Source organism: Ancylobacter vacuolatus (assembly GCF_030813595.1).
Taxonomy (GTDB): domain Bacteria; phylum Pseudomonadota; class Alphaproteobacteria; order Rhizobiales; family Xanthobacteraceae; genus Ancylobacter; species Ancylobacter vacuolatus.
Genome location: NZ_JAUSUH010000006.1, coordinates 1 through 57242, shown reverse-complemented (window position 1 = coordinate 57242; position 57242 = coordinate 1). Strand labels below are relative to the sequence as shown.

The 57242-nt window shown below is 68.5% G+C and carries 46 protein-coding genes and 1 other RNA gene; 12 read left to right on the top strand and 35 right to left on the bottom strand.

Going from position 1 to position 57242, the window contains the following annotated elements; translation table 11 throughout:
- Nucleotides 1–2 precede the first annotated feature (2 nt).
- Complete coding sequence (locus J2S76_RS14275) at nucleotides 3–515, top strand: thioesterase family protein (protein ID WP_018387767.1); 513 nt, start codon at nucleotides 3–5, stop codon at nucleotides 513–515.
- A gap of 30 nt (nucleotides 516–545) precedes the next feature.
- On the opposite strand, the gene J2S76_RS14270 is transcribed toward J2S76_RS14275, so the two are convergent.
- The 3 genes from J2S76_RS14270 to J2S76_RS14260 all read right to left on the bottom strand — a co-directional run bounded on the left by J2S76_RS14270 (nucleotide 546) and on the right by J2S76_RS14260 (nucleotide 5050).
- Nucleotides 546–1478 carry a 50S ribosomal protein L11 methyltransferase gene (locus tag J2S76_RS14270; protein WP_307061254.1) on the bottom strand — a complete coding sequence of 311 codons (933 nt, stop codon included), beginning with the start codon at nucleotides 1476–1478 and terminating at the stop codon, nucleotides 546–548.
- A 128-nt stretch (nucleotides 1479–1606) separates the two neighbouring features.
- Nucleotides 1607–4102, bottom strand: coding sequence for an ATP-dependent helicase (locus J2S76_RS14265; protein WP_307061252.1), 2496 nt, complete (start codon nucleotides 4100–4102; stop codon nucleotides 1607–1609).
- A 75-nt stretch (nucleotides 4103–4177) separates the two neighbouring features.
- A complete protein-coding gene (locus J2S76_RS14260) occupies nucleotides 4178–5050 on the bottom strand; it encodes a LysR family transcriptional regulator (protein ID WP_307061251.1) in 873 nt (290 codons plus the stop codon).
- A gap of 101 nt (nucleotides 5051–5151) precedes the next feature.
- On the opposite strand from J2S76_RS14260, the gene J2S76_RS14255 reads away from it, so the two are divergent.
- From J2S76_RS14255 to J2S76_RS14245, 3 genes are all read left to right on the top strand, one after another.
- Nucleotides 5152–6486 (top strand): aspartate aminotransferase family protein, encoded by a 1335-nt coding sequence (locus tag J2S76_RS14255; RefSeq protein ID WP_307061249.1) that lies wholly within the window; start codon nucleotides 5152–5154, stop codon nucleotides 6484–6486.
- A 156-nt stretch (nucleotides 6487–6642) separates the two neighbouring features.
- Nucleotides 6643–8475, top strand: coding sequence for an aminopeptidase P family protein (locus J2S76_RS14250; RefSeq protein WP_307061248.1), 1833 nt, complete (start codon nucleotides 6643–6645; stop codon nucleotides 8473–8475).
- A gap of 128 nt (nucleotides 8476–8603) precedes the next feature.
- The gene (locus tag J2S76_RS14245) at nucleotides 8604–8756 is read left to right on the top strand and encodes a DUF3309 domain-containing protein (protein WP_018387773.1); all 153 of its coding nucleotides are present in this window, start codon (nucleotides 8604–8606) and stop codon (nucleotides 8754–8756) included.
- Between the two features lie 82 nt (nucleotides 8757–8838).
- Here the strand turns inward: J2S76_RS14245 and J2S76_RS14240 are convergent, their stop codons facing one another.
- The 16 genes from J2S76_RS14240 to murD all read right to left on the bottom strand — a co-directional run bounded on the left by J2S76_RS14240 (nucleotide 8839) and on the right by murD (nucleotide 30104).
- Nucleotides 8839–9396, bottom strand: a complete 558-nt coding sequence (locus J2S76_RS14240) for a cysteine hydrolase family protein (RefSeq protein WP_307061246.1) — start codon at nucleotides 9394–9396, stop codon at nucleotides 8839–8841.
- A gap of 29 nt (nucleotides 9397–9425) precedes the next feature.
- A complete protein-coding gene (ligA, locus tag J2S76_RS14235; protein ID WP_370874753.1) occupies nucleotides 9426–11648 on the bottom strand; it encodes an NAD-dependent DNA ligase LigA in 2223 nt (740 codons plus the stop codon).
- Nucleotides 11649–11714: 66 nt separating this feature from the next.
- Complete coding sequence (locus J2S76_RS14230) at nucleotides 11715–13253, bottom strand: ArnT family glycosyltransferase (protein WP_307061241.1); 1539 nt, start codon at nucleotides 13251–13253, stop codon at nucleotides 11715–11717.
- A complete protein-coding gene (locus J2S76_RS14225; RefSeq protein WP_307061240.1) occupies nucleotides 13250–14404 on the bottom strand; it encodes a glycosyltransferase in 1155 nt (384 codons plus the stop codon). The genes J2S76_RS14230 and J2S76_RS14225 overlap by 4 nt, the downstream gene beginning before the upstream one ends.
- Nucleotides 14405–14509: 105 nt before the next feature.
- Entirely contained in the window at nucleotides 14510–16183 is a 1674-nt protein-coding gene (recN, locus tag J2S76_RS14220; RefSeq protein WP_307061238.1) for a DNA repair protein RecN, read from the bottom strand.
- A gap of 193 nt (nucleotides 16184–16376) precedes the next feature.
- Complete coding sequence (locus J2S76_RS14215; protein WP_370874752.1) at nucleotides 16377–17285, bottom strand: outer membrane protein assembly factor BamD; 909 nt, start codon at nucleotides 17283–17285, stop codon at nucleotides 16377–16379.
- Nucleotides 17286–17603: 318 nt separating this feature from the next.
- Nucleotides 17604–18542 (bottom strand): UDP-3-O-acyl-N-acetylglucosamine deacetylase, encoded by a 939-nt coding sequence (gene lpxC / locus J2S76_RS14210; protein WP_307061236.1) that lies wholly within the window; start codon nucleotides 18540–18542, stop codon nucleotides 17604–17606.
- A 306-nt stretch (nucleotides 18543–18848) separates the two neighbouring features.
- Nucleotides 18849–20564: a cell division protein FtsZ gene (ftsZ, locus tag J2S76_RS14205; protein WP_307061234.1), complete on the bottom strand. Its 1716-nt coding sequence runs from the start codon at nucleotides 20562–20564 to the stop codon at nucleotides 18849–18851.
- 87 nt (nucleotides 20565–20651) lie between these two features.
- Nucleotides 20652–21974, bottom strand: coding sequence for a cell division protein FtsA (ftsA, locus tag J2S76_RS14200; protein ID WP_307061232.1), 1323 nt, complete (start codon nucleotides 21972–21974; stop codon nucleotides 20652–20654).
- The gene (locus J2S76_RS14195; RefSeq protein WP_307061230.1) at nucleotides 21971–22855 is read right to left on the bottom strand and encodes a cell division protein FtsQ/DivIB; all 885 of its coding nucleotides are present in this window, start codon (nucleotides 22853–22855) and stop codon (nucleotides 21971–21973) included. The genes ftsA and J2S76_RS14195 overlap by 4 nt, the downstream gene beginning before the upstream one ends.
- Nucleotides 22856–22950: 95 nt before the next feature.
- Complete coding sequence (locus J2S76_RS14190) at nucleotides 22951–23871, bottom strand: D-alanine--D-alanine ligase (protein ID WP_307061228.1); 921 nt, start codon at nucleotides 23869–23871, stop codon at nucleotides 22951–22953.
- A 35-nt stretch (nucleotides 23872–23906) separates the two neighbouring features.
- A complete protein-coding gene (murB, locus tag J2S76_RS14185) occupies nucleotides 23907–24827 on the bottom strand; it encodes a UDP-N-acetylmuramate dehydrogenase (RefSeq protein ID WP_307061226.1) in 921 nt (306 codons plus the stop codon).
- Nucleotides 24824–26233 carry a UDP-N-acetylmuramate--L-alanine ligase gene (murC, locus tag J2S76_RS14180; protein WP_307061224.1) on the bottom strand — a complete coding sequence of 470 codons (1410 nt, stop codon included), beginning with the start codon at nucleotides 26231–26233 and terminating at the stop codon, nucleotides 24824–24826. Before murC ends, murB begins: the two co-directional genes overlap by 4 nt.
- A gap of 111 nt (nucleotides 26234–26344) precedes the next feature.
- Nucleotides 26345–27457 (bottom strand): undecaprenyldiphospho-muramoylpentapeptide beta-N-acetylglucosaminyltransferase, encoded by a 1113-nt coding sequence (gene murG / locus J2S76_RS14175; protein WP_307061222.1) that lies wholly within the window; start codon nucleotides 27455–27457, stop codon nucleotides 26345–26347.
- Nucleotides 27458–27465: 8 nt separating this feature from the next.
- Entirely contained in the window at nucleotides 27466–28638 is a 1173-nt protein-coding gene (gene ftsW, locus J2S76_RS14170) for a putative lipid II flippase FtsW (protein WP_307061220.1), read from the bottom strand.
- Nucleotides 28639–28715: 77 nt separating this feature from the next.
- On the bottom strand, nucleotides 28716–30104 hold the full coding sequence (gene murD, locus J2S76_RS14165) for a UDP-N-acetylmuramoyl-L-alanine--D-glutamate ligase (RefSeq protein ID WP_307061218.1): 1389 nt from the start codon (nucleotides 30102–30104) through the stop codon (nucleotides 28716–28718).
- Between the two features lie 132 nt (nucleotides 30105–30236).
- On the opposite strand from murD, the gene J2S76_RS14160 reads away from it, so the two are divergent.
- Nucleotides 30237–31133 carry an MBL fold metallo-hydrolase gene (locus tag J2S76_RS14160; protein ID WP_307061216.1) on the top strand — a complete coding sequence of 299 codons (897 nt, stop codon included), beginning with the start codon at nucleotides 30237–30239 and terminating at the stop codon, nucleotides 31131–31133.
- Nucleotides 31134–31371: 238 nt separating this feature from the next.
- On the opposite strand, the gene mraY is transcribed toward J2S76_RS14160, so the two are convergent.
- From mraY to J2S76_RS14125, 7 genes are all read right to left on the bottom strand, one after another.
- Nucleotides 31372–32457, bottom strand: a complete 1086-nt coding sequence (gene mraY, locus J2S76_RS14155; protein ID WP_307061214.1) for a phospho-N-acetylmuramoyl-pentapeptide-transferase — start codon at nucleotides 32455–32457, stop codon at nucleotides 31372–31374.
- A gap of 95 nt (nucleotides 32458–32552) precedes the next feature.
- Nucleotides 32553–34007: a UDP-N-acetylmuramoylalanyl-D-glutamyl-2,6-diaminopimelate--D-alanyl-D-alanine ligase gene (locus tag J2S76_RS14150; protein WP_307061211.1), complete on the bottom strand. Its 1455-nt coding sequence runs from the start codon at nucleotides 34005–34007 to the stop codon at nucleotides 32553–32555.
- A gap of 4 nt (nucleotides 34008–34011) precedes the next feature.
- Nucleotides 34012–35499, bottom strand: coding sequence for a UDP-N-acetylmuramoyl-L-alanyl-D-glutamate--2,6-diaminopimelate ligase (locus J2S76_RS14145; protein ID WP_307061209.1), 1488 nt, complete (start codon nucleotides 35497–35499; stop codon nucleotides 34012–34014).
- A gap of 39 nt (nucleotides 35500–35538) precedes the next feature.
- Nucleotides 35539–37344, bottom strand: coding sequence for a peptidoglycan D,D-transpeptidase FtsI family protein (locus tag J2S76_RS14140; RefSeq protein ID WP_307061207.1), 1806 nt, complete (start codon nucleotides 37342–37344; stop codon nucleotides 35539–35541).
- A 16-nt stretch (nucleotides 37345–37360) separates the two neighbouring features.
- The gene (gene ftsL, locus J2S76_RS14135; RefSeq protein WP_307061205.1) at nucleotides 37361–37954 is read right to left on the bottom strand and encodes a cell division protein FtsL; all 594 of its coding nucleotides are present in this window, start codon (nucleotides 37952–37954) and stop codon (nucleotides 37361–37363) included.
- A gap of 9 nt (nucleotides 37955–37963) precedes the next feature.
- Nucleotides 37964–39001: a 16S rRNA (cytosine(1402)-N(4))-methyltransferase RsmH gene (gene rsmH / locus J2S76_RS14130; RefSeq protein WP_370874750.1), complete on the bottom strand. Its 1038-nt coding sequence runs from the start codon at nucleotides 38999–39001 to the stop codon at nucleotides 37964–37966.
- Nucleotides 38998–39477 carry a division/cell wall cluster transcriptional repressor MraZ gene (locus tag J2S76_RS14125; protein ID WP_307061201.1) on the bottom strand — a complete coding sequence of 160 codons (480 nt, stop codon included), beginning with the start codon at nucleotides 39475–39477 and terminating at the stop codon, nucleotides 38998–39000. Before J2S76_RS14125 ends, rsmH begins: the two co-directional genes overlap by 4 nt.
- 293 nt (nucleotides 39478–39770) lie before the next feature.
- On the opposite strand from J2S76_RS14125, the gene J2S76_RS14120 reads away from it, so the two are divergent.
- The 4 genes from J2S76_RS14120 (at nucleotide 39771) to dapB (ending at nucleotide 42735) form a co-directional block, all read left to right on the top strand.
- Nucleotides 39771–40580, top strand: coding sequence for an N-acetylmuramoyl-L-alanine amidase (locus tag J2S76_RS14120; RefSeq protein ID WP_307061199.1), 810 nt, complete (start codon nucleotides 39771–39773; stop codon nucleotides 40578–40580).
- A gap of 143 nt (nucleotides 40581–40723) precedes the next feature.
- Nucleotides 40724–41338: a lytic transglycosylase domain-containing protein gene (locus tag J2S76_RS14115; protein ID WP_370874749.1), complete on the top strand. Its 615-nt coding sequence runs from the start codon at nucleotides 40724–40726 to the stop codon at nucleotides 41336–41338.
- A 128-nt stretch (nucleotides 41339–41466) separates the two neighbouring features.
- An RNA gene (gene rnpB / locus J2S76_RS14110) (RNase P RNA component class A) lies at nucleotides 41467–41845 on the top strand.
- 80 nt (nucleotides 41846–41925) lie between these two features.
- Nucleotides 41926–42735 carry a 4-hydroxy-tetrahydrodipicolinate reductase gene (dapB, locus tag J2S76_RS14105; RefSeq protein WP_307061197.1) on the top strand — a complete coding sequence of 270 codons (810 nt, stop codon included), beginning with the start codon at nucleotides 41926–41928 and terminating at the stop codon, nucleotides 42733–42735.
- A gap of 13 nt (nucleotides 42736–42748) precedes the next feature.
- Here the strand turns inward: dapB and J2S76_RS14100 are convergent, their stop codons facing one another.
- The 7 genes from J2S76_RS14100 to J2S76_RS14070 form a co-directional block, all read right to left on the bottom strand.
- Nucleotides 42749–44116, bottom strand: coding sequence for an extensin-like domain-containing protein (locus tag J2S76_RS14100; protein ID WP_307061195.1), 1368 nt, complete (start codon nucleotides 44114–44116; stop codon nucleotides 42749–42751).
- Nucleotides 44117–44221: 105 nt separating this feature from the next.
- A complete protein-coding gene (locus J2S76_RS14095; protein WP_018387813.1) occupies nucleotides 44222–45259 on the bottom strand; it encodes an aliphatic amidase in 1038 nt (345 codons plus the stop codon).
- A gap of 281 nt (nucleotides 45260–45540) precedes the next feature.
- Nucleotides 45541–46179, bottom strand: coding sequence for an ANTAR domain-containing response regulator (locus J2S76_RS14090; protein WP_307061192.1), 639 nt, complete (start codon nucleotides 46177–46179; stop codon nucleotides 45541–45543).
- Between the two features lie 14 nt (nucleotides 46180–46193).
- The gene (locus J2S76_RS14085; RefSeq protein ID WP_307061190.1) at nucleotides 46194–47372 is read right to left on the bottom strand and encodes a transporter substrate-binding domain-containing protein; all 1179 of its coding nucleotides are present in this window, start codon (nucleotides 47370–47372) and stop codon (nucleotides 46194–46196) included.
- Nucleotides 47373–47456: 84 nt separating this feature from the next.
- Complete coding sequence (locus J2S76_RS14080; RefSeq protein WP_307061188.1) at nucleotides 47457–48023, bottom strand: TetR/AcrR family transcriptional regulator; 567 nt, start codon at nucleotides 48021–48023, stop codon at nucleotides 47457–47459.
- A gap of 193 nt (nucleotides 48024–48216) precedes the next feature.
- On the bottom strand, nucleotides 48217–48924 hold the full coding sequence (locus tag J2S76_RS14075) for a hypothetical protein (RefSeq protein WP_307061187.1): 708 nt from the start codon (nucleotides 48922–48924) through the stop codon (nucleotides 48217–48219).
- Nucleotides 48925–49023: 99 nt separating this feature from the next.
- Nucleotides 49024–49182 carry a hypothetical protein gene (locus tag J2S76_RS14070; RefSeq protein WP_307061185.1) on the bottom strand — a complete coding sequence of 53 codons (159 nt, stop codon included), beginning with the start codon at nucleotides 49180–49182 and terminating at the stop codon, nucleotides 49024–49026.
- 270 nt (nucleotides 49183–49452) lie between these two features.
- Here J2S76_RS14070 and J2S76_RS14065 point away from each other — a divergent pair, with 270 nt between their 5' ends.
- Nucleotides 49453–49965 (top strand): L,D-transpeptidase, encoded by a 513-nt coding sequence (locus tag J2S76_RS14065; RefSeq protein ID WP_307061183.1) that lies wholly within the window; start codon nucleotides 49453–49455, stop codon nucleotides 49963–49965.
- A gap of 106 nt (nucleotides 49966–50071) precedes the next feature.
- Here the strand turns inward: J2S76_RS14065 and J2S76_RS14060 are convergent, their stop codons facing one another.
- A complete protein-coding gene (locus J2S76_RS14060) occupies nucleotides 50072–50473 on the bottom strand; it encodes a GFA family protein (protein ID WP_307061180.1) in 402 nt (133 codons plus the stop codon).
- A 121-nt stretch (nucleotides 50474–50594) separates the two neighbouring features.
- Nucleotides 50595–52142, bottom strand: a complete 1548-nt coding sequence (gene pyk / locus J2S76_RS14055) for a pyruvate kinase (RefSeq protein ID WP_307061178.1) — start codon at nucleotides 52140–52142, stop codon at nucleotides 50595–50597.
- A 439-nt stretch (nucleotides 52143–52581) separates the two neighbouring features.
- Here pyk and pyc point away from each other — a divergent pair, with 439 nt between their 5' ends.
- Together pyc and J2S76_RS14045 are read left to right on the top strand one after the other, a co-directional pair.
- Nucleotides 52582–56055 carry a pyruvate carboxylase gene (gene pyc, locus J2S76_RS14050; protein WP_307061176.1) on the top strand — a complete coding sequence of 1158 codons (3474 nt, stop codon included), beginning with the start codon at nucleotides 52582–52584 and terminating at the stop codon, nucleotides 56053–56055.
- 56 nt (nucleotides 56056–56111) lie between these two features.
- Nucleotides 56112–57242, top strand: a 1131-nt coding sequence (locus tag J2S76_RS14045; RefSeq protein ID WP_307061174.1) for a Re/Si-specific NAD(P)(+) transhydrogenase subunit alpha, incomplete at its 3' end; no start/stop codon positions are given.

Genomic DNA, 57242 nt, shown 5'->3' with positions numbered 1-57242 from the left:
TCATGCTGGACGGGATCGATTTCGAACCCGTATTTTTCGCGCCTTTCGTGTCGTCCGTGATGACGGTCGATGCGGGCTGGGCCGATCACAACGGGCATTTGCATGCGGCCTTCTACAGCCTCCTGTTCGACCGCGCGGTCGACGAGGCGGTGTTCCTGGTCGGGCTTGGCCCGCATCTGGTGGAAAGCCGCAGCGCCTCCTTCGTCACGATGGAGGCTCATCAGCGTTTCCAGCGCGAGCTTCGCGCCGGTCAGGAGGTGCGGGCCACGCTGCGCCTCATCAATTACGACGACAAGCGCATGCATCTGTTCCAGGAGTTGCACCACGCCCGCGAGGGCTGGATCGCCTCGACCTATGAGCAGATCGCCCAGCATGTGGAAGCCGGCACCCGGCGCGTGGTGCCCTTCCCCGACGAGGTGCTGGAGCGGCTGGCGCTGATGAAGGCGGCCCACGGCGCGCTGCCGGTGCCGGAAGGACTCGGACGGCCGGTCAACATGCCGATCCGGCTGAGCTGAGCGGCCGGCGCTGCGGAACCACTCTCACCGCTAGGCGGCGGGCGTCTCGTTGCGCCCGCGGTCGGCCACGAGTTCCAGCGTGGTCCAGCCCTCGATGGTGCGGCGACGCTTGAGCCGCAGCCCCTGCGCGCGATAGGCGGCCAGTGCCGCATTGGCGTGCGAGGGTAGCAGCCCCGACAGCACCACCGTGCCCCCCGGCGCCAGCAGCAGGCTGAGCGGGCGGGCGATCGCCTTGAGGGGCGGCAGCAGGATATTGGCGAGGATCAGGTCGTAAGGGCCGTGGCGACGGAACGCTCCCGCGCCCAGCCCCGGGGCGTGCAGAAACTGGATATGAGGCGCGGCGCGGTTGGCCACCGCATTGGCCCGCGCCGTCGTCACCGCCACCGGGTCGATATCGCTGGCCAGAACCGGCGCGTGGAACAGCCGCGCGGCCGCCATGGCGAGAACGCCGGTGCCGGTGCCGACATCGAGCGTGCGGGCCGGGCGGCGCTGTTTGCCATAGGCGGCGATGGCGGCGAGACACCCCTTGGTGGTGCCATGATGGCCGGTGCCGAAGGCCAGTGCCGCCTCGATCTCGATGCCGATCCGGCTCGGCGCCAGCCGCCCACGATCATGCGAGCCATGGACGACGAAGCGGCCGATAGCGACCGGGGCGAGCCCTTCCAGCGAGGCCGCCACCCAATCCTTCTTGTCGAGCAGGGAAAAAACCGCCGCTTCAGCCGCCTCGGGCGACACAAGCGCCACCAGCTCGCGCACCATCTCCTCATCAGGCGGGTCGCCGAAATACACCTCGACCGCCCAGCCCGCCCCTTCGGCGCGGTTTTCCACCTCGAAGGCGGCAGCGGCCACCTCGGCCGGGTCGAAGCTCTCGCCGAGATATTCGGCGATCGCCCGCGCCTCATGTTCGGGCGCATCCACCCGCATCACATGCGACGCGCCATTGGGCGGCAATCCTTCGAGCATGGCGGTCCTCACGGGGTGGCGGGCGGGTTCTCAGGGCGGTGCGCGCTCTGTAAGCGAGGACGCGCCCGAATGCCAGCGCCGGAGGGAAACGCAGTGAGGCACGTGGGCAGGAAGCCGACGAGCTCCCCTCACGCTGCCTCGACGAAGCTGTCGACCACCTTCTTCTCGCCGGCCTTGTCGAACTGCACGGTGAGCTTGTTGCCTTCCACCGAGGCCACCTCGCCATAGCCGAACTTCTGGTGGAACACCCGGTCGCCGACAGCAAAGCGCGTCGCTGGGCCGGTGGAGCGGGCGATGAGCTCGCCCTCGATCGTCAGCCCGCTCCGCGCCTTCTCGCTCGCCGCGAAGCGCGAAGGGCGGCTGTCGGTGAAGCTGCCGCCGGAAAACCCTGATCCCGATCCGCCCGACGCACCCGCGCCAGCACGCGCGGCGTTCTGCGCCCGCTGCCAGCCGGGCGTGGAATAGGAGGAGCCGAAGGTCTGCGCCTCGTCGAAGCGGCTCGGCCCGTAGCCATAGCGACCCGACTGGCCGCCGCCCCAGCCTTGGCCGCCGCGCGATTCCGTCACCTCCACGTCCTTCTCCGACAATTCGTCGAGGAAGCGGCTCGGCACGGCCGACTGCCACTGCCCGTGGATACGCCGGTTGGAGGCGAAGAACACCTTGGCGCGCCGCCGCGCCCGGGTGATGCCGACATAAGCGAGGCGGCGCTCCTCCTCGAGCCCGGCGCGGCCCTGCTCGTCCAGCGCGCGCTGATTGGGGAACACGCCCTCCTCCCAGCCCGGCAGGAACACGGTCTCGAATTCCAGCCCCTTGGCCGAATGCAGCGTCATGATGCTGACGGCATCGCCGCCGGCGCCGCGATCGACATCCATGACCAGCGAAATATGTTCGAGAAAGCCGATCAGGTTCTCGAACGGCTCCATCGAGCGCACAAGTTCCTTGAGGTTGTCGAGCCGGCCCTGCGCATCGGCGGAACGGTCCTTCTGCCACATCTCGGTATAGCCGGACTCGTCCAGCACGATCTCGGCCAGTTCGTGATGGCGCATGGTGGCCATCTGCGCCCGCCAGCGGTCGAAGGAGGCGACGAGGTCGCGCAAGGTGAGCCGAACCTTGGGCTTCAGCTCCTCGCTCGCCACCAGCTCGCGCGCCGCCTCGGCAAGCGGCAGCTGGGCGGCGCGGGCATGGTCGTGGATCTGCCGCAGCGCCGCGTCGCCAAGGCCGCGCTTGGGCACGTTGACGATGCGCTCGAAGGCGAGGTCGTCGGTGGGCGAGGCTATGACCCTGAGATAGGCCAGCGCGTCGCGGATTTCCGCCCGCTCATAGAAGCGCGGGCCGCCGATGACGCGGTAGTTCAGCCCCAGCGTGACGAAGCGCTCCTCGAATTCCCGCATCTGGAACGAGGCGCGCACGAGAATGGCGACCTGCGACAGCGCATGGCCGGCGCGCTGCAGCTGCTCGATCTCCTCGCCGATGGCGCGGGCCTCTTCCTGGCTGTCCCAGGCGCCCGTTACCGTCACCTTCTCGCCGCTCTCGCCTTCGGAGAACAGCGTCTTGCCGAGCCGCCCGGCATTATGGGCGATGAGGTGCGCCGCCGCGCCGAGGATGTGGCCGGTGGAGCGGTAATTGCGCTCCAGCCGCACCACGGTGGCGCCGGGAAAATCGCTGTCGAAGCGCAGGATGTTGTCCACCTCCGCCCCGCGCCAGCCATAGATCGACTGGTCGTCGTCGCCGACGCAGCACACATTCCGCGAACCAGCCGCCAGCAGGCGCAGCCAGAGATACTGCGCGACGTTGGTGTCCTGGTACTCGTCGACGAGAATGTAGCGGAAGCGGCGGTGATATTCCGCCAGCACGTCCGGATTCTCGCGCAGCAGCCGGATGCTCTCCAGCAGCAAATCGCCGAAATCGACCGCGTTCAGCGCCTTCAGCCGCGCCTGATAGGCGGCATAGAACGCCCCGCCGCGCCCATTGGCGAAGGCCGACCCCTCGCCGGCCGGCACCTGCGCCGGGCCGAGGCCGCGATTCTTCCAGCCGTCGATGGTGTTGGCGAGCAGCCGCGCCGGCCAGCGCTTCTCGTCGATATTCTCTGCCTGGAGCAGCTGCTTCAAAAGTCGGATCTGGTCGTCGGTGTCGAGGATGGTGAAGCCGGAGCGCAGCCCCACCAGCTCGGCATGCCGGCGCAGCATCCGCACGCCGATGGAGTGGAAGGTGCCGAGCCAGGGCATGCCCTCCACCTGCTCGCCGACCATGGCGCCGATGCGGTCCTTCATCTCCCGCGCCGCCTTGTTGGTGAAGGTGACAGCGAGGATCTGCGAGGGCCAGGCGAGGCCGAGCGAGAGGATGTGCGCGATACGTGTGGTCAGCACCCGCGTCTTGCCGGTGCCGGCGCCGGCGAGCACGAGGACCGGGCCCTCGGTGGCTTCCACCGCCTGGCGCTGCTCGGGGTTCAGCCCGTCGAGATAGACGCCGCGCCCCTGCGCGCCATGGCCGGGATTGGCCAGCGCCGCCGCACGCGCGGCGATGCCGCCGGGGCGCGGGGTGGCAGCCGGTAGGTCGAAGGGGAAGTCGGACGGGTCGCCATCCGGGGTATTTCGGGGATCGGCCAAAGGCCTGCTCTCAGTCATGATGGATGATTCTTGGCGGAACAAAATGGCACCGGCATGCCCGTTTGGCGAGGGCGGCGCGCAATGGCGGAGATTTCAGCTCGCGCGATACCGCAGCGCCGGCAGCGCGGCACCGATATGGGCGCCCAGCGCCCGCGCCGCCAGCGAGGGACGCGGATCGGCATAGTCGAGCGCAATACCAATGCTGGGAAGCGCCGGCATGCCCTGCGAAACGATGTGCAGGTCCGGCGGCACCGCCATCCGGGTCAGGACGGCGACGGCATGGCCGGAGCGGGCAATGGCGATGAGGCCGGCCAGGCTGTTGCTGGCGAAGGCCACCCGATAGCGCCGCCCGACAGCCTCCATCGCCGCGCAGGCGGCACGATAATCCAGCGTGAGCGGGGCGGAGAGCGCCAGAGGCAGGCTGGCCTGCCCCAGCACCGAGGGTACGGGATCATTGGCCACCCAGACGAAATCCTCCTGCCGGATCACCTCACTGCCGCCAGGATCGGGAACGGAGACCAGCGCCATCTCGATCTGCCGCCGATGCAGCAGTGGGCGCAGTTCCACCGTCGGCGCGCACACCATGCGCAATTCGACATCGGGGTGAAGGGCGCAGAAGCCGCGCAGAAGCTCGGGCAGGAAGGCGGCCGAATAATCCTCCGGGCAGCCGAAGCTCACCGAGCCGCGCAGCCCTGTCCCCACCATATCGGCGAGGATCTCGTCATGGCGGGCGAGCAGGGCGTCGGCATGCACCAGCAGTTTCTCGCCCGCCGTGGTGAGGCGGACGCCCGAGCCGCTGCGGTGCAAAAGCGGCTGGCCGAGGGCACTTTCCAGCCGGTGCATCTGCATGCTCAGCGCCGATTGCGTGCGGCCGATCTGCAGGCAGGCGCCGCTGATCGACCCCGTGCGCGCCACGACGGTGAAGCTGCGCAGCAAGGCGAGGTCGAGGTCTGGGATGAGCGTCATCAGGGTATCAATTTTATCGATATCAGAATGAAACAATATCAGTTGGCCTGAGATGGCAAGGCTCGATAGCTCTTTGTCCAGGGCCAATCGAGGGTAATCCGATGTCTTTGAACGCCGAGCCGCTGAATGCCGCGTCGCTGAACGCCGACCCGGCGTTCTGGGCGGCCGCCGACACCCACCTCACCCGCTACGGGCCGAGCTTCGAATCCATCATCGTCGAGCGGGCCGAGGGCAGCTTCGTCTATGACGCCGACGGGCGCGGCATTCTCGACTTCACCTCCGGCCAGATGAGCGCCGTGCTCGGCCACACCCACCCCGACATCGTGGCCACCGTCGGGCGGCAGATGGGCCGCGTCGCCCATCTGTTCTCCGGCATGCTCTCGCGCCCGGTGGTGGAACTCGCCTCACGGCTCGCCGCGCTGGCGCCGGGGCTGGAGCGGGTGCAGTTGCTCACCACCGGGGCGGAATCGAATGAGGCCGCCATCCGCATGGCCAAGCTCGTCACCGGCGGGCACGAGATCGTCGCCTTCGCCCAGAGCTGGCACGGCATGACCGGCGCGGCGGCAGCCGCCACCTACAGCGCCGGCCGCCGGGGCTATGGGCCGGTGGCGGCGGGCTCCTTCGTCATTCCCGCGCCCAACTCCTACCGCCCGCGCTTCACCCATCCGGACGGCTCCAATGACTGGCAGGCCGAGCTGGACGACGCGTTTTCGCTGATCGACCGCCAGTCCACCGGGGCGCTGGCCGCCTTCATCGCCGAGCCGATCCTGTCGAGCGGCGGCATTCTCGAACTGCCGCCGGGCTACCTCAGGGCGCTGAAGCGCAAGTGCGAGGAGCGCGGCATGCTGCTGATCCTCGACGAGGCCCAGACCGGCATCGCCCGCACCGGCCACATGTTCGCCTTCCAGCGCGACGGCGTGACCCCCGACATCATGACGCTGTCAAAGACGCTCGGCGCCGGCCTGCCGCTCGCCGCCGTCATGACCGCCCCTGATATCGAGGAAAAGGCCTTCGAGAAGGGTTTTCTGTTCTACACCACCCATGTCTCGGACCCGCTGCCGGCCGCCGTCGGCGTGACCGTGCTGGACGTGGTCGAGCGCGACGGGCTGGTGGAGCAGGCGACCGCGCGCGGGGCGCGGCTGAAGGACGGCCTGCTCTCGCTTCAACAGCGCCATGAGTGCGTGGGCGATGTGCGCGGGCGCGGCCTGCTGCTCGGGCTGGAGATCGTGCTGGACCGGGGCACCAAGGAGCCCGGCTTCGATCTCGGTGCGAAAATCATGGAGGAGGCCATGACGCGCGGCCTCAGCATGAACATCGTCAAGCTGCCGGGCATGGGCGGCGTGTTCCGCATCGCCCCGGCGCTGACCGTGACGGAGGCCGAGATCGACCGCGGGCTGGAGATCATCTCCGACTCCATCACCGCCGCCACACGCTAAGGGCTGCGCCGGCAGCGGCCTTGGCAGGCGCAGCCGGCGCACCGATCCCGTGCCCGGCATAAGGCGGTGGAGCTGTTTAACGGCGCTGGCATCGGCGGGCTGGGCATGGTCTGATCGCACGGAATCCCACCCGTGCAGCACGCTCCAAGGCCCCCGATGTTTGAAGCCAAGTACCAGACGTTCGCCGATTCCGCCGCCCCCGCGCTCGGCACCGCCCGACTGAAACGGCTGCGCGAGGAACTGCAGCGGCGCGGGCTGGACGGTTTTCTCATCCCCCGCGCCGACGCGCACCAGAACGAATATGTGCCGCCCTGCGACGAGCGGCTCGCCTGGCTCACCGGCTTCACCGGCTCGGCCGGCGTCGCGCTGGTGCTGCGCGACGAAGCCGCCATCGTGGTCGACGGGCGCTACACGCTGCAGGCCGCCGCGCAGGTCGACACTGCCTCCTTCACGGTCGTTCCACTGGCCGAGACCGCGCCCGACCGCTGGCTGGAAAAGCACCTGCCGGCCGGCGCGCATTTCGGTTACGACCCGTGGCTGACTACGGTGGAGAGCGAGCAGAAGCTGCGCCGCGCCGCCACCGCTGCCGGGGGCGTGCTGGTCGCGGTGGACGGCAACCCGCTGGACGCGGTGTGGCACGACCGGCCGGCGCCGCCGCTCGCCCCCGTCACATTGCGCGACCCGGCGCTGGCCGGCGAGAGCGCGCCTGACAAGATTGCCCGCGTGCAGGCGGCGCTTGCTGAGCAGAAGCTCGATGCGCTGGTTATCTCCGATCCGCATTCGGTCGCCTGGGCCTTCAATATTCGCGGCGGCGACGTGAACTTCACCCCGCTGCCGCTCGCCTGGGCGCTCATTCCGCGCAGCGGCCGACCGACCCTGTTCGTCGACGGCCGCAAGCTCTCCAACGCCGCGCGCGACGCCCTGGCCACCTTCACCGAAATCGCCGAGCCGATGCTGCTCGAGCGCGCGGTGGAGAAGGCGGCCGCCAGCGGCGCCACGGTGCGGCTCGACCAGGCAACGGCCCCGTCGCTGCTGGCCGCGCGAATCGAGTCCGCTGGCGGCAAGGCCTCAAACGGGGTGAGCCCGGTGGCGTTGATGCAGGCGGCGAAGAACGCGGCCGAGCTTGCCGGCATGCGCGCCGCGCATCGGCGCGACGGCGCCGCGCTTGCCCGCTTCCTCGCCTGGTTCGATGCCGAGGCGCCGAAAGGTGCGCTGTCCGAGATCGACGCCGTCTGCGCGCTGGAGACCTTCCGCCGCGACACCGGCGCGCTGAAGGATGTCTCCTTCCCCAGCATCTCCGGCGCCGGGCCCAATGGCGCCATCGTGCATTACCGCGTCAGCGAGGCGACCAACCGGGCGATCCGCCCCGATGAGCTGTTCCTCATCGATTCCGGCGCGCAATATGAGGACGGCACCACCGACGTTACTCGCACGCTCATTGTTGGCACAGCGAGCGCGGAGATGCGCGACCGCTTCACCCGCGTGCTGAAGGGGCATATCGCCATCGCCCGCGCGGTGTTCCCGCTCGGCACATCGGGCGCCCAGCTCGACAGCTTCGCCCGCCAGCATCTGTGGGCGGCGGGGCTCGACTTCGACCACGGCACCGGCCATGGCGTCGGCGCCTATCTCTCGGTGCATGAGGGGCCGGCGCGCATCTCCAAGCTCGGCACGGTGGCGCTGGCGCGCGGCATGGTGCTCTCAAACGAGCCCGGCTACTACAAAACCGGCGCCTATGGCATAAGGCTGGAGAACCTGGAGATCGTCGTCGACGGTCCGGCGATTCCCGGGGCGGAGCGGACGCTGCTCGCCTTTGAGACGCTCACCCTCGCCCCCTTCGACCGGCGCGGCATCGACACCGCGCTACTCACCCCGGACGAGGTCGCCTGGCTCGACGCCTATCATGCGCGCGTGTTCGCCGAGATCGGGCCGCTGGTGGACGAGGCGACGCGCTCCTGGCTGCAGGCCGCCACGGCGCCGCTGGCCGGCTGACGTCGCCGATCCACCGTTCCGTACCGGCGCTCGCAAGGCGCGGATATTGATGATGGTTCAATGGAACCATCGTCGACCCACGACGTTATCCCGGCGACCAATGTAACGGGACGGCTGGAGACTCGGCGATGACGACTATTCTGATTGTTATTCTGATCCTCATTCTTGTCGGCGCCCTGCCGAGCTGGGGCTACAGCCGCAATTGGGGCTATGGCCCCAGCGGTCTTGTCACCATCCTGCTGGTGATCCTGATCGTGATGATGCTTACCGGCCGCCTCTGACCGTCGCGCGCCGAATCTGAAAAGCCGCCGCGTCTCCCCCCGCGGCGGCTTTTCTACGTTGTCGGGCCCACGCCGGGCCGGTTCAGCCGCGCAGCGCCGCTGCCGCTTCCGCCGCCGGCACCACCTTTGCCCCGGCAAATTCCAGCGCCGCCATCATCGCCGCCTGAACCGCCGGCGCGGGCACATCCGTGCCGCCGAAGGCGAGCGGCAAGGTTGCGGTCGCGTCATGGGCGAGCGTCACCTCATAGCCAAGATCGAGCGCCGCGCGGCTCGCCGCATCCACGCACATGTGGCTCATCGCCCCCACGATCACCAAGCTTGTGATGCCGCGCCCGCGCAGCAGCGCATCGAGATCGGTGTTCAGGAAGGCATTCACCGCTTCCTTGACCACGACCGCCTCGCCCTCCAGCGGCGCGAGGCTGGGATGAATCTCCGCCCCCTGCGTGCCGCGCGCGAAGAACGGGGCGTCCTCTCCCGTCATTTCATGGCGCACATGCACCACGTTCGCGCCCTCTTCACGGGCGAGCGCGAGCAGTTCGCCCGCCTTCGCGGCTGCCGCCTCCGTGCCGTCCAGCGTGTAGCGGCCACCAGGGAAATAGTCGTTCTGCAAGTCGATGATCAGCAGGGCCGTCTTCGTCATGTGCTTCCCCTCTCGCGGTCTCGCCGCCGTCAGCCAGCCACCAGCGCCAGCCACTCGTCTTCGGTCAGAACAGCTACACCGAGATCGCGCGCTTTGGCGAGCTTGGAGCCCGCATCGGCCCCGGCCACGACATAATCGGTCTTCTTGGATACCGAGCCCGCCACCTTGGCGCCCAGCCGTTCGGCCATCGCCTTGGCCTCGTCGCGGGTCATCTTTTCCAGCGCGCCGGTGAACACCACCGTCTTGCCGCTCACCGCGCCGGCGCTGGCGATCACCTCCATCGGCTCGGGCGTCACCTCGCGCAGCAGCGCCTCGACGGCGGCCTGGTTGTTCGGTTCGCCGAAGAAATCGACCACCGCCTCCGCCACGACCGCGCCGATACCTTCGATGCCCACGAGTTCGGCCCAGGCCTCATTGCCCTTGGGGTGGGCCTCGCCGGGCGGCACGGCCGCCAGCGCCGTCTCGCGCAGCGCGTCGATGGTTGGGAAATGTCGCAGCAGCCGCTTGGCGTTGGTCTCGCCGACATGACGGATGCCGAGCGCGTAGAGGAACCGGTTCACCGGCACCTGGCGCCGCGAAGCAATGGCCGCGAACAGGTTTCTGGCCGAGGTTTCCCCCCAGCCCTCGCGGTTCTTCAGCCTTGTGAGCGCGCCGGGCGCGGAATCGCGAGACTCCAGCGTGAAGATGTCGGCCGGCTGCTTCACCAGCCCGGCCTCGAAGAAGGCCTGCACCTGCTTCTCGCCGAGCCCCTCAATATCGAAGGCGTCGCGGGAGACGAAATGGCGGATGCGCTCCACCGCCTGGGCCGGGCACACCAACCCGCCGGTGCAGCGGCGCACCGCTTCCCCCTCCTCGCGCACCGCATGCGAGCCGCAGGCGGGGCAAAGCGTGGGGAATTCATACCTTTTGGCCTCCGCCGGCCGGCGCTCCAGCTCCACGCTGACCACCTGCGGGATCACATCGCCGGCGCGCTGGATCACCACCCAGTCGCCCTCGCGAATGTCCACACCGCCCCGGATCGGCTCGCCATTGCCGCCAATGCCGCGGATATAGTCCTCATTGTGCAGCGACGCGTTGGAGACTACGACGCCGCCCACCGTCACCGGGGTGAGCTTGGCGACCGGGGTGAGCGCGCCGGTGCGCCCAACCTGGATTTCGATCCGCTCGAGCCGGGTGATCGCCCGCTGCGCCGGGAATTTATGCGCCAACGCCCAGCGCGGCGAGCGCGAGACAAAGCCGAGCCGCCCCTGCAAAGCGAGGCTGTCGACCTTGTAGACGACGCCGTCAATGTCGTAGCCCAGCGCCGCCCGCTGCTCGCCGATGCTGCGGTAATGCGCCAGCAGCTCCGCTGCCGAATGGCAGCGCACGGTCAGCGGGTTGGTCGGCAGGCCCCAGCGTGCGAACGCCTCGATCACGCCGAACTGGGTGTCGGCGGGAAGGCCGCCTTCGCTTACCTCGCCCCACGCATAGGCGAAGAAGCGCAGCGGCCGGCTCGCCGTGATCTTCGGATCGAGCTGGCGCAGGCTGCCGGCGGCCGCGTTGCGCGGATTGGCGAAGACCGGCTTGCCCGCCTCCTGCTGGCGTTCATTGATGGCCGCAAAGGCGTCGTGGCCCATATAGACCTCGCCGCGCACCTCGAACACGGCGGGCACGTCCTCGCCCCTCAGCCGCTGCGGAATTTCGCCGATGGTTCGGACATTGGCGGTCACGTCCTCGCCCTCGAAGCCGTCGCCGCGCGTCGCCGCCTGCATGAACACGCCATTCTCATAGCGCAGCGAGCAGGACAGGCCGTCAATCTTCGGCTCGGCGGTGAGGGTGAGGTCTGCATCCGTGGCAAGGCCGAGGAAGCGGCGCACGCGGGCGACGAATTCCTCCACCTCCTCGTCGGCAAAGGCATTGCCGAGCGAGAGCATCGGGACGGCGTGGCGCACCTTGGCGAATTTGGCGGAGGGCGCCGCGCCCACTTTTTCCGAGAGGCTGTCCATGCCGCGCAGCTCGGGATACTGCGCCTCGATCGCCTCATAGCGCCGGCGTAGCGCGTCGTACTCGGCATCGGAGACGGTCGGCGCGTCGTCCTGATAATAGCGCCGGTCATGGCCGGCGATCTCCTCGCCCAGCCGCGCATGCGCGCGGGCCGCCTCATCGGCGGTCAGTGCCGCCACATCCACGGGCCCATCGTCATAGGGCCGTTCGTCACCCGGCGGTGCGGAGGAGGGCGTCAGGGATCGCGACATGGCATTCACCGCAGGCATGGGCGGGGGCACCGCCGGGGGCCCTCTCCCTTTTCCAGAAATCGTCTTCCGCCTCAAGTCTCCCGATCAGGGCGCGGGCGGCGCCGTTGCGGCAGGCGCGGGCGTTTCCACCGGGTCGAGGCGGAACAGCCGCACCGGCGGCATCGTCACATCGCGGAAGCGCCGCGACACCTCGCCGAGATCCTCCCGCCCGCCAAAGGCGCCGGTGATGTCGTTGAAGGAACGGAAGGTGGACAGAACGAGCAGCAGCGGCCCCGGCAAGGAAAGCGCCTCTGGCTCGTCCATGAAGGCGTAGCGCTGGCGCTCGTCGAATTGCTGCACGGTGACGCCGGGCAGTTCCCGCTTCAGCATGGCGGTCATCTGGTAATCATTGGTGAGGATAGCGCTGGCGCCGATGGCGCGCCGCCTTGCGTCGATCTCGGCGGCGAATTCCGGCCAGCCGCGCGTCATCCGCAGCACGGCATCCTTGTTTCCCGCCAGCGTGGTGGGCACAAACAGCGCGTGAATCCCTAAGGCCAGGATCAGGCCGAACGCCAGCGGCAGCGTCGCCCGCGCCAGCCCCGGCAGGTTTCGCCCGACCCAGCCGCTGCCCGCGGGGGCCAGCATGCCCGCCGCCGCCGCAATGGCCACCAGCGGGTAGAGGAAGCCGACCCAATTGCCCTCGACCCGCGAACGCAGCGCATGCACAGCAAAATAAGCCAGCGGCACGAACAGCAGGATCAGCACCAGCGCCCGCCCGCCGCCGGGGCGGAAAGCGGCCGCCGCGCGGCGGGGCAGCAGGCCGAGTACGGCGAACAGGAAGATGAGCGGTGTCGCCAGCCCGATCTGCGAGCCGACGAATTCCGGCAGGAAGCCGGGACGGAACGGCGCCTGCGCTGTCACCCGGCCGCCCTGCTTGGTCAGCGTCGCCCAGTCATGGGTCGCGTTCCAGACGATGTTCGGCAGGAAGACGAGCAGTGCGAGCAGAGCCGCCAGCCAGGGCCAGGGGGTGAGCAATTGCCGCCGCAACGGCGCCAGCGCCAGTACCGCCAGCGAAAACGCGCCGGCCAGCATCACACCGGAATATTTCGATTGCGCCGCCAGCCCGGTCGCCAGCCCCATGGCCAGCCACCAGAGTGGACGGGGCGCGCGCACCAGCCGCGCGGCGCACCACACCATGGCGGCGCAGAACAGCGCCAGCGGCGCGTCCGGCGTCGCCAGCGTCATGCCGAGAAAGCCAAAGATCGTCGCGTTGAACAGCACCGCCGCCAGCGCGCCGGCGCGGCGATCCTCCAGCAGTTCCTCCGCCGCCCGCCAGACGAACCAGCTCGCCGGCAGCGCGGCCAGCACGCTGAACAGCCGCACCCCGAGCGGGGTGTCGCCCAGCAGCATCTGCCCGGCGCGGATGAAGAACGCGATCATCGGTGGATGATCGACATAGCCGGCCGAGAGCCCCTGCGCCCACAGCGCATAATAAGCCTCATCAGGCACCAGCGGCACAAAGGCGGCGAGCACCAGCCGCCAGACCAGCATAAGGCCGATCAGCGCCAGAGCGCCCCGCGTGGCGATGTCCACGGCCGACGACGATATCGGCGACGGTGCCTGACCGGCGGAAAGCGTGCTCATGCCGCGTCTTTCCATACCAGCGTCCGGCTCATGGCGTAGTTCCACACCGCGCCGATGCAGGCACCGGCGATGCCGGCAAGCCACCATTGCGCGGTCTGGTAGAATGCCCATTCGGCGGCGCCGACATTGGCCGCCGCGCCGAGCCCGCAAATCGCATAGAACGCCACCAGCCCGCGCAGGAAAGCCCAGCCGGACAGCCGGCGGTCGCGATAGGTGAGAAGGTTGTTCAGCACATAATTGAAGGTCATCGCCGTCAGCGTGGCGATGGTCTGCGCCACCAGGAAGCTGAGCGCGAAGCCGAGGCCAAGGCGCAGCGCCGCGAGATGGACGACGAGCCCGGCCGCGCCCACCGTGGCGAAGGAAAGGAAGCGCAGCGAGACGAGGCCGCCGGTCGCCTTGGAGACGATCAGCCCGAGAAAATCCATCAGCACCCGGTTGTCGAGCTTGCTGTCGCCGCTCTGCCGCACGCCGAAGCTGTAGGTCAGCTCCGTCACCTTCAGCCGCCCCCGCGCGGAGGCGAGGATGTCGAGCAGGATCTTGAACCCCTGCGTCGACAGCTTCGGCGCCAGTTCCTCGACCGTCTCCCGCCGCAGCATGAAGAAGCCGCTCATCGGGTCGGAGGACGTGACCTTCAGCACGCGCTGGGCGAGCGTGGTGGCGAGCCGGCTGCCCCGGCCGCGCCAGGCGCTGAAGCCTTCCGCATCGCCGCCGGGGGCGTAGCGCGTGGCCACCACCACATCGGCCCCCGCGCCCATCGCCTCCAGCATGCGCGGCAGCAGGCTCTCGTCATGCTGGAGATCGGCGTCCATCACCGCCACGACCGGCGCCTGCGCCGCCAGCATGCCCTCGATGCACGCCCCCGCCAGCCCGCGCCGCCCGACGCGGCGGATGCAGCGAATGCGCGGGTCGCGCCGGCCGATGCCGCGCAGCGCGTCCGCCGTGCCGTCCGGGGAATTGTCGTCGACGAAGATCGCCTCCCAGGCGATGCCGGCCAGCACCTGCGCCAGCCGCGCCACCAGCGGCTCGAGATTGCCGCGTTCGTTGAAGGTCGGGATGACCACCGTCAGGTCGGGAGCAACGGCCGGGCCAGGGTTTGCGCCAAAGGAGACCGGCGCGGCATGGGCGGGCGCGAGGGGAAGCGAGGACGTCATGAGTAGCCGGCGGAGAGAGGAACGGAGCGTGCGAAGGTCGAATAGGACAGCACGGCGCGGAAGTCGACGGGCGCGCGCGGCCGCGCGCACCGACCGGGCGTGGCATCAATCGGCTAGGGCACCTTTCAGCAGCCTGTCGGCTGCCGCCCGTGCCTCGGATGTCACTTCGGCGCCGGAGAGCATGCGGGCGATCTCCTCGCGCCGGTGATCGGGCGCCAGCGGCGCCACGCGCGTCGCCACCCGGTCGAGATCGGCCATGGCCTCCTTGGCGATGCGAAAATGGTTGCCCGCCCGCGCCGCGACCTGCGGGGCGTGCGTTACCGCCACCACCTGCACACGGGACGAGAGCCGGGCCAGACGGGCGCCGATGGCATCGGCCACCGCCCCGCCAACCCCGGTGTCGATTTCATCGAAGACGAGCGTCGGCGCTGAGCCCTTGTCGGCCAGCACCACCTTCAGCGCCAGCAGGAAGCGCGCCAGCTCGCCGCCAGACGCCACCTTCATCATCGGGCCGGGACGCGTGCCGGGATTGGTCTGCACCCAGAACTCAATACGGTCATAGCCATCCACCTGCGCCGCCTCGTCCATTTGGCAGTCGGTGAGGAAGCGCGCGCGTTCCAGCTTCAGCGGCGGCAGTTCGGCGTTCACTGCCGCGTCCAGCGCCACCGCGGCGGCCCGGCGCTTCTGCGACAGGTCGCGCGCGGCCAGGCGATAGGCCGCCTCCATCGCGTCGGCGCGGGCCTCCAGCCCCCTCAGCGTCTCCGCCCCATGGTCGAGCGCGTCGATCTGGTCGGCAAAGCGCGCCGCGACATTGGCAAGGTCATCCACCGTGCAGGCGTATTTTCGCCCGGCGGCACGCAGGGCGAACAGCCGCTCCTCGATGCGCTCCAGCTCGTGCGGGTCGAAATCGGCCTCGCGCAGCGCGGCGTCGAGATGGGTGCGGGCAAGGTCCAGTGCGTTCAGCGCCGCGTCGATCGCCTCGACCGCCGGCCGCACCAGCGCCTCCACCTCGCCGGCCCGGCGCTCCAGCCGGCGCACAGCGGCGGCAAGGCCGGGAATGGGCGAATTATTGCCGCCGACGGCGTCCTGCGCATCGGCGAGATCGGTAGCGATCTTCTCGAAGCGCATCATCTCGGTGCGGCGCGTGGCGAGCCGCTCTTCCTCGCCCGGCTCGGGACCCAGGGCCGTGAGTTCCTCCACCGCGTGGCGGATGAAGTCCGCCTCCTTGGCCGCCTCGTCGAGCCGCGCCTTTTCCTGCGCCGCCTCGGTGCGTGCCACGCGCCAGCCGCGCGCCCGGGCGGCCACTTCCTCGGCAAGCTCGACCAGCCCGCCATAGGCGTCGAGCAGGGCCCGGTGCGAGGCGGGGTCGACCAGCGCCCGGTCATCATGCTGGCCGTGGATTTCCACCAACCGCCGGCCGAGATTGCGCAGCATTTGCGCGCTCACCGACTGGTCGTTGACGAAGGCCCGCGTGCGCCCATCGGCGTGCTGCACCCGCCGCAGCACCAGCGCGCCATCATCATCGATGCCCGCTTCCGCCAGCATCCCGCGCACCGGGTGGTCGGCGGCGAGGTCGAACTCGGCCGTCACCTGCCCCTGCGTCGTGCCCTGGCGCACCAGCGACCCGTCGCCCCGCCCGCCAAGGGCGAGGGTGAAAGCATCGAGCAGGATCGACTTGCCCGCGCCGGTCTCGCCGGTGAGGACGGTGAGGCCGGAATGGAAGGAGAGGTCGAGCCGCTCGATGAGCACGATATCCCTGATCGACAGGGCGATCAGCATGCGTGACGCTCCAGAACGTTTACCCGCAGGACAAGGGGGCGCGCCCTTCTAGCATGCCGCGGCAGGGCGCGCATTCGTGTTCTTGCTATGTTCTCACAGGTCGCGGCGCGGCGAAAGAGACGTTTTCCTGCTTCCTCGCCGCGCCCGAAAAAATCACCTCTGAATCAGCCGTCACAAGGGCCCTCGACAGTCCCTAGCCGAGGGTGAAGCCCTTGAAGGCCTTGGCGATCCAGGATTGCTCGTTCATCTTCGGATCGACGCCGCGCGACTGCACCAGTTTGTAGGCGTCCTGATACCAGGAACTGTCGGGGAAATTATAGCCGAGCACCGCCGCCGAGGTCTGCGCCTCGCTCATCACGCCCAGCGCCATATAGGCTTCGGTAAGGCGGTACAGCGCTTCCTCGACATGGCGCGTGGTCTGATAGCGTGTCACCACCACCTTGAAGCGGTTGATGGCGCCGGCATAATTGCGCTGTTCGAGATAGTAGCGCCCGATCATCATCTCCTTGCCGGCGAGCTGGTCGCGGGCGACTTCGAGCTTCTTCTTGGCGCTGACGGCATATTCGGTGTTGGGGAATTTGCGAATCACCTCCTCCAGCGAATCCATCGCGCGCTGGGTGCGCTGCTGGTCGCGGGAGATGTCCGGAATCTGGTCGAAATAGGAAGCCGCGATCAGGTACTGCGCATAGGCCGCATCTTCCGAGCCCGGGTGCAGCGCCAGGTAGCGCCGCCCGGCAGCGATGCACTCGTCATAGGAGCCCTGGGTGTAATTGGCATAGGCGATCATCAGCAGCGCCTTGCGCGCCCAATCGGAATAGGGGTGCTGGCGGTCGACATCCTCGAAGCGGGTGATCGCCTGCGCATACTCACCCTTCTGCATGAGGGTCAGGCCCTCATTGTAGCGCTGTTCGGCCGGGACGTCGGGGTAGACCGTCTCTTCCTTGCTGGTGTCGAACAGGCTGGCGCAGCCGCCGAGCGAGGCGCCGGCCAGGACAAGGCCCAGCAGGCGCACGGCGACAACACCCGAGCGCGCCGTGCCGGCGCGGCGGATGGCAGGGGTCCCGCGGGCGGGAACAGTCTGGCCGAGACAGAGAAGACGCATCACAAGTTGGATCCCGATCTGGTCGCGGCTTCGACGCCAAGTACGTGGTCAGGCGCTAAGGCGGCTTTCCGACCGGATTATGGCGCCTCGGGATGCCAAGAGCAAAGAGGCGCCACCGGCCACCATTTCATGCCACCTGTTGCGCGCCGGACGCGGTCTGGGGGGCGGGCGGAAAGAAGGGGCCCAGGCGGATCGTGCCAAGGCGGCGAGGAAACGGAGGAGCCAAATGTCTCGCGCAGCCGGCAAGCGCCAATGGGGCAAACCCAGTTGGGAGGAAGCCGCTCCGGCGCCCCGCGCCAAGGCGCAGCGGCGGAAGCCTCACAGCTCCGGCGCGTAGGCCGGGACGGCGACCGCGATCAGGCCGGCATTGCTGCTGACGGTGCGGCGGGTCGGGATGCGAGCTTCGACGATCTCATAAGCGGAGCGGTCGGACAGCAGCGCGTCGACGACGGCGAAATTCAGCTTGTGGCCGCCGCGGTAGGAACGGTAACGGGCCAGCAGCGGCAGGCCGCCAATAGCGAGGTCGCCAATGGCGTCCAGGGCTTTGTGGCGCACGAATTCGTCGGCATAGCGCAGGCCGGTGGTGTTGATCACGCCCTCGTCGCCCAGGCAGATCGTGTTGTCGAGCGAGGCGCCGAGCGCATAGCCCGCCTGCCAAAGGCGCTCGACATCGCTGACAAAGCCGAAGGTGCGCGCGGCGGCGAGCTCCTTGCGGAACACCTCGGGCGACATGGTGGCGGCGAAGCGCTGGCGGCCGATGGCGGCATGGTCGAAATCGATCTCGACTTCGAGCCGGAAGCCCATGTCATAGGGCATGAGCTCGCCGAAGCCGGTTTCGGTCTCGACGCGAATCGGCTTGAGCACGCGCAGATAGCGGCGGGCATGGCCGGTCTCGACAATACCGGCCTCGTCCACGGCCGCCACAAAATCGCCGGCGCTGCCGTCGAGGATCGGCACTTCCGGCCCGTCGATCTCGACCCGGGCATTGTCGACGCCAAGGCCGGCGAAGCAGGCCAGCAGATGCTCGACCGTGGAAACGGCCGGGCCGCTCGAATCACGCAGCACGGTGGCAAGGTCGCTACCGCGCACCGCACCCCGGCAGGCGCGCACGGACTGGTTGGTGTCCTTGCGGAAAAAGACGATGCCGCTGTCGGCTTCGGCGGGCGAGAGGTGCATCTGCGCCATCTTGCCGGAATGGACGCCGACGCCGGAAAGCGTCACGTCGTCGCCAAGGGTGGTCTGCCGTACAGCGTTCATTCGACCCAAAAAGCGGCCGCTCAAGGCGCCCCGCTCTCCCCAATCCCCAAAACCAACACAGTGCGCCGCCATGAAAGGCGCGGAACCGAATCCGCAGCGGACGCTTATCGTTGGCTGGCAAGATAACGGCGCCGTGAGTCCGCGCCAAATCACGCTTGCTTACCGTCTGTTACCGTTTCTACGCTGACGCAAAAATCTGAAAATTCATTTAATTCCAAATAGCTACGCCCGGACCTCACGATCCGGGCGCTGCACTGCGTCACGCCTTGTGTAACAGGCGGCACGCGGCCGCCTGTCGCGCCCGCCTCAACCCTGACGACGCAGGAAGGCGGGGATGTCGAGATGGTCGTCCTCGGCCGGGCGCGCCGCGCGTGGATCGGCCGGGCGGGCCGCCGGGCGCTTGGCATACTCGGAGGCCTCGGGGCGCATCTCGGCGAGCGGCCGGGCCTCGGGCTGGGCCGGCGCGCGGCGCACCACCGGACGCATGTCCGCCGGGGGCTCCACCTCGTCCTCGTCCTGGCTGCGGCCGAGGCCGACATTGGCGAGGCGCTGCAGCAGCGTCATGCGCTTCTTCTCGGCGTGATGATGATCGGTCATCTCGCCGCGCGCCGCGCGGATCTGGTTCTGTGCCGGCATGGGCAGCTCGTCGACGCGCGGCATGCGCGGGGCGGGACGCTCGGCCTGCGGCGGGATGAAGGGCTCGATCGCGTGCTCTTCATAGGCCGCCTCATTGTAAGGGGCGGGCTCCGGCTCGGCATAGAGCGGCTGCTTGGGCGCCATCTGGCGGATCGTCACCTCGTCGATCGCGGCGGAGGCCTGCGAATAGGCGGGCTGGGCATAGGACGGCTCGCCATAGGGATGGTCGTTGACCGGGGCGGCAGCGAAGCTCGGCTCGTGATGCGGGGCGCCGAAATCCTCCGCGTCGAGCGCCGAGGCGACCGAGCGCAGGGCGGCGTCGCGGCGCGCTTCCACGGCGGCGCGGCCGGCGTTCGAGACGCGGCGCCCGCCGAGGTCGGGAAGGTTGTTGAGGGCGTGCGGGATCTGCTCGGGAATCACCGCCGGGTCGATGCCGGTGGCGACGACCGACACGCGGATCAGGCCTTCCAGCGTCTCGTCGAAGGTGGCGCCGAGGATGATGTTGGCGTCGGGATCGACTTCCTCGCGAATACGGGTCGCCGCCTCGTCCACCTCGAACAGGGTCAGGTCCTTGCCGCCGGTGATCGAGATCAGCAGGCCGCGCGCGCCGCGCATCGACACTTCGTCGAGCAGCGGGTTGGCGATCGCCGCCTCGGCCGCGTGGCGGGCACGCTGCTCGCCGGAGGCTTCGCCGGTGCCCATCATCGCCTTGCCCATCTCGCGCATCACGGCGCGGACGTCGGCGAAGTCGAGATTGATCAGGCCTTCCTTCACCATCAGGTCGGTGATGCAGGCGACGCCCGAATAGAGCACCTGGTCCGCCATCGCGAAGGCGTCGGCGAAGGTGGTGCGCTCATTGGCGACCCGGAACAGGTTCTGGTTCGGGATGACGATGAGGGTATCGACGCCCTTCTGCAGCTCGTTGATGCCCATCTCGCCGATACGCATCCGGCGCTGGCCCTCGAAGTGGAAGGGCTTGGTCACGACGCCGACGGTGAGGATGCCGAGCTCGCGGGCCGCGCGGGCAATGACGGGGGCCGCGCCGGTGCCGGTGCCGCCGCCCATGCCGGCAGTGATGAACACCATATGCGCGCCGGCCAGGTGATCGCGGATCTCGTCGAGCGCTTCCTCGGCGGCGGCGCGGCCGACTTCCGGCTGCGAACCGGCGCCGAGACCCTCGGTGACGGCGACGCCCATCTGCACGATGCGCTCGGCCTTGGAGAGGGTGAGCGCCTGCGCATCGGTGTTGGCGACCACGAAGTCGACCCCCGTCAGGCCGGCCGTGATCATGTTGTTGACGGCGTTGCCACCGGCGCCACCGACACCGAAGACGGTGATGCGGGGACGCAGTTCGCGGATGTCCGGTACCTGGAGGTTGATGGTCATTTTTAGTGTCCCCTAACGCCGGCGGGCGCGCGGCCCGTCATGATCCCTGTGGTGCCGGTTCCGCCGGCGCGGATTAGATGGAGCACGTCAGAAGGCCTCCCTCAGCCAGTGACCGACGCGCGAAAAATAGCCGGAGCCGTCGCCCTGCGAGAGGCGGCGGCGGCGAGCCTCGAAATGTTCGAGCCCCGCGACCTGCGGATAGACCAGAAGCCCGGTGGCGACAGCGAAGGGCGCGCCGCGCGTCGCCTCGGGCAGCTTCGAAATACCGAGCGGGCGACCGATTCGCACCTGTGGTCCCAGTATGTTACCGACTAGCTCGGCAAGGCCAGTGAGTTGAGCGGCACCGCCGGTGAGAACGATGCGCCGCCCCGCGCCGGCGGCATGGCCGGAGGCGTGCAGGCGGTCGCGCACCAGCTCGACGATTTCCTCGACACGCGGGCGAACGATCCGCACCAGCCGTGCCTTGGGGATCGCGCGCGGCAGGTCGTGGTCGTCGGAAATGCTCGGCACGGTCAGCATTTCGCGCTCGTCGGCGCCCATCGCCATCACCCCGCCATGCAGGCTCTTCAGCCGCTCGGCATCGGCAAGGCGGGTGGAGAGCCCGCGCGCGACGTCGTTGGTCACGTGCTGGCCACCAATGGCGATGCCGTCGACATGCACGCAATGGCCGTTCTCGACCACCGCCACCGTCGTGGTGCCAGCACCGAAATCGATCAGCGTCACGCCCAGTTCCGATTCGTCGTCTGCCAGTGTGGACAGCGCCGCGGCATAGGGAGCGGCCACCATGGCCTCGACGCCAAGATGGCAGCGCTCGATGCACAGAAGCAGGTTGCGCACGGCGGCCGCCTCGGCGGTGACAACGTGGAGGTCGACGCCGAGCCGGCGCCCGAGCATGCCGCGCGGCTCGCCGATGCCGCCGGCGCCGTCGAGCGCGTAGCCCACAGGCAAAGCGTGCAGGATGGTGCGCCCCTCGCCGACGGCGAAGGTGGAGGCGGCGTCGAGCACGCGGCGGATGTCGCCCTCGGCCACCGCCGGCTCCGGCAGATCGACCTCGGCGTTGAAATGCTCGGAGGCGAGCCGGCCGCCCGCCAGCGAGACGATCACGGAGGCAATCTGCGCCCCGGCCATCCGCTCGGCGGCGTCCACCGCGCGGCGAATCGCATGCTCGGCACGCTCCATGTCGATGACGGTGCCACCCTTGATGCCATGGGCGCTGGTGTGGCCGATGCCGAGCACATCCACCGAATGGGTGCGCCGGCGCAGGCTCGACGTCGCCTCGCGCGGCTTCAGCCGGGCGATCATGCACACGATCTTGGAGGTGCCGACTTCCAGCACGCCGACCACGCCGGTGCGGCGCGGCGCCAGCGGCCGCATCTTCGGGGCGATCTCGAAGGGAGCACGCGGTCTCATGAGCTGCTGCCCTTCTTGGCCTTGGCCTTGGCTTTCAGCTCGGCCTCGCGGGCGGCATAGGCCGCGTCGGAAAGACGGACCGAGACCCGGTCGGGAAGACGCAGGTCGACAATGGTGATGTCGCGCGAGAGCAGCGACTTCTGCTGGTCGAGCAAGGCGAGCTGTTCGAGCGCGTCGTTCAGCCCCTGTTCGGGCAGGCGCACATCGACGCCGTTGCGCATCTTAAGCGTCCAGCGGCGGTCGGCGACGCGGATGGCGGCTGCCACCTGGTCGCGCACGCCGGGCACCAGGCTCAGCGCCTCGACGATCTCGACCACGCTGGTCTGCGCGCCGTCACCAACCACGATGGGAAGGCGGATATAGCGCGGATCGTCGGAATAGGGCGCGATCACCGTGCCGTCGCGGGCGATGACGTTGATCTTGCCGTCCTTCTGCCAGAGCGCGAAGCCCTCGCGCTCGACAATCTGGATGTCGAGGCGGTCGGGATAGAGCTTCTGCACCGTGGCACGCTTGATCCACGCCAGCTCTTCGAGGCGCATGCGCGCGCCCTCGGCATCGAGGAACAGCAGCGAAGAGGTCGGCTTCACCCCGGCCGTGGCGAGGATGTCGCCGGGAGTGACGTGATTCTGGCCGGAAAGATTGACGTTGGCGATCCTGAGCCCGGCGAGGTTGGCGGCAGCATCGCCCATGTCGCGGGCGGTCTCGATCGCTGCGGGCATGTGGCCGCCACGCTCCATGCCGTAAAGCCCGGTGGCGACGAACAGCGCCGCCGTGAGCCAGGCCCCGGCGCCGGTGAAGACGGCGCGCGAGGTGCACAGGCCGACGAGCAGCCGCCGGCCGCCGATGATGGTGCGGTCGAGAAGACGGGTGCGCTGGGACACCGGCGCCGCGCGCACCGGCACACGGGCCCGCTCGCCTCGGATCGAATCGCCGGTGGCCGCGCCGGTTCGCTTGCCCGCCGGCGTCTGCCGCGGGGTCAGCGATCGAGCGAAGCGTCCTCCACCATCCATCGTACTAGCTCACCGAACGAATGGCCCTCATGGGCTGCCAATTCGGGCACAAGCGACGTCTCGGTCATTCCGGGCTGCGTATTGACCTCCAGACAGACAAGACCGGATTCATCTCCGGCCTGGTCGTCGTAGCGGAAGTCCGTCCTGCTGATGCCCCGACAGCCGAGCGCGCGATGCGCCCTGACCGCTAACATCCGCGCCTTTTGGTAAATATTCGGTAAAATTTGGGCCGGCAGAATGTGGCGGGAACCGCCCGGGGCGTATTTTGCCTCGTAATCGTAGAACTTTAGGTCGGACTGGATTTCGATAACGCCGAGCGCGTGATCGCCCATCACGGCGCAGGTCAGCTCCAGACCGGGGATATAACGCTCCGCCAGCAGCTCCTCGCCGAATCCCCAGTCCGCGCGATGCAGCTCCTGCGGCGGGTGCTCCTGGTCGTCGCGGACGATGAACACCCCCACCGAGGAGCCCCCGGTATTCGGCTTGAGCACATAGGGTCGCGGCAGCACATGCGCGCGCGCCGCCTCGGCCCGCGATACCATGCGGCCCTCCGGCACCGGGATGCCATGGGCGGCGAGGATGATCTTGGCCTGCGTCTTGTCCATGGCCAGCGCCGAGGCCAGCACGCCGGAATGGGTGTAGGGGATGCGCAGCACCTCCAGAATGCCCTGGATCGTGCCATCCTCGCCCGGCCGGCCATGCAGCACGTTCAGTGCCACGTCGGGCTGGAGCGCGCTCAGCACCTGCGCGATGTCGCGCCCCACATCGACGCGGGTGACGCGGTAGCCGACGCTTTCCGCCGCCTTCGCGCAGGCTTCGCCCGACCACAGCGACACCTGCCGCTCCGGCGACCAGCCGCCCATCAGGACGGCGACATGCTTGCCCATCATATTCTCCTCGGCGGCCGATGAGGCCGCATCGCTCAGGCGGGAAGGCCGATACGCTTGATCTCCCATTCCAGCTCGATGCCGGACTGGTCCTTCACGCGCCGGCGAACCTCTTCGCCGAGCCCCTCAATGTCGGCGGCGGTGGCGCCGCCGGTGTTGATCAGGAAATTGCAGTGCATCGTCGACATCTGCGCGCCGCCACGGGTCAGCCCCCGGCAGCCGGCCACGTCGATCAATTGCCAGGCCTTCTGGCCCGGCGGGTTCTTGAAGGTCGAGCCGCCGGTCTTCTCGCGAATCGGCTGCGAGGCCTCGCGCGCGGCGGTGATTCGGTCCATCTCGGCGAGGATCGCCGCGCTCTCGCCCGGCCGCCCCTGAAACAGCGCGCTGGTGAAGATCACATCGACCGGGGCCTTTGAGTGCCGGTAGCTGAAGCCGAAATCGGCGTTGGAGAAGGTGCGGACATGCCCTGCCCGATCGACGCCGCGCGCCTCGATGAGCGGGTTGCAGGTCTCCCCGCCATGCGCCCCGGCATTCATCCGCAGCGCGCCGCCAATGCCGCCGGGAATGCCGCGATAGAAGGCCAGCCCGTCGATGCCGGCCTCCGCCGCCGCGCGGGCGAGCTTCACGTCCGGCACCGCCGTGCCGACGCGCAGCCGGCACCCCTCCTCCACCGCGATCTCGCTGAAGCCGCGCCCAAGCCGGATCACCACGCCCGGCACGCCGCCATCGCGCACGATGAGGTTGGAACCGAGGCCGATCACCGTCACCGGGATCTCGGCTGGCAGATTGGCGAGGAAATAAGCGAGATCGTCCTCGTCCGCCGGGGTGAACAGCACCTGCGCCGGCCCGCCGACGCGGAACCAGGTCAGCTCGGCCAGGCTCTGGTTGGCGATCAGCCGGCCGCGCAGATCCGGCAGGCGGGCGGAAAGTTCCGCGGTGAGGTCGGGGAAGGTCATGCGCCGGCCCCGGCCGCCAGCTGCTCGGGCAGCGCATAGGCCCATTGGGTGATGTTGCCGGCACCGAGGCAGACCACATAGTCGCCCGGCTTCATCAGCCCCTCCACCAGCCCTGCCAGCGCCTCCGGCCCCTTCAGTGCCATCACCGAGCGGTGGCCGCGCGCGCGCAGCGCCTCGACCAGATGGTCGCGATCGATGCCCGCAATCGGCGTCTCGCCGGCGGCATAGACATCGGCGACGATCACGTGGTCGGCGTCGTTGAAGCAGGTGGCGAACTGGTCGAACAACGACTGCAGGCGGGTGTAGCGATGCGGCTGCACCACCGCGATCACCTGCCCCTCGGTGGAGGCGCGGGCCGCACGCAGCACGGCGGCGATCTCCACCGGGTGGTGACCGTAATCGTCGAAGATGGTGACCCCGTTCACCTCACCGGTGCGGGTGAAGCGCCGCTTCACCCCGCCGAAGCCGGCCAGCGCGCTGCGGATCTGCTCATCGCTGGCCCCCAGCTCATGGGCAACCGCGATGGCGGCAGTGGCGTTCAGCGCGTTGTGCTTGCCCGGCATCGGCAGGACGAGGTCGCGCAATTCATGCACCACCACGCCGGTGCGGTCGCGGAACAGCACGCCAAAGCGGCACAGTCCGCCGCGCAGGTCGACATCGACGATCCGCACATCCGCCTGCGGGTTCTCGCCATAGGTGATGACCCGGCGGTCCTCGACATGGCCGACGAGGTCCTGCACCACCGGATGGTCGGTGCACATGACAGCGAAACCGTAGAAGGGCAGGTTGTCGATGAAGCTGCGGAACGCGGCCTGCACGGCTTCGAAGGTCTTGAAGTGGTCGAGATGCTCGGGGTCGATATTGGTGACGATGGCCACCTCGACCGGCAGCTTGAGGAAGGTGCCGTCGCTCTCATCGGCCTCCACCACCATCCACTCGCCATCGCCCAGGCGCGCATTGGTGCCATAGGCGTTGATGATGCCGCCATTGATGACGGTGGGGTCGAAGCCGCCGGCATCGAGCAATGTGGCGACCAGCGAGGTCGTCGTGGTCTTGCCATGGGTGCCCGCGATGGCGACGCAGCTTTTCAGCCGCATCAGCTCGGCCAGCATTTCCGCCCGGCGCACCACCGGCAGGCGCTTGGCGCGGGCGGCGACGAGTTCGGGATTGTCGCGGCGGATGGCGGTGGAGACGACCAGCACCTCGGCGCCGTCGATGTTCTCCGCCGCATGGCCGATCAGCACCTTGATGCCCTTCTCGGCGAGGCGCTTCACATTGGCGCTCTCGGCGACGTCGGAGCCCTGCACCGTGTAGCCGAGATTGTGCAGCACTTCGGCGATGCCGCTCATGCCGATGCCGCCAATGCCGACGAAATGGATGGGGCCGAGAGAGAGCGGGAGCTTCATGGGATCTTCCTTCCGCCCGCGCGAGCGGCGGGCGTGCTTTGCCGGCGCGCAGGAATAGACGAGCGCGCCACGCCCGTCACCGGGCCTTTGGTACAAGCGGGCGGTGCGGTTCTAGACATCGATTTTGCCGATAGTGAGCACGAGCGCGGCGAGGCGCTCGGCGGCATCCGCGCGCCCCATGGCGCGGGCTGCGGTTGCCATCGCCTCCAGGCGACCGGGCTCATTGGCGAGGCGGGTGAGCGCTGCAGCGAGGCTCTCGGGAGTGAAATGGCTCTGTGGCATCACCACCGCGCCGCCACCGTTGGCGAGGGCGGTGGCGTTGGCCAGCTGGTCCTGGTCGAGCGCCCCCGGCAGCGGCACGAGGATGGAGGGCCGGCCGATCACCCCCAGCTCCGCCACCGTCATCGCCCCCGAGCGGGAGATGACGAGATGCGCGGCCGCGATGCGCGCCGGCAGGTCGGCAAAGAAGGGTTCGACTTCCGCGCGCACGCCGAGCCGGGCATAGGTGGCACGCACCGCCTCAACATCTTCCGGCCGCGCCTGCTGCACCAGCCGCAGCCGCGCGCGCAGGGTCGGGTCGAGCAAGGCGACGCCCGCCGGCACCACCTCGCTCATCACCCGCGCGCCCTGGCTACCGCCGGTGACCAGCAGGTCAACAGGCCCGCCCGGCTCCAGGGCTGCGAAAGGCACATCGGCAGCGGCGATCACGGACGGGCGCACCGGGTTGCCGGTGTGGTGCGCCTTGGCGGCGAGGGTGGGCTTGCCGGCGCAGATGTCAGGGTAGCCGGAGGCGATGGCGGTGACGCGGGAAGCAAGCAGCGTGTTCGCCCGCCCCATCACCGCGTTCGCCTCGTGGATCAAGGTCGGGAATCCGGCGTAATGGGCGGCGAGGATCGGCGGCAGGGTGGGATAGCCGCCGAAGCCAACCACGATGGCCGGCCGCATCGCCCGCATCAGCCGGAAGCCCTTGATAAAGCCCAGCCCCAGCGTGAGCGCGGTGCGCGCCAGCGCGACGGGCGAGCGCCCACGCACCGTCTCGGCCGGCAGCACGTGCAGGCGCCGCGCCGGAAAATGGCCGGCATAGCGGGCGGCGCGCGAATCGGTGACCAGATCGACCTCGATGCCGCGCGCGGCCAGCACGCCGGCCAGCGCCTCGGCCGGGAAGAGGTGGCCGCCGGTGCCGCCGGCGGCGAGCATGACGAGCGGACGGGACGCGGGTGCCATGGCGGACCTCACGCCGGGCGCGGCATCGGCGCGCCGAGCCGCGTGCCGAGCCGTTCCAGCTCGGCCAGCGTCGCGGTGCGCGGGCGACGGCGTGTCAAGGCGAGCAGCATGCCCATGCCATAGGCCAGCGACAGCAGAGAGGAGCCGCCATAGGAGACGAAGGGCAGCGTCATGCCCTTGGCCGGCATCATGTGCAGGTTCACCATCATGTTGATGCAGGACTGCAGCCCGAACAGCATGGCGAGGCCGGCGGTGGCGAAGCGCACGAAGGGGTCCTCGTCGTTCAGCGCCCGGGAGAGCGCGCGCAGCACGATGAAGGCGAACAGGCCGGCGATCATCAGGCACAGCACGGCGCCGAACTCCTCGCCCGCCACCGCGAAGATGAAATCGGTGTGCCCGTCCGGCAGAACCTTCTTGAAGCTGCCCTCGCCCGGCCCCTGCCCCAGCCAGCCGCCATTGAGGAAAGAATTGATCGACAGGTCGATCTGGTAGGTGTCGCCGGAATCCGGGTTCATGAAGCGGTCGATGCGCTGGGTGACGTGCGGCACCGTCTTGTAGGCGATGAACAGGCCCGAGGCGCCGATGCCGGCGAGGCCCACCACCCAGACGATGCGCAGCCCGGCCAGGAAGAACAGGCCGCCCCACACCAGCGAGACCAGCATGGTCTGGCCGAAATCCGGCTGCATCACCAGCGGCGTCACCACCATGCCGAGCAGGCCGATGGCGAGGAACTGGCCCGGCATTTCCGGCCGCCGCACGCTCTCGGAAAACAGCCAGGCAGCGATGATGACGAAGCTGGGCTTGAGGAATTCCGAGGGCTGCACGGTGACGCTGGCAATGTTGAGCCAGCGCCGCGCGCCCTTCACTTCCGGCCCGATCACCAGCGTGGCGCAGACCAGGGCCAGGAAGAACAGGAACAGCACCAGCGAGATGCGCCTGATATTGCGTGGCGAGAGGAACGAGGTGGCGAGCAGGATGATGAGCGCCGGCACCAGGAACATCACCTGCCGGTTCACGAAGTGGAACGGGTCGGGAATGCCGATGCGTGCCGCCACTGGCGGGCTCGCCGCCAGCGCCAGCACGATGCCGATGATCATCAAGGCGGCGAGAGCACCGAGCAGCAGTCGGTCGATGGTCCACCACCACTCGCCGACGACCGTCCTTTCGGCACGCGATATCATGTACGCCACTCCGGGAAACGCTTTGCCGGAGTATCGGACGGTTAAGGTTGACGGGCGCTTAATGCCGACGCGGTTGCTCAGACATCCGGCAGCGCGTTGACGAGATCGCGGAAGGCATCGCCGCGCACTTCGAAATTGCGGTACTGGTCGAAGCTGGCGCAGGCCGGCGACAGCAGCACCACCGGATGGGCCAGACCGGACGATGCCGCCTCCGCCGCCGCCCGCGCCACCGCCACGTCGAGCGTGCCGCACATCTCGAACGGCACGTCCTCACCCAGTGTGGCGGCGAATTCCGCGGCGGCGACGCCGATCAGATAGGCCTTTCGCACGCGCGGGAAAAACGGCCGCAGCGGCGCGATGCCGCCCTCCTTCGGCTTGCCGCCGGCGATCCAGAAAATAGCGTCGAACGAGGTCAGCGCCCGTTCCGCCGCATCGGCATTGGTTGCCTTGGAATCGTTGACGAACAACACGTTTCCGAGGGTCCGCACCTGCTCCATCCGGTGCGCGAGGCCCGGAAAGCTCGCCATGCCGGCGGCGATCACCTCCGGCGCGAGCCCCAGCGCCCGGGCAGCCGCAAAAGCGGCGGCGGCGTTCTGCGCATTATGGGCGCCGCGCAGCGAGCCGATGCCGGCCAGCTTCAGGGTGAACACCCGCACGCCCTTTTCCGCCATGACGAGGTCGGTGCCATCGAGAAAGACGCCGTCATCGAGCGGCCCTCGCACCGAGATCCGCACGACGTTCTTGCCCGCCGCCGCCGCCCTGTCGGCAATGGCGCGCGACCACTCGTCGTCGACGCCGACCACCGCCGTGCCACCCGCCTCGACGCCAGCGATCAGACGCTCCTTCACCGCCGCATAGTTCTCGATCGTCCCATGCCGGTCGATATGATCGGGCGACAGGTTGAGCAGAAGGCCCACCGCCGGATCGAGGCTGGGGGCGAGGTCGATCTGGTAGGAGGAGCACTCGATCACATAGACGCGGCCCGCCTTGGGCGGTTCGAGGCCGAGAATCGCCGGGCCGAAATTGCCGCCGATCTGCACATCGCGCCCGCCGACCTTGAGAAGATGGGCCAGCAAAGCCGTCGTGGTCGACTTGCCATTGGTGCCGGTGATCGCCGCGAAGGCCGGCCTGCGCACGGCACGCCGCCGCTCGCGGCAGAACAGCTCGATATCGCCGATGATCTCTACCCCGGCGTCCTGCGCCCTCTTCACCGTCCAATGCGGCTCGGGATGGGTGAGCGGCACCCCTGGCGCCAGCACCAGCGCGGCAAAGCCGGACCAGTCGGCCGCGCTGAGGTCGGCGGTGGGAACGCCCTCCGCCGCCGCCTTTTCCACCGAGGCCGGCGAATCATCCCACGCCGTCACCATGGCCCCACCGGCAAGCAGCGCCCGCGCGGTGGCGAGGCCCGACCCGCCGAGCCCGAACAGGGCGACAGAGCGGTCCTTGAAGGAGGAGACGGGAATCATGGCGAGCAACCTTGGAAACGGCACCCGGGAAAGGGGCTGCGCGGGCGCCTCTCGCTAGCGCATTTCGCCCACCGATGAAATGATCGACGCTCCACACGACAGCATTTCCGCCCCCCAGCCTGAGAGCTTGCCATGCCCGCCCCCGCCCTGCTTCCCCTCGGCTCGACGATGCGGGTCCTGCGGCCCCATCCCAATATCTACGCCTTCTATGACGGGCGAATCGACGGCGCGCGGGCGCATTCGCCGGCGCCGAACTGGCTGGACGACGGGGCCTATGCGCTCGGCGTCTGCGTCTATGCGGTGGTGGATGGCAACGAGGCGCTGTTCTACGACACGCATATCTCGATCCCCCACGCGCAATTGATGCGCCGCACGCTGGAAGCGGCGGGCGTCACCTCCTTCCGCGTGGTGTTGAGCCACTGGCACGACGACCATGTCGCCGGCAACGCGGTCTTCGCCACCGACGAGATCATCGCGCTGGACCGCACCGAGCGCACGCTCGCCGCCAACCGGGTGGCGCTGGAAAATGGCGACCCGGCGATCTTCCCGCTTGTCATGCCGAACAAGATCATCACCGGCCCGAGCGAACTGACGGTCGGCCGGCTCACCGTGAAGCTGGAACCGGCGGAGATCCACAGCCATGACGGGCTCATCCTGCTGCTGCCCGAGCTTGGCCTCATGCTGGCCGGCGACACGCTGGAGGAGCCGATCACCTATGTCGGCGAGCCCGAGCGCCTGCCGGTCCATGTCGAGGAGCTCAAACGCATCCGGCAATGGGGCTACACCCGCATCCTGCCCAATCACGGCGCGCCTGATGTGATCGCCGCCGGCGGCTACGGGCCGGAACTGATCGACGCCACGATCCGCTATCTGAACAAGCTGCTGCACACCCGCATCGACATGGCGCTGGCCGACCAGGACCTGTCCACCTTCATCGCCGGCGACCTCGCCAGCGGGGCGCTGAGTTATTTCGCGCCCTATGAAGCGGTCCACGCCAACAATGTGAAGAAGGTGCTGGCGCTGCCGTAGATCTCGGCAGCTGCGTCCCGCCACCATGTCGCGGCGTCATCCCCGGGCTTGGCCCGGGGATCCACGCTTTTCCCTGGCAGGCGAAAAACGTCAATGGCCCGGCCATGACGGCGGCGGGCTCAAGGAACCATCATCCCCGACGGCCAGGGATCAATCCGGGATCGTGGAGTGATGGCCCTGCTCACGATCCCGGCCCTCGCTGCGCTCGTCCGGGATAGGGGAGGAGCCACGCAAAACCTCACCGCAGCTTGAGCGTCGACAGCCCGATCAAGGCCAGCACCACGGCGATGATCCAGAAGCGGATGACGATCTGCGGCTCGGTCCAGCCCTTCTGCTCGAAATGGTGGTGGATCGGCGCCATCTTGAACACGCGCTTGCCGGTGAGCTTGAACGAGGCGACCTGCACGATCACCGACACCGCCTCCAGCACGAACAGCCCGCCGATCACGGCCAGCACGATCTCATGCTTCGTGGCCACCGCGATGGTGCCGAGCAGGCCGCCCAGCGCCAGCGAGCCGGTGTCGCCCATAAAGATCTGCGCCGGCGGGGCGTTGAACCACAAAAAGCCGATGCCCGCGCCGATAATGGCACCGCAGATCACCGCCAGTTCGCCGACACCGGCGACATAGTGGATCTGCAGATAATCGGCGAACAGCACGTTGCCGGAGAGATAGGAGATCATCCCGAAGCTGCCGGCCGCCACCATGACCGGCACGATGGCGAGGCCGTCCAGCCCGTCGGTCAGGTTCACCGCATTGCCGGCGCCGACGATGACGAAGGCGCCGAGGACGACGAAGAACCAGCCGAGGTCGAGCAGCAGGTCCTTGAAGAAGGGGAAGGCGAGCGAGGAGGACAGCGGCTCGCGCCCCACATGCATGATGACGACCGCCGCCGTGCCCGCGATCAGCGCCTCGATGGCGAGGCGGGCCCGGCCGGACAGGCCGTTATGGGTCTGCTTCGTCACCTTGAGATAGTCGTCATAGAAGCCGATCAGCCCGAAGCCGATGGTGACGAACAGCACCACCCAGACATAGGGGTTGGACAGGTTCCCCCACAGCAGCGTCGCCACCATCAGCCCGGAGAAGATCATCAGCCCGCCCATGGTGGGCGTGCCCTTCTTGGTCAGCAAATGCGACTGCGGCCCGTCGGTGCGGATCGGCTGGCCCTTGCCCTGCTTCAGCCGCAGCAGGGCGATGATCGCCGGGCCGAACATGAACACGAAGAGCAGCGCGGTGATGATCGCCCCCCCGGTGCGGAAGGTGATGTAGCGGAAGACGTTAACCGCCGGGACGCTTCCCTGGAATTCGGCGAGCCATTGCAGCATGGAGGATCAACCTTCGGGTGGGCAGGGCAGCGTGCCGGCGGGCCGCACCAGATGGCGGGGCGTCCCCGGAATCGGGAAGAAGTGACCGGCGGGGCTCATTCCGACGTTTCCGCCGCTTCCGCAAGGCGTGCGGCGGGAAATCGCTCGATGAGAGCACGTACCAACGGTCCCATGCGGCTGCCATTCGAGCCCTTGACCATGATGACGTCGCCGCCACGCAGCCGTTCCGCCACCAGCGGCAGCAGCGCCGCCGAATCGGGGGCCCAGGCGCCGCGGCGGCTCTCCGGCAGCGCCTCCCACAGCGCCCGCATCAGCGGGCCGGCGCAGAAGACGAGATCGGCACAGGCGGCCGCCGGGGCGAGGTCGCGATGCATCGCCTCCCCCGCGCTCCCCAGCTCCAGCATGTCGCCGAGCACGGCGATCCGCCGCCCGCGTCCCGTCGCCGGGGTCGTGCCGAGCACGGCCAGCGCGGCACGCATCGAGGCCGTGTTGGCGTTGTAGCTCTCGTCGATCAGCAGGGCCTCGCCGCCCTTCACCGCCAGCACCGTGCGGACGCCGCGCCCCGGGGGCGGCCCGAGCGCCGACAGCGCCAGCGCCGCCAGGCACAGATCCGCCCCCGCCAGCTTGGCGGCGGCGAGCACGGCCAGCGCGTTCTGCACGATATGGCGCCCCGGAAGCCCGACCTTGAAGCTGACGCTCTCGCCCATGATGTCGGCGATCGCGGTCGACATGTCGGGCTTGAGCTTGACGCAGGAAAGCCGGGCATCGGCCCCCTCCGCCTCGCCGAAGCCGATGATGGTGGCGATGCCCGCCGCCCGCGCGGCCGCCGCGAGCCGCTCGAAATGCGGGTTGTCGCGGTTGAGCACGGCCGCCCCGCCCGGCTCGACGCCGGTGAAGATTTCGGCCTTGGCGTCGGCGATCGCCTCGACGCTGTCGAACTGCGCGATGTGCACCGGCTCGATGGTGGTGACGATGGCCACATGCGGTCGCACCATGGCGACCAGCGGGGTGATCTCGCCGGGATGGTTCATGCCGAGCTCGAACACGCCATAGGCGCTGGCCTCCGGCATGCGGGCGAGCGAGAGCGGCACGCCCCAGTGGTTATTGTAGGAGGCCGCCGAGGCATGGGTCGGGCCATCCGCCCCCAGCGCCAGGGCAAGCGCCTCCTTGGTCGTTGTCTTGCCGACCGAGCCGGTGACGCCGATGATCCGGGCATAGGTGCGGGCGCGGGCCGCGCGACCGGCGGCCTCCAGCGCACCGAGCACATCATCCACCGCCAGCAGGCCCGCGCCCTCCGGCATCTCGCCCAGGCGGCCGCGCTCCACCACGCTGAGCGCCGCGCCGCGCTGCTGCGCCGTGCCGACATAGGCATGGCCGTCGCTGTTCTCGCCGCGAATGGCGAAGAACACGTCGCCGGGCTGCAGGGTGCGGGTGTCGATGGAAATGCCGCCAATGGTGCCGGCGGGCGGGCCCGTCAGCGTGCCGCCGGTCGCCCGCGCGAGCGCGTCCGGGGTCCAGAGCGGCGAAGCGGCAGCCGAGCCAGCGCCCATGCGGTCATCTCCCGAGAAGCCCGACCGCGACGTCGCGGTCGGAGAATGGCAATGTCCGGTCGCCGATAATCTGGCCGGTTTCGTGACCCTTGCCGGCGATCAGCACCACATCCCCCGGCCCGGCCAGGGCAATGGCGGCTGCGATCGCCTCGGCGCGGTCGCCGATCTCGCGCGCCCCGGCGGCGCTGGCGAGAATGGCGGCACGGATGGAAGCGGGGTCCTCGCTGCGCGGATTGTCGTCGGTGACGATGACGATGTCGGCTTTCGCGGCGGCGATCGCGCCCATGATCGGGCGCTTGCCGCGGTCGCGGTCGCCGCCGCAGCCGAAGACGACGATCAGCCGCCCGCTCGCATAGGGGCGCAGCGCGTCCAGGACGTTGGCGAGCGCGTCAGGCTTGTGGGCATAATCGACGAACACGCCGGCGCCGCTCCTGGTGCCGACCAGCTCCAGCCGACCAGGCACCCCTTCAAGCGTCTCCAGCAGCGGCATCACCTCGCGCGCCGGGCTGCCGGTAAGCAGGACGAGGCCGGCGGCCACCAGCGCGTTGCAGGCCTGGAAGGCGCCGACCAGCGGCAGTTTGAGCGTATGGCGGGCGCGCTCGACCTCGATTTCCAGACGCTGGCCAAGCCCCTCATCCGCGCGCGACAGCAGCGCGATGCCGGCCCCGGCGACGCCGATGCCGAGCACGTTCAGCTCATGCTCGGCCGCGATCTGGGCGACATGGCTCCCCTCGGTGGTGTCGACCCACACCGCCGCCCCGCCGCCCCTAGGCACCAGATCGCGGAACAGCCGCATCTTGGCGTCGAGATAGGCCTCCATATCAGGGTGATAGTCGAGATGGTCGCGCGAGAGATTGGTGAAGCCGCCAGCCTTCAGCCGCACGCCGTCGAGGCGGTGCTGATCCAGGCCGTGCGAGGAGGCCTCGACGCACAGATGTGTCACCCCCTGCTCGGCCAGCGTGTGAAGGGTACGGTGCAGTTCGATCGGGTCGGGCGTGGTCAGCGTGCCATAGACCGCACCGGACGGCCCCACAACGCCGAGCGTACCGAGGCTGGCGGCGGAAAAGCCGAGGCCCTGCCAGATCTGCCGGGCGAAAGCGGCCACCGAGGTCTTGCCCGAGGTGCCGGTGACGGCGGCGATGGTCTCCGGCTGGCGCGGAAAGGCCCGCGCGGCGGCGAGCGCCACCGCGCGGCGGGCATTGCCGACGCGCACATAGGAGATGGCGGGATCGAGCCAGTCCGGCCGCTCCGCCTCGGCCACGACAGCGACGGCCCCGCGTCCGATGGCGTCGCCGGCATAGGCGAGACCGTCGGTCTTCGCTCCCGAAAGCGCGAAGAACACGTCGCCCGCCCGCGCACTGCGGCTGTCAAGCGAGGGCTCGCCGACGGAAAGCTCCGGATCGGCGCCGGCATAGTCGGCATCCTCGCCGATCAGGCCCCTCAGCGAGAGGCGGCGGGCGCAGTCGACCGTGGGTCGCATCCGATCAGGCATTGGCGTCGTCCTGCGCGCCGCATCCGGCGCCGTTTCACATCACTGCGCGCGCGCCAGCGTGGTGTTGGCGAGCAGGCTTTCGGCCGGCGGCACCTCGGTGCGTGGCATGATGCCGAGCATCGGCCCGATGCGGGAGATGATCTTGCCCGTCGTCGGCGCCGCGTTCCAGCCCGCCGTGGCGTAGCCATAGGTGCCCTCGACCGCCTGCGGCTCGTCGAGCATCACCAGCACGAGGTATTGCGGATTGTCCATCGGGAATACGCCGGTGAAGGTCGTCAGCAGCTTGGTCTTCGAGTAGCGCCCATTGATCACCTTCTCCGCCGTTCCGGTCTTGCCACCGGCATAGAAGCCGGGAACGTTGACCTTCTTGGCCGAGCCCTTCTCGGCGTTGAGGCGCAACAGATAGCGCATCTGGGCGCTGGTCTTCGGGCTGATCACCGGCGTGCCGGCGGCAAGCGCTTCCTCGCGCGTGCGCTTGAGGAAGGTGGGCGGGATCAGGTAGCCGCCATTCACCAGCGCATTCACCGCCATCACCGCCTGCAACGGCGCGACCGCGAGGCCGTGGCCGAAGGCGATGGTGGCGGTGTTCACCTCGCCCCAGCGCTTGGGCACGATCGGCATGGCGCTCTCGGGCAGTTCGGTGCGCAGCCGGTCGAGTTGCCCGGTCTTGGCGAGGAACGCCTTGTGGGCGTCGACGCCTAGCGACAGCGCCATCTTGGCCGTGCCGATATTGGACGAGAACAGGAACACTTCGGGCAGCGTCAGCACGCGGTTCTCGGCGTGATAGTCGCTGATCCGGAACCGGCCGAAACTCAGCGCCCCGCGCGCGTCCAGAGTCGAGTTGATAGTGTAGCGGCCGCTGTCCAGTGCCATGGCGAAGGTCAGCGCCTTGAAGGTCGAGCCCATCTCGAACACGCCGGTGGTCAGGCGGTTCAGGTTCTTCGGGTCGAGCGAGCGGGCGGGGTCGTTGGCGTCGAAATCCGGCAGCGAGGCCATGGCCACGATCTCGCCGGTCCGCACATCGACCACCGTGCCGGCGGCAGCGATCGCCTTGAATTTCTCCTTGGCGGCAAAGAGTTCGTCGCGCAGCACGTGCTGGACGCGCAGATCGAGCGCCAGTTCCACCGGCTCCTGCTGCCGGTCCGAGGCGAAGCCGGCGAGGTGAAGGTCGGCAAGGCCGCGCGTGTCGACCCATTTCTCGATGCCGGCAATGCCCTGATTGTCGATATTGGTCGAGCCGAGCACATGCGCCCCCAGCGTGCCGCCGGGATAGATGCGCCGGTTCTCGGTCATGAAGCCGATGCCGGGAAGGCCGAGATTGTGGATCTCGCGCTGCTGCTGCGGGGTGATGTCGCGCCGCAGCCAGATGAAGCCGCGATCGGTGGAGAGCCGCTGGCGCAGTTCATTGGCGTCGAGGTCCGGCAGCACGGCGGTGAGTGCCTCCACCGCCTCGTCGACATCGATCAGCCGGCGCGGCTCGCCATAGAGCGAGGCGGACTTCACATCGGTGGCCAGCACAAGCCCGTTGCGATCCACGATGTCCGGCCGCGCCGAAGCCACCGCGTCGGTGGAAACGATCCGACGCGCCACCGCGCCTTCCGGCGCCGAGGCGAGGATGGCAAGGCGGCCGGCAATGGCGAGATAGGCCCCGGCAAATACCAGCATGCACAGCACGATGCGCGCCCGCGCCACCGCATGGGCTTCCGGCCGGCCGCGCCCGAAGGCCGCGCGCACGATGGCCAGCAGGCCGCGCAGCAGGGCGTGCGGCAGGCGCAGCAGACGACGCGGCAGGCGCAGCAGGCCACGGCCGATCGGCGAGGCGGAGATCTTGGGAACGTGGGTCATGGTGCCACCTCGGGGACTACTGGCCGACATCGCCGGGGGGAAGCAGCGGCGCAGCCGCTGCTGGATTGAGCGGCGCGCCGAGAACGCCCTGCGGCCCGGCCGGGCTGCGGCGCGGCGTGCCCATCGCGCCGGCCGACGGCATGGCCGAGAGCGGCAGCGGCTCGGCGGAGAAAGGCTGCTCGGGCAGCGGTGCATCGTCGGGAAGCCGGGCGACCGGAGTGCTGCGTGCCGGCTTGGCTGGCTTCGGCGCGGCGGTTTCCGGCGCCGGCGGGTTCAGCGAGGGGCCGTCCACCAGCGCCTCGATCATGCCGCTCAGCCCGTCGCCACCCGCACTCGGCTTGGCGGGAAGGCTGGCGAGACGGTCCATGTGGTCGACATCGAGCGGCTGCATGTCGAGGTGCTTTTCCGCCAGCGCCTGGACGCGGTCGGGCGCGGTGCGGCGGGCCCATTCGGCGTGCAGAATGGCGATACGGTCGCGCTCGGCCCGGATTTCCGTCCGCAGCTTGGCGATTTCCTGGGCCTCGAAAGCCGAGGAATATTTGACATGGTAGACCGTGCCGGCGGCGGCAAGCAGCGCGATGACCGAGACGGCATTGAAGATGCGGAACATGTCTCGACCTCAGCGGCGGCGGTGGGCGTCAAGGACGGGCAGAGGCGGCAGCAGCGATCCGAGATCGCCATAGGGGTGGGCCGGTGCCGTGGTGCGGGCGGCCGCGCGCAGCTTGGCCGAGCGCGCCCGGGGATTGCCGGCGCGCTCCTCCTCGCCGGGCTCGACCGCGCCGCGCGCCAGCAGCGTGAAGCTCGGCGCCGCGCCCGCAACCGCCGGCAGGTGGCGCGAGCCGGAGGCGACCTTGGAGCGGTTGGCGAGGAAGTTCTTGACGATGCGGTCTTCCAGCGAATGGAAGGTCACCACCACCAGGCGCCCACCGGGCTTGAGGATGCGCTCGGCGGCGGCAAGGGCACGGGCCAGTTCGCCCAGTTCGTCATTCACCGCGATGCGCAGCGCCTGGAAGGTGCGGGTGGCGGGATGCGGCTCATGCGGCTTGGCCCACACCACCTTGGAGACGATATCGGCCAGCTGCAGCGTCCGCTCGATCGGCGCCTCGGCCCGCGCCGCGAGGATGGCCTTGGCGACGGCGCGGGAATGGCGCTCCTCGCCGAAGCGATAGATGAGGTTTGCCAGCTCGGTGTCGGACAGCTTCGCCACCAGATCGGCGGCGGAGGGCCCGTCCTGCGACATCCGCATGTCGAGCGGCCCGTCGCGGCGGAAGGAGAAGCCGCGCTCGCCCTCGTCGATCTGCATGGAAGAGACGCCGATATCGAGCACGACGCCATCGACCAGCGCTTCGCCGGCCGCCTGCGCCACCGCGTCGAGCGCGCTGAAGCGCTCGGGCACCAGCGTCAGCCGACCTGCAAAGGTCGCCACCAATTCCTGCCCGTCGCGAATGGCGTTGGGATCGCGGTCAATGGCGATCACCCGGCAATCCGCCGCCTCGAGAATGGCGCGCGTGTAACCGCCGGCGCCGAAGGTGCCGTCGACATAGACGCCGCCCGGCTGCGGGGCGAGATGGTCGAGAACCTCGTTCAGAAGGACAGGCAGATGACGGGCCGGTCCGCCGGCAGCGTCCGTCTCCGAACCGCCGCGACCCGCCATCATACCCCATCGGCGCGGGAATCCCGCGTCGCCCCCTGGGAGCCGATCTCCTGCTTCAGCGCGCGCACTTTCGCGGTGGCCTCCGCCAGATGCGCCCGGAAGCGATCGGGCTCCCAGATTCGAAAATGATCCCCGAGGCCGACAAGCACGGCCTCGTCCTTGATATGCGCATGGGCTTTCAGCCCCTCGCTGAGCATCACGCGGCCCTCCGGATCGAGCTTCACCATCTCGATCGCCCCGTAGAGCGCGCCCGCCAGTTCCTCGCGCGCATCCGAATAGGGCGGATAGCGCGCGATCAGGGCGTCGATCCCCGCCATCAGCCGCGCGCCGCCCGCCTGCAGGGCGGGACGATCGAGCGCCGGATGGCAATACAGGTGTTCCAGGCCGTCCCGCGCCAGAAGTGCGCGGTACAGTGCCGGGATCGACATCCGGCCCTTGGAATCGAGCCGCATCGGATAGGTCGATACGAAACGTTCCATCGGCCCGGTACGCCCCTACGCAAACACGCCCCGCGGCAGGGTCTTCTCCGCACAGGAAATGCCGGACGACTGGCGCCGGAAAGGCGCCATCGGCATTGCTTACGCGGTACTGCAACGGGATGATTTGGGATACCATGGGACACGATGGGCGTCAATGGAATGACCGTTGCGAATCCACGTCCTGTGGAGGGTCCACAGGGGTGATTCCGCCGCGATCGGCATCTCGCGATTAACGCCCCATGAACCTTAAGAATCTGTTGAATCACCCGCCCGTCGGGATTAGCTGCTGCGCGATGAGCGACACCGACGCCCCCTTTCCGCCCGACTCGCCGCTGGTTGCGCAGGTGCTGCCCTCGCCGAACCATGGCCCGCGCCTGGGCGTCGCCCGGCCGGACATGCTGCTGCTGCACTACACCGGCATGGAATCAACGACCGAGGCGGTCGACTGGCTGCGATCGCCGGAGCGGCAGGTCTCGGCACACTATGTCGTGCTGGAAAATGGCCGCATCCTGCAGCTGGTGCCTGAAGCGCGCCGTGCCTGGCATGCCGGTGCCGGCTTCTGGGCGGGAGCCACCGACATCAATTCGCACTCGATCGGCATCGAGATCGCCAATCCGGGCCATGATTTCGGCTACCCGCCCTTCCCCGCCATCCAGGTCGAGGCCGTCACCGCACTGGCCAAGGACATTCTGTCGCGCCACCCCATCCCCCCCGACCGCGTACTCGCCCATTCCGACGTCGCCCCCCTGCGCAAGAACGATCCGGGTGAGAAATTTCCCTGGGAGATGCTGCACCGTTTCGGCGTCGGTCATCTGGTGCCGGAAGCCCCGCCGAGCGACGGGCGCTTCTTCATGCGCGGCGAGCATGGTCAGCCCATCGAGGCCTTGCAGGCCATGCTCGCCCTCTATGGCTATGGCGTGCCGGTGAATGGGACGTTCTGCGAGACGACGCAGGCCGTTGTGCGCGCCTTCCAGCGCCATTTCCGCCGCGCCCGGATCGACGGCATCGCCGATGTCTCGACGCTGGCGACGCTCTACGCGCTCTGCGCCGCCCGGCCGGGAGCCATCGATGACGCTCCACCCACGCCTCCCACCTCCGCCTGAAATAGCGGCACGCTCATAATCCAGGCGCACCGCGACAGGATGTTGCGCAACCTGCCCCGCCGAAGCAAGCATCGTTCAACATCGCTGCGATTGCACCACATTGCGCGGTATTTCCCCTCGCTTGCGACCGTCGCACGTCTGGATTGCGACCCTATTCGCGCTTTCAACGTCACATTCGCAACAGATTTTCTTGGCTTTTCCCGGCCGTCGCAACCGGACGAAAAGGCTTTCGCCGCGTAATGAACGTCTCCAATCTCCTAACTGCTTCCTTCATCGCCACCCTCTTCATTACTTCTTCCGCGAACATCGCCAGCGCTAAATCAATTTTCGAGCGCCCCGCCCCAGAATCTCCTGAAATTTCAGAGATAAACGTTTCCACCTCCGAGAATAAACTGGTCGGCATTGTCGATCGTGAGGCCCGCGCCAATGGCATCCCGGTCGCCCTCGCCCGCGCCGTGGTGCGTATCGAGAGCAACTGGAAGCCCCATGTGACCGGCCGGGCCGGCGAGGTCGGGCTTATGCAGATCAAGCACCAGACCGCGCGCGGCCTCGGCTATAAGGGCTCACGCGCCAAGCTCTATGAACCCGCGACCAATATCCGCTGGGGCATGCGCTACCTCGCCGGGGCCTATCGCCTGGCCGGCGGCGACACCTGTGGCACCGTGATGCGCTACCAGGGTGGGCATGGCGCCAAGCGCATGTCCTCGGCGGCGCGCAGCTATTGCAGCAAGGCCCGCACCATCATGGCCTCGAACTGACGCGACCTCTGGGCTTGCGCCTGTGGCAGAGGCAACGGACCGCGTCGTCCCCAGCCTTGGGCGTGCCCGGCGGCCCATCCCCCTCCCCGCACTTGACGCAGCCACGCGCCTCGCCCATTGCTGCGCCGCCAGCCGGCCGGACGGCCGCGTCATCGCAAGATGCCGAGGAAAGTCCGGGCTCCACGGAGACACGGTGCCGGATAACGTCCGGCGGGGGCGACCCTAGGGAAAGTGCCACAGAAATCAGACCGCCACGGGTTCGCCCGCGGTAAGGGTGAAACGGTGCGGTAAGAGCGCACCGCGCGTCCGGCAACGGAGGCGGCACGGCAAACCCCACCGGGAGCAAAGTCGTATAGGGGTGGCACGAAGCTTCGCTTCAGGTCCCGTCTTCGGACAGCCACCCGGGTTGACTGCTTGAGGCGCCAAGCAATTGGCGTCCCAGAGGAATGGCCGTCACGTGGGAGAAATCCCGCCATACAAAACCCGGCTTATAGGCCGGCTGGCACCCTCCTCCCCCGCGCGCCATTTGGCGCCGGGCGCCGGGCTTGCTACGACTGCGGTCCCCGCCCGCCGCCAAGGAGCCCGTCATGGCGATCCGCATCATTCTCGCCGGCGCCACCGGCTGGGTCGGCTGCGCCCTCGCGCCGGCCATCGCCGCCGCCCCGGACCTCGAACTGGTCGCCGCCATTGCCCGCTCGCAGGCCGGCAGTGACCTGGGCACCGCGCTCGGCGGCGCCGCGAGCGGGGTCCCGGTCTTCGCCAGCGTGGCCGAAGCTCTCGCCGTTCCCGCCGACGTGCTGATCGACTACACCAAGCCCGGCGTGGTGAAGGCCAATGCCCGCGCCGCGCTGGAATCAGGTCTCGCCGTGGTCATCGGCACATCGGGGCTAGGTGCCGCCGATTATGCCGAGCTCGATGAGGTGGCGCGGGCGCATCAGGCCGGCCTGCTGGCGGCCGGCAATTTCTCCATCACCGCCACCCTGCTCAAGCGCTTCACGCTGGAGGCGGCAAAGTATGTCGCCGATGTCGAACTCATCGACTACGCCTCAGCCGGCAAGCCGGACGCTCCTTCCGGTACCGGCCGCGAACTGGCAGAAGCGCTGACGGGGGTACGCCAGCCGGCCACATCGCGCCCGATTTCCGAAGTGGTCGGCGTGCCCGAGACCCGCGGCGGTGCCTTTGGCGAGGGCCCGCGCGAGGTGCGGGTGCACGCGCTGCGCCTGCCCTCCTTCGTGCTGGGGGTGGAGGCGATCTTCGGCGCCCCGGACGAACGTCTGACCATCCGCCACGACGCCGGCTCCTCGGCCGCGCCCTATGTCGCCGGCACGCTGCTCGCCGCCCGCAAGGTGCGGGGATGGGTCGGGGTGAAGCGCGGCCTCGACACGCTGCTCGACTGACGCCCGCGAAGGCTCAGTCGGCACCTTTTTCGACGTCCACGCCTGGTATCGGACTGGCGAATTCCCGCTCGGTGGTGAAGGAGCGCACATTGCCGGTCGACGCCGTCGGCGTCGTGTCGAGCCCCAGCCATTTCGCCAGCGGGATGCTGCCGGGCGGGAGAAGACCGGGCGGCCGCGTGCGGGCCGGCGCTGCGGGAGCCGCCGGCGCGGGAGTGGGATAAGTCTGGGCCGGGTAGGTCTGCGCCGGGCGGGCTTGGACCGGGCGGGCTTGGGCCGGGCGGGCTTGGGCCGGGTAGGTCTGGGCGGGATAGCCCTGCTGCGACGGCGCGCCGGGGAGAGGGTCCGGTGCGTAGCCGCCATTGGCATACGGATCGACCGCCGGCGGGGTCAGCACCATCGGCGCCCCCACGGGGCCGGCGGGAACGCGCCTTGCCGCCGGAGAGGTGGGAGCGTTGGAATAGGCGGGAGCCGGCGCCGCCGGATAGGTGGCAGCGGGCATTGTCCGCGCGGCCGCCGGGCGGGACGGCGCCAGAGGCGCGGGCGCGCTGGCCTCGCCATCATAACCCTCCTGCTCGGCGCCTTCCGGGCCGTAATTCTCCGCTGGCTCGGCGGCACCCGGCACCGACGACATCGGCCCGGCCTGCCACGAGGCGCCATAGGGCGGGGCCTTGTAGGCCGGCGCCTTGAACACCGGCAGGCGCGGCGGCTTCGGACGCTGCGCCAGAGGCTTGCAGGTCGAGCTTCCGGAGGCGCGGCGCATCAGGTCGATGTGGATATGATCGTAGTGGTAGATGTTCGAGCCGGGCGCCAGCACGACGGTGAAGCGCTCGCAGGCATCGGCCTGCACGGTCAACAGGAACCCGCGCGCATCGGGGCTGCCCTTCCAGTCCTTCTTGACCGAAATCTCGCGTCCGTCGGCGAGCACGAAGCCGGCAATGTCGAGGCCGTTGCCGAAGGCGTGTTCGGAAATCTTGCCCGTCTTCGCGCCGTTCATCCGCCGGCAGGAATAGGACGACATCTGCTTCACCTTCACCACCGGCTGGCCGAACCAGGCCATGGCGGCGGGCTGAACGTCCTGCGTCACCCATTGGTCGACGGCCGAGGTCATCGGACAGGCCAGCGTCGCACGCGGGCTAACCTCAACAGATCCCTCGGAAAAAGCTGTGATGCGGAAGGCATGGTCCATGCCGCATGTGCCGGCGCCATTGATCGCCCTGTCCGGGACGATGAAGGCGGAGGGCTTGACCCGGCCCTCCGCCAGACACCGTTCCTCGGCTTCCGTGCGCCAGGGTTCGCGCTGCTCGTACAGCCCGAACTTGCAACCGGAAAGCCCCAGAAGGACGAGCGGGGCTACGAAAAACCAGGATACGCCGCGCGTCATGGGCAGACGCTAGCCGCTCTTGGTTGACAGCCGGTTAAGCCCGCCCATGCCGGCGGTGGAAAACAGAAAAGCTGGGCTTTTGCCCGGCCTTTCTGCGCTGCCGCCTCACCGATGGGTGGTGTCGGGGTTCGGGATCCCCTCGATCGGGCATTCCTCGGTGCCGACTGTGGAGCGGGTGAAGGATTCCACCATTTCCCGCGTGCCCTCGGGGTCGGCGATCCATTTGGCGTAGAAATCATAGGGGCAGGCGGCCACGCCCTTGTCGCCGTCGCCGGAATTGATCAGGCCGGTATAGCCGCGATGCACCAGCTTGAAGAGGTGGTTCTGCGACTGCATGTTCTTGCGCGCGTCGCGGATCAGCGACACGGACAGCGCGGCGTACTGGATGCCATAGTCCTCCTCGCCGCATTCGCCGAGCGTGCGCCCGTCAAAGCCGACAATCGCCGAGTGGCCGAAATAGGAATAGACGCCATCAAAGCCGGAGGCATTGGCCACCGCGACATAGACATTATTGGCGAAGGCCATCGCCTTCGACATCAGCACCTGCTGCTCCTTGGCCGGGTACATGTAGCCCTGGCAGCGCACGATGAGTTCGGCGCCCTTCATCGCGCAGTCGCGCCAGATTTCCGGGTAATTGCCGTCGTCGCAAATGATGAGGGAGATTTTCATCCCCTTCGGTCCTTCCGAGACATAGGTGCAATTGCCGGGGTACCAGCCCTCGATCGGCACCCAGGGCATGATCTTGCGGTATTTCTGCACGATCTCACCCTTGTCGTTCATCAGGATGAGCGTGTTGTAGGGCGCCTTGTTGGGGTGCTCCTCATGGCGTTCGCCGGTGAGCGAGAACACGCCCCACACCTTGGCCTTGCGGCAGGCCTCGGCGAAAATCTCGGTCTCATCGCCGGGGATGGTCGAGGCGGTCTCGTACATCTCCTTGGAATCATACATGATTCCGTGGGTCGAATATTCGGGGAAGATCACAAGATCCATGCCCGGCAGGCCGATCTTCATGCCCACCACCATGTCGGCGATCTTGCGGGCGTTCTCCAGAACCTCGGCCTTGGTGTGCAGGCGCGGCATCTTGTAGTTCACCACCGCCACGCCGACGGTGTCTTTGCTGCTGGAAATGTCGCCGTGCAACATGGGAAGTCTCCTCGAAAAGGCGCGCGGGCGCGCCTCGCGGGCGGCCGGGGCCTTGCGGTGTCGGGAAGGGGGATGGGGGCGGAACCGCGTTGTTCCCAGGAGCGACCGTGGCCGGTCCACGCTAGATCAGGCACAAAAAAACCCGTCGGGCTCTCGCGAGCCTTTCGGGCGACAGTGCCAGGGCCGGCCAACAGCATTGGTGGCGGGCGGAAGAGCGATCCGCGGGCCCTCTGCCCGGAAATCGTCCATGAGCACTATCTAATCACCCTCGCCGCGCGACTTCAAGAGCCGGCCGGCGGCCCGGCCCGCGCGTCGCGGCTGCGGGGCGACATCTGCAACAGTTCGGAGGCGTGGATCAGCGAGGCCGCCATGTCCTCCAGCGGCATGCGCTTGGCCATCGCCTGCCGACGCAGGCTCTGATAGGCGTCCTCCTCGCTCAAGCCGAGATTTTCCATCAAGATCGACTTCGCCCGCTGCACCGTCTGCAGGCCGGCGAGCTTGTGCTCCAGCCGGGCGACCCGCTTCCTCGCCTCTTCGCGCTCCAGCCATAGCGTGCGGGCGATGGTGAGGTGGGTGAGCAGGCCGAAGGGGCGGATCGGCCGCTCCACCACCGCCACCGCGCCGGCTTCCAGCACGATTTGCAGCGTCGCCGGGTTCTCGTAGCCCACCACCGCGATCAGCGTCGGGCGCCGGGCGGGGTCGCCTTTCAGCAGGGCCTTGATGTCGGCGCGCGCGTCCGGCTCGATGGCGAGCAGGACGACATCGGCGCCCAAGGGCCATTCCGCCGGCACCGGCCAAACCGTTTCCACCGTGCAGCCGATGCGGCGCAGATGCTCGATGAGGCTCGGGCGCTCCTCGTCGGGCGGGTGGATCACCGACACCCGAAGGCCGCGCAAATCCTTGAGCACCTGCATCGCCATCTCGCCGCCTCCCGTCACGACAGCGCGAACCGGCGGCCATCGGCCGGCCAGTCGTCTAGGTTCTGAACCACGCAATAGGGGTCCGGCTTCACCGCCGCCCCGGCATCCCACACGATGTGAAAGCGCCCATCCGCGCCGATCTCGGCGATGCGCGGGCGCAGCCAGGCATGGTGATTGCTGGGCTCGATCCGCACCCGCCCCTGCGGCGCCTCGAAGCTGCCGGCGCCGAGTTCGGCCAGCAGCGCTTCGGGCGCATCGGTGCCGGCGCGCTCCAGCGCCTGCATGGCGATGTGCAGCTGGAAATAGGCCGCCTCCGCCGCCGCCGTCACCGGCCGGTGCACGCCGTTGCGCTTCTTGAAGGCGGCGACGAAGCGCCGCGCCGCCGGCGTGCCCAGCGTCTCGAAGAAAGGCGCGGCGGTGATGTGGCCGACCGCCACCTCGCGCGGCATCAGCGCCACCTCCGCCTCGCTAGTGGTGAGGCTGGCGATCGGCAGCCGGCGGGCCGAGAAGCCGGCGGCGTGGTGCGCCGCATAGAGGCGGGCGGTGTCCGTGCCGACCACGGTGGAGAAGATGACGTCCGGTTCGGCCTCGCGCACCTTCTCCATCACCTCGGCGAAGGCGGCCTCGGGCGCACTGAGCGGCACATAGACCTCGCCCAGCACCCGCCCGCGCGACTGCACCACGAAATCGCTCATGATGCGGTTGGATTCGTGGGGATAGACGTAGTCGGAGCCGATGAGAAAGAAGCGGTTGCCGTAATGGCGCAGCAGATAGGCGGCGAGCTGGATCGAATTCTGGTTCGGCGCCGCGCCGGTATAGACGCAGTGGCGCGAATACTCGAAGCCCTCGTAAAGCGTGGGGTAGAACAGCAGCCCGCCCTGCGCCTCGACAATGGGGAGCACCGCCTTGCGGGTGGAGGACATGTAGCAGCCGAAGAGGAGCCGCACGCCATCCTCGGTCAGCAGCTTTTCGGCGAGGCCACGAAAGGCGCGGGGGTCGCAGGCAGGGTCATAGGCCACCGCCTCGATGCGCCGCCCGCGCACGCCGCCGGCGGCGTTGATCTCGTCAATGGCAAGCAGCGTGCCGCCGAGCTGCGAGGTTTCCACATCCGCCGTCACCCCAGTGGCGGAGAACAGCAGTCCCACCCGCCAGGCCGCGTCTTTCGTCTCATGAGCCGGGGAAGCTCTCCGCATCGGCCGCCTGCACTCCGCACCGGAACCTCGTCCGGCCCATGCGACCAGCCGGGGGCGCGCGGCGCAATACGGCGTTTGCCCCCTTTACGCGCCGAAATGGCTGCGCAATTGCTCGCGCGCGGCGGCGAGGATGGCGTCGGAGAGCGCCGGGTCGCCGCTCGCCACGCCGCGCGCCAGGGTAAGGGCGCCGACCATGCAGGACAGCACCGCCATGGCCTGCTTGCGCCGAGCTTCCGGCGGGGCGTCGTCCATGTGGCGCTCAAGGGCGTCGACATAGTGGCCCGTGCCCTCGGCATAGCTTTTCTGCACCTCGCCCGACTGGCGCGCGACCTCTGCGCCCAGCGCTGCGAGGGCGCAGCCGGCGGCCGGGTTGTCACGATGGGCGGGGGTGAGGTAGCGGTCGAGAATCTCGGTGAGCGAGGCCGATTTCAGCCAGGCCAGCGCCCCGTTGGCGCAGGCCTCCTGGCAGACGTGATCGGCAAGCTCCGCCTTGGAGCGGAAATGGCCGTAGAAGGCGCCATGGGTCAGCCCGCTCGCCTGCATGATCTCGGCGACGCCGACCTCCCGGAAGCCGCGCTCGCGAAACAGGCGGGAGGCGGAATCGAGGATCGCCCGGCGATGCTCGGCGACCTTGGCTTTCGTGACCCGCAACGCGGCTCTCCTGGAGGGGCGCCCCACGCGGGCGCCTGAAGCGAAAGCCCTAAAAGCACAAAATCGCCGGCGGTGGGAATAGGAATAAGTCCCGACCACCGGCCCGTGCCGGATTGTCGCGTGTGAGGAGGCGGGCGGGGTGCGTGCGGTAGGCGTGCGCCGTTGCGCGCGGGCCAGACGCGCAGCCCTGCTGTCAGCGGCCGGGCGCGAGGCTCGCCATGTTGCGGCTGTCGTTCATCTTCTTGAGCTCGTTCACATAATCCTCCGGAAGAAGAAGATGCGAGGGGGTATCGAGACCCATGAAGGAAGCGACCTGGCCGATGAACCAGGTGCAGTTGGTGGTGGTGGCATTCCAGAACGGCGTCGTCTTCTGCAGCTTCTGGATATAGGCGAACACCTTGGGCGCGTCTTCCTCGGACAGGTAGACCCGGTAATTGGCGGTCAGATACTGCTCGTCGAGATCGCCATAGCTGGCGCCGGTTTCCGACTGCACGAACATGAAGTGCCCGAGCACATAGGGCACCGGGCTGTCGGTCGCCGGGTGGAGGCCGGCCACCTCAACGGCGCGCTCGCTCGACTTGCCGTACCACAGGAAGGCATGGCCATAGGTGGCGGCGGTGCGGGCGCGGAAATCGACATAATAGGGCGCCGGCGCCGGCACGGCGGCGGCTTCCGAGGCGCCGGGGGCGCTGGCGGCAGAGGTGGCGGCGGCGGGGGTGGTGGCGGCAGAGGCGCCGGCATTGATGCTGGCGACCTTTGTGCCGGAAGGTGACGTCGCAGCCGTCTGCGTCGCAACGGCCTGCGTGGCGAAGGCCGGCGCGGCCAGCAGGCCGGACGCCGTGAGGGCGCACAGCGCGAGGGCGAGGCGGCGGCAACGTGTCATCGCGAAGATCATCGTCATAACGGCACTCCGTCTTTCTCTCGAACACATCGCGCGGCCGGACGGGCCGGCCGCGCTTATGTCAAGCACGCCTCAAACGGGGTGCGCTGGCGAAGAGGCTCAGCCCTTGGTGGCGATCGGCTCGGGAGCCTTGCCGACCGGGGCCTTGCCGACGGGCGCGGCCTGGGCCTTGACCGGCTGGGGCTGGGGCATGTCGGCGGCGACGGCGGCGCCGAGCATGAAGATGGAGGCGGAGACGACGAGGAGCGACTTGATCATGGTGGATTACCTTAGGTTAGAAATAATTCGGAGTAATGAGACGGGCGGAGCCAGGGTCTTAACTAGATGTTGAGTAGCGCTTCCTTTGTGGCGGTCAATTGACAGCAGGGGGGCACCGCGCTGCCATGTCTAGGATTTTGCCGACTGTTGCATAAAGGGCACGAAGATTCCCGGGAATCGCCTCTCGGCAGGGGGCCGGGCCCCCGGGCGGGCGGGTTGCTGCTATCAGGAAGGCCAATGCGGCACGGGCCGGCGGGCGGGGAGTGAATGATGCGGCGTGGAATCCTCCTGGCCCTGGTCGCGGCGGCGGCGCTGCTGATTCCCGCCTCCATGAGCCTGGCGCGCGAGACGGTGACGTTCGCCAATCCGGCCTACCGCCCCGGCACCATCGTGGTCAGCACCAAGGAGCGCACCCTCTATCTCGTGGTCGGCGAGGGGCAGGCGATCCGCTACCCCGTGGCGGTCGGGCGCAAGGGCAAGCAGTGGCAGGGCGAGACCCGGATCGAGCGCAAATATGTCGAGCCGGCCTGGTCGCCGCCCGAGGAGATCAAGCGCGACAACCCGAAGCTGCCGGATGTCATCGCCGGCGGCACGCCTGAAAACCCGATGGGCGCCCGCGCCATGACGCTGACGGGCGGCGGGCAATACGCCATTCACGGCACCAACAAGCCGAAATCCATCGGCACCTTCGCCTCCTATGGCTGCGTGCGGATGCTGAACGAGGACATTATCGACCTGTATGAGCGCGTGCGCGTCGGCACCACGGTGGTGATGCTGCCCTGAGGGCGTCCCGAAGCATTTTCAAGCGAAGTGGAGCCCGGTTCGCGTGAAGAAAATGCGTCAAAACAATAAGTAGAGCCATGCGCTGATCCTTGGTCAGCGCATGGCTCTATCCGCCTTTCTCCTCCCGGTCGCGCGCGTGCTGGGCGCAGCCTTCCTGCGGCGCCAGCCAGTTCTCGCGGCGGATCGTCCACAGTTCGTAGGACGGCACCAGCGCGCTGGGCGGCGCGTCCAGCGTGCCGAGCTTGACCTCGATCTCGTCGGAGCCCTCCTCCCAGCAGAACAGCTGCGAACCGCAGGTGGGGCAGAAGCGCTCTCCCCCCGCCCGGACCTGCCAGCAGGCCAGCTCGCCCGAAAGGCTGACGCGTGCGCGCGGCCAGATGGCGAAGAAGGAGAAGGCCGAGCCGGACTGCTTGCGGCAAGTGGCGCAATGGCACAGCCCGACGCGCAGCGGCGCCCCCTCGATCTGGTAACGGACCTGCCCGCAATTGCAGCCACCGGTAAGGGTCATGGGGATCTCCTGGGTTGGCCGAGTGCCACCCCAGTCCGCCAGATCCCCGCCCCGCCTGCAACGAAAAAGGCCCGGCGCAAGCCGGGCCTTTCGTGTGTCGGTGCGGGTGAGCCGCGGCGCGTCACTCCGCTGCCGGTTCCACCGGGGCGGAGCGCAGCACGGCGTCGTCCGCCTTCATCGCCGCGGCGCGCGGGCGCATGGAATCGCCGGCCTCTTCCGGGCGCGGGGTGCGGTGGGCCATCGCCTTGTCGATGGTGACGAGGCGCAGCACATTGGTGGTGCCGGGGGTGGCGAAGGGCACGCCGGCGGTGATGGCGATCAGGTCGCCCTCGGTGGCGAAGCCATGCTCCACCGTCACCTGCGTCGCCTTGGCCGCCATCTCGCCGAAGGTGTGGATTTCCTCCGGCGCGTGCACGACATGCACGCCATAGGACATGACGAGCCGGCGGGCGGTCGACAGCTGGCTGGCGATGCCGATGATCGGGATGCGCGGGCGCTCGCGCGCCGCGTGCAGCGTGGTGGTGCCGGACAGGGTGTAGGTGACGATCGCCGCCGCATTGGTCGACAGCGCCGCGTGATAGGCGGCCTGCGTCACCGCATCGGCCACCGAATGGCCCTGCTCGGGACGCTGCGATTCGATGATCGCGCGGTAGCCGGGATCGCGCTCCACCTGCTTGATGATCTGGTCCATCATCGCCACGGCTTCCACCGGGTACTGGCCGGCGGCGCTTTCGGCCGAGAGCATCACCGCGTCGGCGCCGTCATAGACGGCGGTGGCGACGTCGGAGACTTCGGCGCGGGTCGGCACCGGGGCGCTGATCATCGATTCCAGCATCTGCGTCGCCACGATCACCGGCTTGCCGAGGCGGCGGGATTCGCGGATGACGCGCTTCTGCAGCGCCGGGATTTCCGGCAGCGACAGCTCGACGCCGAGATCACCGCGCGCCACCATGATGCTGTCCGACAGCTCGGTGAGGCGGGTGAGGTGCTCGACCGCGAGCGGCTTTTCCAGCTTCAGGTTGATCTGGGCGCGGCCCTGGATCAGCTCCTTGGCCTCAATCACGTCCTCGGGGCGCTGCACGAAGGAGAGCGCGATCCACTCGACGCCAAGGTCGAGGGCGAAGAACAGGTCGGAGCGGTCCTTGTCGGTGAGCGCCGAGACCGGCAGCAGCACGTCGGGGACGTTGAAGCCCTTGTTGTTCGACAGCTTGTTGCCGGCGACCACTTCGGCGTCGATATAGCCGGCGCCCTTCTTCACCACCCGTACCCGCACCTTGCCGTCGTCGAGCAGCACGGTGGAGCCCTCATTGAGGGCTTCGAGAATTTCCGGGTGGGGAATCGAGACGCGGGTCTCGTTGCCGGGCGTCGGGTCGGTGTCGAAGCGGATGGTCGAGCCGGCGGTCAGGTTGATGAAGCCGTTCTCGAAGCGGCCGAGGCGCAGCTTGGGGCCCTGCAGGTCGGCGAGCACGCCGATCGGCCGGCGGACTTCCTTTTCGAGCGCCCGCACAGAGGCCAGAACGCGGCCATGGTTTTCCTGGGTGCCGTGGCTGAAATTCAGCCGGAACACATCGACCCCGGCCTCATAAAGCGCCTTGATCATTTCCGGGCTCGAAGAAGCCGGACCCAGCGTCGCCACGATCTTGGTCGCGCGTCCACGCCTGCTAACCATAATATCCTCCGTCGGTGGGCTCGCCGATGCGCGGCACCGGCGCGTCTCATATGGACCAAAAGTCTACGTCTGTCTCTCGGATGTTATCTTGCACCGCAGCGTGTCCCTTTCGCGACGCGCAGGGCCGCGCGGCGCATAAAAGCGTGACGCTGGGTCAGCATTGGCAACCGTCCAGGCCGGGGACAGGACGCCGCCCGCGACGCCGGTCCGGCTGAAAAATCTTGCTGGCATGCGTAATTCTGTATACCACTATGCGTGTCACGCATGCGGCATCTGCCTGAGCGCCGGTATCCCGTCACGGAATACGGCATGGCTGATGCATCGCCCTTCTGCCGGTTCCGGCAGCGGCAGGCAGGCGGGGCGCCCGTTTGGTCCGCAGCAGGATGCAGGTTTCGAGTTTTCAACATTCGCTGACCGCAACCACGGGTGACGCCACGCCATGACGCGAACGATCAAGAAGCTCCTCGTCGCAAATCGGTCCGAGATCGCGATCCGCGTCTTCCGCGCCGCGACCGAACTCGGCATCACCACGGTCGCGCTCTATGCGGAGGAGGACAAGCTCTCCCTGCACCGCTTCAAGGCGGACGAGGCCTATCTGGTCGGGCGCGGCCCGTTTCTGGCCAAGCCGCTGGGCCCGATCGACGCCTATCTCTCCATCGACGAGGTGATCCGCGTCGCCAAGGAGGCGAAGGTCGACGCCATCCATCCCGGCTATGGCTTCCTCTCCGAGAGTCCCGAATTCGCCGAGGCGTGTGCGGAAGCGGGAATCATCTTCATCGGCCCGACGCCGCAGACCATGCGCGACCTCGGCAACAAGGTGGCGGCGCGCAACCTCGCCATCTCGGTCGGCGTGCCTGTGATGCCGGCGACCGAACCGCTGCCGGACGATCCGCAGGCGGTGCTGGCGGCGGCCCGCGCGGTCGGCTACCCCGTCATGCTCAAGGCGAGCTGGGGCGGCGGCGGGCGCGGCATGCGCCCGATCGACAGCGAGGACAAGCTGCTCGACGCCGTGATGACCGCCAAGCGCGAGGCCAAGGCGGCCTTCGGCAAGGATGAGGTCTATCTCGAAAAGCTGGTGCGCCGCGCCCGGCATGTCGAGGTGCAGATCCTCGGCGACACCCATGGCAACCTCGTCCATCTGTTCGAGCGCGACTGCTCGATCCAGCGCCGCAACCAGAAGGTGATCGAGCGCGCCCCCGCGCCTTATGTCGATGAGGCGACCCGCAAGGCCCTCACCGACGCCGCGCTCGCCATCGGCCGGGCCACCGACTATGTCGGCGCCGGCACGGTCGAGTTCCTGATGGATGCCGACACCGGCGCCTTCTATTTCATCGAGGTCAATCCGCGCATCCAGGTCGAGCACACGGTGACGGAGGTCGTCACCGGCCTCGACCTGATCAAGGCGCAGATCCGCATTCTCGAAGGCGGGCATATCGGCGATCTCAGTGAGACCGGCATTCCCGCGCAGGCGGAGATCGGCCTCAACGGCCACGCCCTGCAGTGCCGCATCACCACCGAGGACCCCGAGAACAATTTCATCCCGGACTATGGCCGCATCACCGCCTATCGCGGCGCCATGGGCTTTGGCATCCGCGTCGATGGCGGCACCGCCTATTCCGGCGCCGTGGTCACGCGCTTCTACGACCCGATGCTGGAGAAGGTGACGGCCTGGGCGCCGACCTCGGACGAGGTCATCGCCCGCATGCACCGGGCGCTGCGCGAATACCGCATTCGTGGCGTGGCGACCAATCTGCCGTTTCTCGAAAACGTGCTGACGCACGACGATTTCACCTCCTGCCGCTACACCACGCGCTTCATCGACACCACGCCGGAACTGTTCGACTTCGGCGGAAGGCGCGACCGCGCCACCAAGCTGCTGGCCTGGATCGCCGATGTCACGGTGAACGGCCATCCGGAAGTGAAGGGCCGCGCCCGGCCGTCCGCCACCGCCCGCATTCCCGAGCCGCCCGCCTTCCGCGCCGCGCCGGCCCCCGGCACGCGGCAATTGCTCGATCAGTTCGGCCCCAAGGGCTTCGCTGACTGGATGCTGGCGCAGAAGCGGGTGCTCGTTACCGACACCACGATGCGCGACGCCCACCAGTCGCTGCTCGCCACCCGCATGCGCAGCCATGACATCGCCCGCGTCGCCGAGTCCTATGCGCGCGGCCTGCCGGGCCTGCTGTCGCTGGAATGCTGGGGCGGGGCGGCCTTCGACGTCTCCATGCGCTTCCTCTCGGAAGACCCGTGGGAAGGCCTGGCGAAGATCCGCGAGGCGGTGCCGAACATACTGACGCAAACCCTGGTGCGCGGCGCCAACGGGGTGGGCTACGCCAATTACCCCGACAATGTCGTCCGCTTCTTCATCCGCCAGGCGGCGGATGCCGGCATGGACATTTTCCGCGTCTTCGACTGCCTCAACTGGATCGAGAACATGCGCGTCTCGATCGACGAGGCGCTGAAGACGGGCAAGCTGGTCGAGGGCGCCATCTGTTATGCCGGCGACCTGCTCGACCCGGCACGGTCGAAATACGACCTGAAATACTACATCTCCATGGCCAAGGAGCTGGAGAAGACGGGCATCCATGTGCTGGGCCTCAAGGATATGGGCGGCCTGGTCAAGCCCGCCGCCGCCAAGGTGCTGTTCAAGGCGCTGAAGGAAGAGATCGGCCTGCCGATCCACTTCCACACCCATGACACCTCGGGCGTCGCGGCCGCCTCGGTGCTGGCGGCGGTGGAGGCGGGGGTCGACGCGGTCGACCTCGCCATGGACGCGATGAGCGGCATGACCTCGCAGCCGTGCCTGGGCTCCATCGTCGAGGCGCTGCGCGGCTCCGAGCGCGACACCGGGCTCGACCCGGAAGCCATCCGCCGCATCTCCTTCTATTGGGAGGGCGTGCGCGCCCAGTACGCCGCCTTCGAGAGCGACCTCAAGGGCCCGGCCTCGGAGGTCTATCTGCACGAAATGCCCGGCGGGCAGTTCACCAATCTGAAGGAGCAGGCCCGCTCCATGGGGCTGGAGAGCCGCTGGCACGAGGTGGCGCGCGCCTATCGCGACGCCAACGACCTGTTCGGCGACATCATCAAGGTCACGCCCTCCTCCAAGGTGGTGGGCGACCTCGCTTTGATGATGGTGAGCCAGGGCCTTTCCGCCGCCGACGTGCTGGATCCCGCCCGCGACGTCGCCTTCCCGGCCTCGGCGGTGGCGATGCTGCATGGCGAATATGGCCAGCCCCTCGGCGGCTGGCCGGAAGCGCTGCAGACGAAGGCGCTGAAGGGCGAGGCGCCGATCACCGTGCGCTATGGCTCGCTGCTGGAAGATGCCGATCTTGAGGCGGAACGCGCCGATGTGTCGGCCCTGCTCGGCCGCACCGCCAGCGACCGCGAGCTCGCCTCCTACCTGATGTACCCGAAGGTTTTTTCCGACTTCGCCCCGGTGCTGGCCCAGTTCGGCCCGGTCTCGGCGCTGCCGACCCCGGTGTTCTTCTACGGCATGAAGCCTGGGGACGAGACCACGATCGAGATCGAGCGCGGCAAGACGCTGATGGTGCGCCTCACCGCGCTTGGCGACACCCGCGACGATGGCCAGGTCGAGGTGTTCTTCGAGCTGAACGGCCAGCCGCGCATGATCCTGGCGGTCGACCGCGACGCGGTGCCGAAAATCGCCGGCCGGCGCAAGGCCGAGGAGGGCAACCCCGCCCATGTCGCCGCGCCGATGCCGGGCACCATCTCCTCGCTCGCCGTGCAGGGCGGGCAGGCGGTGCAGGCCGGCGACGTGCTGCTCACCATCGAGGCGATGAAGATGGAAACGGCGATCCATGCCCCGCGCGCGGGCACGGTGGCGGAGATTCTGGTGGCGCCCGGCAACGCGATCGACGCCAAGGATTTGCTGGTCGTTCTCGACGACCAGACGTGAAACGAAACGGTTAACGACCTTCTCGGGAGGAAGGCGATCTTGGGAGGCAGGCAAAAATGCGATTGGCAATACTGAAGGAAGAGGCGGGCCTTGAGCCGCGCGTGGCGGGAAGTCCCGACACGGTAAAGCGCTATATCGGTATTGGTGCGACTGTTGTTGTCGCCTCTGGGGCGGGGGTGGCGTCGGGGATTGGCGATGCTGAGTATGAGGGCGCGGGCGCCACGGTCGTCGCGGATAATGCGGCGGCGGTTTCGGGGGCGGATCTGGTGCTCGCCGTGCGGCGGCCGGAGGCGTCGGCGCTCAAGGGGATCAACCCCGGCGCGCTCGTCATCGCCATCGCCGACCCGCATGGCCATGAGGCCGCGCTCACCGAGATCGCCGGCACCGGCGCCTCGCTTTTCGCGATGGAGCTGATGCCGCGCATCACAAGGGCGCAGGTGATGGACGTGCTGTCCTCTCAGGCGAACCTTGCCGGCTACCGCGCGGTGATCGACGCGTCGTCCGAGTTCGGCCGGGCCTTCCCGATGATGATGACGGCGGCCGGCACCGTGCCGGCGGCGCGCGTCTTCATCATGGGCGCGGGCGTTGCCGGGCTGCAGGCGATCGCCACGGCGCGGCGCCTCGGCGCGGTGGTCTCGGCCACCGATGTGCGCCCGGCGGCGAAGGAACAGGTCGAATCCCTCGGCGCCAAGTTCATCGCGGTGGAGGACGAGGAGTTCAAGCAGGCGGAGACCGCGGGCGGCTACGCCAAGGCGATGTCGGCGGAATACCAGGCCAAGCAGGCGGCGCTCACCGCCGCCCACATCGCCAAGCAGGACATCGTCATCACCACGGCGCTGATCCCCGGCCGGCCGGCGCCCAAGCTCGTTTCCGCCGACACGGTGGCGGCGATGAAGCCGGGCTCGATCCTGATCGACCTCGCGGTGGAGCGCGGCGGCAATGTCGAGGGCGCGGTCGCCGGCGAGGTGGTGACCACGGCCAACGGGGTCAAAATCGTCGGCCATCTCAACGTGCCGGGACGCCTCGCGGCCACCGCCTCGCAGCTCTACGCCAAGAACCTCTACGCCTTTGTCGAGACGCTGGTGGACAAGAGCACCAAGGCGCTCGCGGTGAAGTGGGACGACGAGCTGGTGAAGGCGACGCTGCTGACCAAGGACGGGGCGGTGGTGCATCCGGGCTTCAAGCCG

Bases quoted from the DNA above. Each gene is read 5' to 3' on its own strand.
- J2S76_RS14275 (WP_018387767.1), top strand. From the start codon at position 3: ATGCTGGACGGGATCGATTTCGAACCCGTATTTTTCGCGCCTTTCGTG.
- J2S76_RS14270 (WP_307061254.1), bottom strand. From the start codon at position 1,478: ATGCTCGAAGGATTGCCGCCCAATGGCGCGTCGCATGTGATGCGGGTG.
- J2S76_RS14265 (WP_307061252.1), bottom strand. From the start codon at position 4,102: ATGACTGAGAGCAGGCCTTTGGCCGATCCCCGAAATACCCCGGATGGC.
- J2S76_RS14260 (WP_307061251.1), bottom strand. From the start codon at position 5,050: ATGACGCTCATCCCAGACCTCGACCTCGCCTTGCTGCGCAGCTTCACC.
- J2S76_RS14255 (WP_307061249.1), top strand. From the start codon at position 5,152: ATGTCTTTGAACGCCGAGCCGCTGAATGCCGCGTCGCTGAACGCCGAC.
- J2S76_RS14250 (WP_307061248.1), top strand. From the start codon at position 6,643: ATGTTTGAAGCCAAGTACCAGACGTTCGCCGATTCCGCCGCCCCCGCG.
- J2S76_RS14245 (WP_018387773.1), top strand. From the start codon at position 8,604: ATGACGACTATTCTGATTGTTATTCTGATCCTCATTCTTGTCGGCGCC.
- J2S76_RS14240 (WP_307061246.1), bottom strand. From the start codon at position 9,396: ATGACGAAGACGGCCCTGCTGATCATCGACTTGCAGAACGACTATTTC.
- ligA (WP_370874753.1), bottom strand. From the start codon at position 11,648: ATGCCTGCGGTGAATGCCATGTCGCGATCCCTGACGCCCTCCTCCGCA.
- J2S76_RS14230 (WP_307061241.1), bottom strand. From the start codon at position 13,253: ATGAGCACGCTTTCCGCCGGTCAGGCACCGTCGCCGATATCGTCGTCG.
- J2S76_RS14225 (WP_307061240.1), bottom strand. From the start codon at position 14,404: ATGACGTCCTCGCTTCCCCTCGCGCCCGCCCATGCCGCGCCGGTCTCC.
- recN (WP_307061238.1), bottom strand. From the start codon at position 16,183: ATGCTGATCGCCCTGTCGATCAGGGATATCGTGCTCATCGAGCGGCTC.
- J2S76_RS14215 (WP_370874752.1), bottom strand. From the start codon at position 17,285: ATGCGTCTTCTCTGTCTCGGCCAGACTGTTCCCGCCCGCGGGACCCCT.
- lpxC (WP_307061236.1), bottom strand. From the start codon at position 18,542: ATGAACGCTGTACGGCAGACCACCCTTGGCGACGACGTGACGCTTTCC.
- ftsZ (WP_307061234.1), bottom strand. From the start codon at position 20,564: ATGACCATCAACCTCCAGGTACCGGACATCCGCGAACTGCGTCCCCGC.
- ftsA (WP_307061232.1), bottom strand. From the start codon at position 21,974: ATGAGACCGCGTGCTCCCTTCGAGATCGCCCCGAAGATGCGGCCGCTG.
- J2S76_RS14190 (WP_307061228.1), bottom strand. From the start codon at position 23,871: ATGGGCAAGCATGTCGCCGTCCTGATGGGCGGCTGGTCGCCGGAGCGG.
- murB (WP_307061226.1), bottom strand. From the start codon at position 24,827: ATGACCTTCCCCGACCTCACCGCGGAACTTTCCGCCCGCCTGCCGGAT.
- murC (WP_307061224.1), bottom strand. From the start codon at position 26,233: ATGAAGCTCCCGCTCTCTCTCGGCCCCATCCATTTCGTCGGCATTGGC.
- murG (WP_307061222.1), bottom strand. From the start codon at position 27,457: ATGGCACCCGCGTCCCGTCCGCTCGTCATGCTCGCCGCCGGCGGCACC.
- ftsW (WP_307061220.1), bottom strand. From the start codon at position 28,638: ATGATATCGCGTGCCGAAAGGACGGTCGTCGGCGAGTGGTGGTGGACC.
- murD (WP_307061218.1), bottom strand. From the start codon at position 30,104: ATGATTCCCGTCTCCTCCTTCAAGGACCGCTCTGTCGCCCTGTTCGGG.
- J2S76_RS14160 (WP_307061216.1), top strand. From the start codon at position 30,237: ATGCCCGCCCCCGCCCTGCTTCCCCTCGGCTCGACGATGCGGGTCCTG.
- mraY (WP_307061214.1), bottom strand. From the start codon at position 32,457: ATGCTGCAATGGCTCGCCGAATTCCAGGGAAGCGTCCCGGCGGTTAAC.
- J2S76_RS14150 (WP_307061211.1), bottom strand. From the start codon at position 34,007: ATGGGCGCTGGCTCGGCTGCCGCTTCGCCGCTCTGGACCCCGGACGCG.
- J2S76_RS14145 (WP_307061209.1), bottom strand. From the start codon at position 35,499: ATGCCTGATCGGATGCGACCCACGGTCGACTGCGCCCGCCGCCTCTCG.
- J2S76_RS14140 (WP_307061207.1), bottom strand. From the start codon at position 37,344: ATGACCCACGTTCCCAAGATCTCCGCCTCGCCGATCGGCCGTGGCCTG.
- ftsL (WP_307061205.1), bottom strand. From the start codon at position 37,954: ATGTTCCGCATCTTCAATGCCGTCTCGGTCATCGCGCTGCTTGCCGCC.
- rsmH (WP_370874750.1), bottom strand. From the start codon at position 39,001: ATGATGGCGGGTCGCGGCGGTTCGGAGACGGACGCTGCCGGCGGACCG.
- J2S76_RS14125 (WP_307061201.1), bottom strand. From the start codon at position 39,477: ATGGAACGTTTCGTATCGACCTATCCGATGCGGCTCGATTCCAAGGGC.
- J2S76_RS14120 (WP_307061199.1), top strand. From the start codon at position 39,771: ATGAGCGACACCGACGCCCCCTTTCCGCCCGACTCGCCGCTGGTTGCG.
- dapB (WP_307061197.1), top strand. From the start codon at position 41,926: ATGGCGATCCGCATCATTCTCGCCGGCGCCACCGGCTGGGTCGGCTGC.
- J2S76_RS14100 (WP_307061195.1), bottom strand. From the start codon at position 44,116: ATGACGCGCGGCGTATCCTGGTTTTTCGTAGCCCCGCTCGTCCTTCTG.
- J2S76_RS14095 (WP_018387813.1), bottom strand. From the start codon at position 45,259: ATGTTGCACGGCGACATTTCCAGCAGCAAAGACACCGTCGGCGTGGCG.
- J2S76_RS14090 (WP_307061192.1), bottom strand. From the start codon at position 46,179: ATGGCGATGCAGGTGCTCAAGGATTTGCGCGGCCTTCGGGTGTCGGTG.
- J2S76_RS14085 (WP_307061190.1), bottom strand. From the start codon at position 47,372: ATGCGGAGAGCTTCCCCGGCTCATGAGACGAAAGACGCGGCCTGGCGG.
- J2S76_RS14075 (WP_307061187.1), bottom strand. From the start codon at position 48,924: ATGACGATGATCTTCGCGATGACACGTTGCCGCCGCCTCGCCCTCGCG.
- J2S76_RS14070 (WP_307061185.1), bottom strand. From the start codon at position 49,182: ATGATCAAGTCGCTCCTCGTCGTCTCCGCCTCCATCTTCATGCTCGGC.
- J2S76_RS14065 (WP_307061183.1), top strand. From the start codon at position 49,453: ATGCGGCGTGGAATCCTCCTGGCCCTGGTCGCGGCGGCGGCGCTGCTG.
- J2S76_RS14060 (WP_307061180.1), bottom strand. From the start codon at position 50,473: ATGACCCTTACCGGTGGCTGCAATTGCGGGCAGGTCCGTTACCAGATC.
- pyk (WP_307061178.1), bottom strand. From the start codon at position 52,142: ATGGTTAGCAGGCGTGGACGCGCGACCAAGATCGTGGCGACGCTGGGT.
- pyc (WP_307061176.1), top strand. From the start codon at position 52,582: ATGACGCGAACGATCAAGAAGCTCCTCGTCGCAAATCGGTCCGAGATC.